Origin of the sequence: Synechococcus sp. BDU 130192 (assembly GCF_963876085.1) — a bacterium.
In the GTDB taxonomy this organism is placed as follows: Bacteria; Cyanobacteriota; Cyanobacteriia; order Cyanobacteriales; family MRBY01; genus MRBY01.
Genome location: NZ_CAWNNO010000003.1, coordinates 57,672 through 102,222 on the forward strand (window position 1 = coordinate 57,672; position 44,551 = coordinate 102,222).

General features: G+C 44.4%; 36 protein-coding genes, 1 pseudogene and 2 riboswitches (1 of these 39 running past the window's edge). Of the genes and pseudogenes, 17 read left to right on the forward strand and 20 right to left on the reverse strand.

Translation table 11 applies throughout. The features are described from left to right. The 3 genes from AACT35_RS01515 to AACT35_RS01525 form a co-directional block, all read right to left on the reverse strand. Window positions 1–27, reverse strand: partial view of an NACHT domain-containing protein gene (locus AACT35_RS01515; RefSeq protein WP_099238323.1) — the beginning only. 2,772 nt of this gene lie to the left of the window's left edge; only the first 27 of its 2,799 coding nucleotides appear in the window; the start codon lies at window positions 25–27; its stop codon lies beyond the left edge, outside the window. A gap of 75 nt (window positions 28–102) precedes the next feature. Next, window positions 103–387: a DUF427 domain-containing protein gene (locus AACT35_RS01520; protein WP_062437105.1), complete on the reverse strand. Its 285-nt coding sequence runs from the start codon at window positions 385–387 to the stop codon at window positions 103–105. Between the two features lie 900 nt (window positions 388–1,287). Next, on the reverse strand, window positions 1,288–1,920 hold the full coding sequence (locus tag AACT35_RS01525) for a hypothetical protein (protein ID WP_099238325.1): 633 nt from the start codon (window positions 1,918–1,920) through the stop codon (window positions 1,288–1,290). A 275-nt stretch (window positions 1,921–2,195) separates the two neighbouring features. Between AACT35_RS01525 and AACT35_RS01530 the strand changes: the two genes are divergently transcribed. Beyond that, complete coding sequence (locus AACT35_RS01530) at window positions 2,196–2,459, forward strand: Mo-dependent nitrogenase C-terminal domain-containing protein (protein ID WP_099238327.1); 264 nt, start codon at window positions 2,196–2,198, stop codon at window positions 2,457–2,459. Between the two features lie 438 nt (window positions 2,460–2,897). Here the strand turns inward: AACT35_RS01530 and AACT35_RS01535 are convergent, their stop codons facing one another. Together AACT35_RS01535 and AACT35_RS01540 are read right to left on the reverse strand one after the other, a co-directional pair. Continuing rightward, window positions 2,898–3,692, reverse strand: coding sequence for a nitrate ABC transporter ATP-binding protein (locus AACT35_RS01535; RefSeq protein WP_099238329.1), 795 nt, complete (start codon window positions 3,690–3,692; stop codon window positions 2,898–2,900). 35 nt (window positions 3,693–3,727) lie between these two features. Then, window positions 3,728–5,458: an iron uptake porin gene (locus AACT35_RS01540; protein WP_099238331.1), complete on the reverse strand. Its 1,731-nt coding sequence runs from the start codon at window positions 5,456–5,458 to the stop codon at window positions 3,728–3,730. A 594-nt stretch (window positions 5,459–6,052) separates the two neighbouring features. Between AACT35_RS01540 and AACT35_RS01545 the strand changes: the two genes are divergently transcribed. Then, complete coding sequence (locus tag AACT35_RS01545) at window positions 6,053–8,977, forward strand: cation-translocating P-type ATPase (protein WP_099238333.1); 2,925 nt, start codon at window positions 6,053–6,055, stop codon at window positions 8,975–8,977. Between the two features lie 20 nt (window positions 8,978–8,997). On the opposite strand, the gene AACT35_RS01550 is transcribed toward AACT35_RS01545, so the two are convergent. Genes AACT35_RS01550 through ntrB form a run of 4 tightly spaced genes read right to left on the reverse strand, consistent with a single transcriptional unit; the run spans window position 8,998 to window position 12,724 of the window. Continuing rightward, window positions 8,998–9,591, reverse strand: coding sequence for an exopolysaccharide biosynthesis protein (locus AACT35_RS01550; protein ID WP_065711910.1), 594 nt, complete (start codon window positions 9,589–9,591; stop codon window positions 8,998–9,000). A 30-nt stretch (window positions 9,592–9,621) separates the two neighbouring features. After that, window positions 9,622–10,446 (reverse strand): ABC transporter ATP-binding protein, encoded by an 825-nt coding sequence (locus AACT35_RS01555; protein WP_012305491.1) that lies wholly within the window; start codon window positions 10,444–10,446, stop codon window positions 9,622–9,624. A gap of 27 nt (window positions 10,447–10,473) precedes the next feature. Further along, entirely contained in the window at window positions 10,474–11,871 is a 1,398-nt protein-coding gene (locus AACT35_RS01560) for a CmpA/NrtA family ABC transporter substrate-binding protein (RefSeq protein WP_099238335.1), read from the reverse strand. A 13-nt stretch (window positions 11,872–11,884) separates the two neighbouring features. Next, complete coding sequence (gene ntrB, locus AACT35_RS01565; protein ID WP_099238337.1) at window positions 11,885–12,724, reverse strand: nitrate ABC transporter permease; 840 nt, start codon at window positions 12,722–12,724, stop codon at window positions 11,885–11,887. 97 nt (window positions 12,725–12,821) lie between these two features. After that, window positions 12,822–12,985, reverse strand: a riboswitch (cyclic di-AMP (ydaO/yuaA leader). A 436-nt stretch (window positions 12,986–13,421) separates the two neighbouring features. Further along, window positions 13,422–13,619: riboswitch (cobalamin riboswitch) on the forward strand. 370 nt (window positions 13,620–13,989) lie between these two features. Here ntrB and metE point away from each other — a divergent pair. The 5 genes and pseudogenes from metE to AACT35_RS01590 all read left to right on the forward strand — a co-directional run bounded on the left by metE (window position 13,990) and on the right by AACT35_RS01590 (window position 19,094). After that, a pseudogene (metE, locus tag AACT35_RS01570) lies at window positions 13,990–16,242 on the forward strand (5-methyltetrahydropteroyltriglutamate--homocysteine S-methyltransferase). Then, window positions 16,229–16,693 carry a hypothetical protein gene (locus AACT35_RS01575; RefSeq protein WP_065711915.1) on the forward strand — a complete coding sequence of 155 codons (465 nt, stop codon included), beginning with the start codon at window positions 16,229–16,231 and terminating at the stop codon, window positions 16,691–16,693. The pseudogene metE and the gene AACT35_RS01575 overlap by 14 nt, the downstream one beginning before the upstream one ends. A gap of 399 nt (window positions 16,694–17,092) precedes the next feature. After that, on the forward strand, window positions 17,093–18,232 hold the full coding sequence (locus tag AACT35_RS01580; RefSeq protein ID WP_099238341.1) for a fatty acid desaturase: 1,140 nt from the start codon (window positions 17,093–17,095) through the stop codon (window positions 18,230–18,232). A gap of 120 nt (window positions 18,233–18,352) precedes the next feature. Then, the gene (locus AACT35_RS01585) at window positions 18,353–18,601 is read left to right on the forward strand and encodes a hypothetical protein (RefSeq protein WP_445267893.1); all 249 of its coding nucleotides are present in this window, start codon (window positions 18,353–18,355) and stop codon (window positions 18,599–18,601) included. 295 nt (window positions 18,602–18,896) lie between these two features. Next, the gene (locus AACT35_RS01590; RefSeq protein WP_138073874.1) at window positions 18,897–19,094 is read left to right on the forward strand and encodes a hypothetical protein; all 198 of its coding nucleotides are present in this window, start codon (window positions 18,897–18,899) and stop codon (window positions 19,092–19,094) included. Here the strand turns inward: AACT35_RS01590 and AACT35_RS01595 are convergent. From AACT35_RS01595 to AACT35_RS01630, 8 genes are all read right to left on the reverse strand, one after another. Further along, entirely contained in the window at window positions 19,087–20,082 is a 996-nt protein-coding gene (locus tag AACT35_RS01595; RefSeq protein WP_254047967.1) for an alpha/beta hydrolase, read from the reverse strand. The genes AACT35_RS01590 and AACT35_RS01595 overlap by 8 nt on opposite strands. 86 nt (window positions 20,083–20,168) lie before the next feature. Continuing rightward, window positions 20,169–22,610 carry a GNAT family N-acetyltransferase gene (locus AACT35_RS01600; protein WP_099238381.1) on the reverse strand — a complete coding sequence of 814 codons (2,442 nt, stop codon included), beginning with the start codon at window positions 22,608–22,610 and terminating at the stop codon, window positions 20,169–20,171. 47 nt (window positions 22,611–22,657) lie between these two features. Further along, complete coding sequence (locus AACT35_RS01605) at window positions 22,658–23,875, reverse strand: MFS transporter (RefSeq protein ID WP_099238345.1); 1,218 nt, start codon at window positions 23,873–23,875, stop codon at window positions 22,658–22,660. 1 nt (window position 23,876) lies between these two features. Beyond that, window positions 23,877–25,178 (reverse strand): lysine N(6)-hydroxylase/L-ornithine N(5)-oxygenase family protein, encoded by a 1,302-nt coding sequence (locus tag AACT35_RS01610; RefSeq protein WP_099238347.1) that lies wholly within the window; start codon window positions 25,176–25,178, stop codon window positions 23,877–23,879. 18 nt (window positions 25,179–25,196) lie between these two features. Continuing rightward, window positions 25,197–25,796: a GNAT family N-acetyltransferase gene (locus AACT35_RS01615; protein WP_099238349.1), complete on the reverse strand. Its 600-nt coding sequence runs from the start codon at window positions 25,794–25,796 to the stop codon at window positions 25,197–25,199. Then, window positions 25,789–27,633 carry an IucA/IucC family protein gene (locus tag AACT35_RS01620; RefSeq protein WP_099238351.1) on the reverse strand — a complete coding sequence of 615 codons (1,845 nt, stop codon included), beginning with the start codon at window positions 27,631–27,633 and terminating at the stop codon, window positions 25,789–25,791. The genes AACT35_RS01615 and AACT35_RS01620 overlap by 8 nt, the downstream gene beginning before the upstream one ends. Beyond that, on the reverse strand, window positions 27,630–29,138 hold the full coding sequence (locus AACT35_RS01625) for a pyridoxal phosphate-dependent decarboxylase family protein (RefSeq protein ID WP_173867223.1): 1,509 nt from the start codon (window positions 29,136–29,138) through the stop codon (window positions 27,630–27,632). The genes AACT35_RS01620 and AACT35_RS01625 overlap by 4 nt, the downstream gene beginning before the upstream one ends. A 45-nt stretch (window positions 29,139–29,183) precedes the next feature. After that, window positions 29,184–30,587 (reverse strand): aspartate aminotransferase family protein, encoded by a 1,404-nt coding sequence (locus AACT35_RS01630; RefSeq protein WP_065711924.1) that lies wholly within the window; start codon window positions 30,585–30,587, stop codon window positions 29,184–29,186. Window positions 30,588–30,915: 328 nt separating this feature from the next. Here AACT35_RS01630 and AACT35_RS01635 point away from each other — a divergent pair, with 328 nt between their 5' ends. Next, the gene (locus tag AACT35_RS01635) at window positions 30,916–31,710 is read left to right on the forward strand and encodes a hypothetical protein (protein WP_099238353.1); all 795 of its coding nucleotides are present in this window, start codon (window positions 30,916–30,918) and stop codon (window positions 31,708–31,710) included. A gap of 181 nt (window positions 31,711–31,891) precedes the next feature. Here AACT35_RS01635 and AACT35_RS01640 read toward each other — a convergent pair whose 3' ends face one another. Further along, window positions 31,892–32,785, reverse strand: coding sequence for a tyrosine-type recombinase/integrase (locus tag AACT35_RS01640; protein WP_099238355.1), 894 nt, complete (start codon window positions 32,783–32,785; stop codon window positions 31,892–31,894). Window positions 32,786–32,895: 110 nt separating this feature from the next. On the opposite strand from AACT35_RS01640, the gene AACT35_RS01645 reads away from it, so the two are divergent. Continuing rightward, window positions 32,896–33,381: a double zinc ribbon domain-containing protein gene (locus AACT35_RS01645; RefSeq protein WP_099238357.1), complete on the forward strand. Its 486-nt coding sequence runs from the start codon at window positions 32,896–32,898 to the stop codon at window positions 33,379–33,381. A 180-nt stretch (window positions 33,382–33,561) separates the two neighbouring features. Here the strand turns inward: AACT35_RS01645 and AACT35_RS01650 are convergent, their stop codons facing one another. Beyond that, window positions 33,562–34,425: a WYL domain-containing protein gene (locus AACT35_RS01650; RefSeq protein ID WP_099238359.1), complete on the reverse strand. Its 864-nt coding sequence runs from the start codon at window positions 34,423–34,425 to the stop codon at window positions 33,562–33,564. 127 nt (window positions 34,426–34,552) lie between these two features. Here AACT35_RS01650 and AACT35_RS01655 point away from each other — a divergent pair, with 127 nt between their 5' ends. From AACT35_RS01655 to cas2, 8 genes are all read left to right on the forward strand, one after another. After that, on the forward strand, window positions 34,553–37,033 hold the full coding sequence (locus AACT35_RS01655; protein WP_099238361.1) for a hypothetical protein: 2,481 nt from the start codon (window positions 34,553–34,555) through the stop codon (window positions 37,031–37,033). Between the two features lie 2 nt (window positions 37,034–37,035). Then, the gene (locus AACT35_RS01660) at window positions 37,036–37,920 is read left to right on the forward strand and encodes a hypothetical protein (protein WP_062437137.1); all 885 of its coding nucleotides are present in this window, start codon (window positions 37,036–37,038) and stop codon (window positions 37,918–37,920) included. 138 nt (window positions 37,921–38,058) lie between these two features. Beyond that, a complete protein-coding gene (locus tag AACT35_RS01665) occupies window positions 38,059–38,748 on the forward strand; it encodes a hypothetical protein (RefSeq protein ID WP_254047968.1) in 690 nt (229 codons plus the stop codon). Next, window positions 38,735–41,443, forward strand: a complete 2,709-nt coding sequence (gene cas3, locus AACT35_RS01670; RefSeq protein ID WP_099238365.1) for a CRISPR-associated helicase Cas3' — start codon at window positions 38,735–38,737, stop codon at window positions 41,441–41,443. The genes AACT35_RS01665 and cas3 overlap by 14 nt, the downstream gene beginning before the upstream one ends. Before the next feature lie 18 nt (window positions 41,444–41,461). Further along, the gene (gene cas6, locus AACT35_RS01675; RefSeq protein WP_099238367.1) at window positions 41,462–42,298 is read left to right on the forward strand and encodes a CRISPR-associated endoribonuclease Cas6; all 837 of its coding nucleotides are present in this window, start codon (window positions 41,462–41,464) and stop codon (window positions 42,296–42,298) included. 9 nt (window positions 42,299–42,307) lie between these two features. After that, window positions 42,308–42,886, forward strand: a complete 579-nt coding sequence (gene cas4, locus AACT35_RS01680) for a CRISPR-associated protein Cas4 (protein WP_099238369.1) — start codon at window positions 42,308–42,310, stop codon at window positions 42,884–42,886. 2 nt (window positions 42,887–42,888) lie between these two features. Continuing rightward, on the forward strand, window positions 42,889–43,866 hold the full coding sequence (cas1d, locus tag AACT35_RS01685; protein ID WP_099238371.1) for a type I-D CRISPR-associated endonuclease Cas1d: 978 nt from the start codon (window positions 42,889–42,891) through the stop codon (window positions 43,864–43,866). Continuing rightward, window positions 43,863–44,156 (forward strand): CRISPR-associated endonuclease Cas2, encoded by a 294-nt coding sequence (gene cas2, locus AACT35_RS01690; RefSeq protein WP_030008328.1) that lies wholly within the window; start codon window positions 43,863–43,865, stop codon window positions 44,154–44,156. Before cas1d ends, cas2 begins: the two co-directional genes overlap by 4 nt. Before the next feature lie 181 nt (window positions 44,157–44,337). Here cas2 and AACT35_RS01695 read toward each other — a convergent pair. Further along, the coding region (locus tag AACT35_RS01695) for a hypothetical protein (protein ID WP_216820516.1) at window positions 44,338–44,551 on the reverse strand (214 nt) is incomplete at its 5' end.

Genomic DNA, 44,551 nt, shown 5'->3' on the forward strand with positions numbered 1-44,551 from the left:
AATTTTTCCGTAACTTTGCTTTGGCATACTCTCTAGTGTCCCATAAGGATCACCAACCAAAACAACCACAACCCATTGGCGATCGCCTTAACCCTTCAAATCCTAAGACTCGACTTTGACGCCGCGCCAAAACGCCACGTAGCCTTTAATATTCGCCGCTTTCTCCTTGGGTTCTGGGTAATACCAAGCCGCATCCTTATTTTCTTCTCCGGCTACGGACAAGGTGTAATAGCTAGCCTGACCCTTCCAAGAACAAGTCGTGTGGGTGTTACTCGGCTTAAAATACTCTGTTTTAATGGCATCGGGGGGAAAATAATAGTTTCCTTCTACCACCTCGCAGCGATCGCTTTCTGCCACCACTGCACCATTCCAAATTGCCTGGGCCATCGATATAATCTCCTAATTTTTGCCGTAAAATTATTACGTTTAGAGTTTAACGCACTCGCCTATCTGCTGTGGTGAAAACCAAGTCAACTTAGTCTTACACGCTGCTTTGAATTGTGGGCCTAATCGCCAAGCTTTAATCAGGATTAATTCTGTCAGAAATTATTCTATGAATAGTCAGCTTAGTGACCAATTCAAAAAATTAAATGAAAAGTCACAATATTATTGGAATTTATAAAATCAAACACTATATTTTAGGTTGACACAATGCAAAGAACCCACGCAATAAAATAGATGAACTGCTATTATTTGCCTCTGGATTCTGCCTTAAGCGCAAAAAAAATTCGCCCCAATTGCCTAGATCGGGACGAATATAGCTTGATGGAGGAAACTTGTAAAAAACTATGGACGACACCCGGTTGTCATGGGTCAGGTAACTGTGGCGAGAATCGGGGGCGTAGTTGGGCATTCAGTCAAGGGTCGCAATAAGCAAAAAATCAGAATGCTTGTATTGGTACATAGTTTCTTTTTGTAATGCTGTAATTGACTGAGACGTTAGAGGACAAGGGAATTTTGAGGGAAAAGGCAAAACCCCATAGAACTTTGCCTTTAGGGTTGGTGATATAAGTTTGACAATAGTATTTAAACTATGGACTTAAAATTTAGTATAGCTATTATTCAATGAAATGTAAACAGGTTTAGCCTTAGTATTCTGAGAAAAAATATAAGCAAAACTTATGATAATGCTGTTTTTTAGAGCGGCGATCGCCTTCAAAGTAGCTACAGTGATGCTGAAATGCCCCAAGCTACCGGAGATTGAGGGGAGTTTTGGTTTAAATTTCTAGAAAAAATTTTTTAATGTTTGGAACGAAGAGGTTTTTTTAGATCAAAGAAAAGAGTCAATTATTCAAGAGTTGTATAGATAAGAGAAAAACTACTACACGTAAAACCCTCCCCAGGAATAGCCTCAATGGACAAACGGCGAGAATCAACTGAATAAAGCATCGTTGGGTTTTGCAATTCAGCGAGAATTCCATCCATTGCACTGGGAGATTGCACTTCAATAATTGCTCTTTCTTCTGCATTTAAAAACGCAATGGTTTCTGATGTTTCATTCATACTTTCTGAACAACGCAGCAGAACTGCCTCAGCGGGAATTTCTATGGCATCTAAGATTCGATTGTAAGCTCTGCCATCATCAAAATTAGAGATTGAATCAAAGAATAAAAAATATCGCTGCTCAAATTGAAAAATATTGACACCCAAAGAACTTGGCGCGAACACGTCATTACTCGGAATATCCAACAACCACCCCCCTTGATTGCTCCCTTGCTGGGGCAGACCGATGAAAATACCAGGGCGATTAATGGGCATTCCCCTCGTATTTGGGTCTTGGTAATAAACCAAACCCTGGAAATCTTCGGCTTGTAATAAAGGAGTAGCACTAATTTGGGAACTTGCCCTAGGAATAACGGCTATGGAACCTAAAATTACGAACGCGATCGCCGCACTATTTTTGGTTAAAGTTTGAAACATGAGTCATGGAGGTAAAAAATATTAAGGTGACAGCTTGAGATGGGACTTGGGATTTGGTCTTTCTGGATTTAATTCAAATATCTTATAAAATACTTCCTTAATTTTAGCTGATCTTTTATATTGGCTGAATTTATCATGCTTAAAAGTTAAAAAAAAGTTATCAAACAAAATTTATATCCATATAACCCGTCAGGAGCAATCTTTTATTTTTATGTTTATTCTAGAAGGAGATTACATAGGTTAATCAATTTGTTTAACTGTTCTGAGTTAAGGTCATGAAACATCATCCCCTGCAATCTGTGTGTCAGCATCTCAGTCAAATTGAAATTAGTAATCCAATCACAGTACGTCTAATTTGCCGGGTTATTCCTACTCGCTGTCCTTGTGAACGAAAGATAAATCTTTTTGGTGTAGTAATAATTGAGATCCCCCCCTTGTGTAAGCTGAATTCCTTTTATGAAGAGTTAATTGGTTTACGGTTTCGGGCGCTTTCTTATTTAGCCGATGTTTGCCATGAGGATGGCCACCGTTATTGTTAATTAACAGTTCAAGAATTCTTCCATCATGCATAAGCTTCCACAGTCACTACAAGAAAAAAATAACTCTGGTTGGTCTCTTCAGGTTTATAGTGGCGATCGACGCTTGATTTGTATCATCAATTCATCCCATGTTTGGCTCCTCTGTTTGGGGATTACTTTCGGACTCCTATCGGGATTAATGTTTAAAGAAATTATGCCAGAGGTTACTACTAAACCAACGAATTCTGAAATCAATTCAGCACTCACGATGCCTATCGGAATCGATTAGATTAGTCATTGTTAGTTCGATTTACTCATTCAAAAAATCCACGAGATGCGATAGATTAATTATCTATCGTTTTTTATGGCTTGATAATTTTAAAAAGAAAAAAATCTGTCCTAATTGTCTAGATTAAAACAGATACAGCTCGATGGAGGAAACTTTTGAAAAACGAATGACTACGCCGCTTCGTCATGGGCAAACTGATTGTAGAGAAAGTCGAGGGCGTAATTCCGCAATTCGTAATATTCGGGGTCTTCCATAATTCGGTCGCGATCGCGGGGACGGGAGAAAGGAATGGTCAGAATTTCACCAATTTTGGCGTGGGGGCCGTTGGTCATCATCACAAGGCGATCGCACAAAAAGAGGGCTTCGTCGATGTCGTGGGTAATCATCAAGACGGTGCAACGGTGGTCGTTCCAAATTTGCAGCAACTCCTCTTGTAATTCTTCTTTGGTGATCGCATCTAACGCGCCGAAGGGTTCATCGAGAATCAAGACTTCAGGAGGAATTGCTAAGGCTCGCGAGATGGACACTCGCTGTTTCATTCCCCCAGACAATTCTTTTGGTAATTTATCCACAGCATGGCGCAGGCCGACCAGATAAATGTGTTCCTCGACGAGGGCGCGTCGTTCCTGGGCCGAAACTCCCTTCATCACCTCACCGACAGCCAGAGCAATATTCTGATATACCGTCAACCAAGGCAGCAGTGAATAGTTCTGAAAGATTACCATTTTATCCGGGCCCGGTTGCTTCACCCGTTGTCCTTCGAGGGTAACAATCCCTTCCGTGGGTAAATCTAAACCCGCAATCATATTCAAGAGCGTTGATTTCCCACAACCAGAGTGACCGATTAGGGAAATAAATTCCCCTTTTTTAATTTCGAGATCAATCCCCTTGAGGGCCACATATTCATCACCCCCCGACAAGGGAAACACCTTGTCAATACTATCAGCCGCAACAAAAACACTCATAAGTTTTTACCAAGCAAAATGGTGATCAATTAGTTCTAGAAGGTATAAGTCGTACGCAAAGCAAAGACGCTGGTTGTCTCATTTTGGGCATCCCCTTCCGGATTGAAAATTACAAATGCCCCTGGTGTAATGCTGATGTGATCATTGATTTGATGGCGATAAAAGGCTTCCAATTGGTAGGGGGTTTGGCGATCGCCAATATTTGCCGGACTTAAACTCGCCCCATTGCCTGCATCCACCCGATAGAGCGGTTGACCAAACAAAATCCCTGCCGCGTTCCCCTTAGCAAAGGCATCTGGAAAATATAGCCCCGCCATCCAACTGCTCAGATTCGTATAGGCAGAGCCACTCCCCGCTTGATCCGTCATAATGTATGCCCCATAACCCGTCAGATTAACCTTCGGACTAACACGCCAATTCACCGTTGCCCCAAAGGAGTTAAATTGCACCGGGGTGGTCAGCGGCAAATCTCCCAAAATTCGTGTCTCAGCCCCCATTAAACTCGTACCTGCAATGTTGATCTGGTGGTAGCTATAGGCATAGTTCAAACCCAAATCAAGTTTGTCATTGGGGTAAAGGGTCAGTTGTGTCGCAGCGATAAAACTGCCATTGAACAAGCCAGCCCCCAACGGTGTCCCCGGAAAACCTTCATTACCAGGGATTGCCGCATTGACGGATCCATAGAGTGCCCGCCAATCGATGACATCATTGGGTTTATAGATAAAGCCCGCTGCGGAAGCAAGTCCCGTGCCACTTGTGCCGCCAGACATCCGCAACACCGGATTTAAAGTTGCAAACCGAGAAAGTGCTCCTTGGCCCTCACTGGCAAAGGGAAGAATTGCCGGAAATGCATCGGTGACTTCCGCCTTCGGGCCGATAAATGCCGTCAACTTATCTGTGATTGGCGCAATGTAGAGCAACTTGTACAGACAAAGGCTGTTGTTACCGCAACTGGGTTCAAGATTTTGCGGATTAAACCCAGCAAATTGCGGTTCCCAAGCGAGGCTAGTCATTCCTTCTCCGAGAATAGAGGCATCATTCGGGAAGAGGGTTTCAGCGACGCTACCGGTACCTGTAATGCCTTTACTTGCCGTGAAATTATAGGCTTGCAAACCGGTGATTAGAGCATCTTTGCCGGTAAAACTGGTGGTCAAATTCAGCCGCAGACGATTATTAAAGGTAATCTGAGCATCGTTGCCCTCTGGTTCGCCACCCGTTGCCTCACTGATAGAGAAAATAGCTTCCCCATTCAGTTTTGTGGTCGTTGAAAATTGTTGGTTTTCGAGTTCACTGGTGCGGGCTTCGAGATCATCAACCCTTGCGCCGAGGGTAGCTAATTCTGCCTGAAACTCGTTGGTCAATCGCCGGAGGGTCGCGAGATCGCTAGAGGATACATCGGCATTATTACCTTGAATCTGCCGTTCTAGGGTATTGAGGCAAGCATTTAGTCCGGCGGCAAATTCATAACGGCTCAGGGGGCGATCGCCACGGAATGTTTGATCCGGATAACCAACAATGCAACCATACCGTTCCACTAGACTTTGTAGGGCTTCATAGGCCCAATCCGTCGGCTTCACGTCCCGTAATCTCAATACTGAGGCCATTTGTCCCATGGAGGCCGAGGCTAGATAACGAGTCTCCTGTAGTGTTGGTGAACTCAGCGATGTTTCCGAATTAATTTCCTGGGCCTGTAGTGGCGGAGCAGCCTGAAAAATATTGCCCCCAACGATCAAAGTAGTCAGCCAAAAAAGTTGCTGTTGTCTCATAACAGTAGATTCCTCCTCGATAAATATAAAACTGTTTAAAATGCCCAAGAAAGTTCCAATTGTTTCTGTGCTAAAACTCTAATTACTACAAAGAAAATATGGGTAAGCTGCCATGCCAGTGATGATCAAAAATTTACGACGACTGTATTGATTCATATATTTGTGTTTACTTTGACTAGGTACTGTACTCGATTGATCGAAGGATCAGTGACGGGAAACAGCGAGAGAGAAAGGGCAGAATCCCCAAGGACATTGCCCTTAAACTTGGCCTATTGATAGTCTTTCGACTATGAATGTGAGATTTAATATAGTCCTAAGACCATGACATGTAAATAAGCTGGGCTTGAGTCTTTCTGGGCAAAATAATAACTAAAACTTATCTAAAATTGGTTCAAAAAATGCTTTCGGGTACTGCATCGTGAATTTTTTCTGGGATTGTGGCTATGGCAACTGCAATGTTTATGCTGTGATGTGAGCAAGTCATGCCAGTAGATGATGATGTAAAGAATCGTTGATCCTTATGGGGAGATTGGTTTGTTTTGGCGTGGGTTGTGACAGCATCAAATGAATTATGTGTTGTGATGGGTCACAGTGATGGAACCAAATCATATTTGGACATTTGTTCCGGAAGATGTTTATGCTGTCCTGGAATCTCAACCTGACGGCTTATCGGCCCAAGTAGCACAACAACGTTTAGAAAAGTTTGGGCCAAATGCGCTACCGGAACCGCCCCAACGGCCCCTATGGTTGCGTTTTTTAGATCAAGTCACTCACTTTATGGCCCTGTTACTCTGGGTGGCGGGAATTTTGGCGTTTGTTTCGGGGACGCCGGAACTGGGTTGGGCGATTTGGGCCGTGATCTGGGTGAATGGCATTTTTAGCTTTTGGCAGGAATTCCAGGCAGAAAAATCCCTAGCAGCTTTGAAAAAGGTGTTGCCCGCACAGGTGAAAGTGTACCGAGATGGTGCGCTCCAATCGATTCCGGCGGTGGAACTGGTACCGGGAGATGTGATGCAACTGGAAGAAGGCGATCGCCTTTCTGCGGATGCGCGGTTGGTCGCTTCAGAAAGTTTATATCTTGATCTTTCGGTGATGACGGGGGAATCATTGCCTGTGGCGCGGAATGCCTATCCGGTACGGGTGCGAGAAACGGCGTCTGTGCGTGATGGCCAGCCCCTCCGCCGGGGAGAACAACCAACCCGAGAAAAAACAAATCCTGCAGAAATTGCCAATTTACTCTTGGCGGGGGCGACAGTTTCGTCGGGGCGGGGGGTGGCAGTGGTCTATGGCACCGGTGCCCAAACGGAATTTGGTCATGTGGCCCATCTAACAACCAATGTGAAACGGGAACCCAGTAGCCTCGAAATTCAGGTGGGTAAGATTGTCCGCGTTATTACGGCGATCGCCTTGACGATGGGCGTGATTGTTTTTCTGTTGACGGAATTTTTAGTGGGGATGGAACTGCGGGAAAGTTTCGTCTTTGCCATTGGCATTATCGTTGCCCTCGTGCCAGAAGGATTGCTGCCGACTGTTACCCTCGCCCTTGCCATGGGTGTCCGGCGGATGGTGCGCAAAAATGCCCTGGTGCGCCGTCTTTCTGCGGTGGAAACCCTCAGCGCCACCACGGTGATCTGCACGGATAAAACGGGTACCCTCACGAAAAATGAAATGACCGTCCATTACCTCTGGTTGCCCTGGTTAACCGAAGCAGAATTGCCTGTTCAACCGCCTCTACAAACCCCTAATCACGGCCAACCCGGAGAAATTCAACCCTTTTTAATCGAAGTCACTGGTGCCGGTTATGACCCTGGATCGGGCACCGTGAATTTAGCCGGAGACTTCACCGCCCGCTGGAAAATTGACCTGCTATTGACGGGGGCTGCCCTTTGTTCTAATGCCCAACTCATCCACCTCGACACACCGAGCCGCTGGCAGGAAATTGGCGATCCCACCGAAGCTGCTTTGATCGTCGTTGCGGTTAAGGCCGGCTTAAATATTGAACACTTACAACAACAATATCCCCGGTTACGGGAGATTCCCTTTGATTCTCGCCGGCGACTGATGACTGTGGTCTTAGATTGGCAGGAGTCAGATATTTGGCAGAGCGAACTGCCCTGTATGGCCTTTACAAAAGGGGCACCGCTGGAGGTATTGCGCCATTGTCAGGCGGTGTTGCGCAATGGGGCGATCCAAACTTTGGGCCATGAACAGTGGGAAGAAGTGGTACAAGCCAATGATCGTCTTGCAGCCCAGGGGTTTCGGGTGTTGGGGGTGGCGGCGCGACGAGGGCAACGGGATTTGGTTAATCTGCGCGCCCAGGATCTTGAGCGGGATTTGATTTTTATTGGTTTAATTGCGATGTTTGATCCGCCCCGGCCGGAGGTGAAGCAGGCGATCGCCCAATGTCATACCGCTGGCATTAAGGTGACAATGGTGACGGGGGACTATGGCCTCACGGCCCAGGCGATCGCCCAACAAATTGGCATTGTCAATCAGCAAGTCCGGGTCGTCACCGGAGAAGGCATGGGCCATCTGTCTGATGCTCAACTGCGGCAAATCCTGAAATATCGTTCGGGCCTCGTGTTTGCGCGGATGTCTCCCGAACAAAAATTACGCCTGGTGCAAGCCTATAAAGACATTGGGGAAGTGGTGGCAGTGACGGGGGATGGGGTGAATGATGCTCCGGCTTTACGGGCGGCCCACATTGGCATTGCCATGGGGTTAAATGGTACCGATGTCGCCAGGGAAGCGGCGGATATCGTCCTCACCGATGACAACTTTGCGACGATCATTAGCGCTGTAGAACAGGGCCGCGCCATTTACCAAAATATCCGTAAATTTATCACCTATATCTTGGCTTCTAATGTTCCGGAAGTGGCTCCTTTTCTATTGATGGTGGCCCTCAAAATTCCCCCAGCCCTGGTGATTATGCAGATCCTAGCGATCGATCTAGGCACAGATATGATTCCTGCTTTAACCCTAGGGATTGAGGCGGCAGAGCCGGATATGATGACCCAACCGCCCCGCAAACAAACGGAAAATCTGTTGGGGCGATCGCTCCTGATCCGTGCCTATTGTTTTCTCGGCCCCATCGAAGCAGTCTTGGGAATGCTGGGCTTTTTTATTGTCTGGTGGGGTCATGGCTATGGTTTAGCGGAACTCCAGGCGATTACCCCAGATTTATTGCGCCACAGCACCGATGCAGCCACTGTCGGGATCTATGCCCAAGCCACCACCATGACCCTAGCGGCGATTGTCGCCTGTCAAAATGGCAATGTTTTCACCTGCCGCTCTGAAACCACCTCTATTTTTCGGTTGGGCTTTTTCTCAAATCCGCTGATCTGGGTCGGCATTGCCACTGAATGGATTTTGGTGATTTTGATTATGAAGAGTGCTTTTTTCCAGGAGATTTTTTTTACCGCCCCCCTCGATCCGTGGCAGTGGCTGGTGTTGATTACTTGTCCGCCCTTGATTTTGGGTTTTGATGAACTGTGGAAACGTTTTTTCGCCCCACGTTGACGCTGATATCGGGGGCAATTTTATCGAAAAATAACTTGAAAAATATTACTCCCTGTCCACATTAGGCCAATAATGACCCCAATAAAAATTAAGGCGATCGCCATACCGAGCAAGCTTAAAACCCCATCATCTTCCTGGAGGCCGAGGGCCGCAAAAAAAATGGCGATCGCCGGCACCGTATTCGCCCCCGGAATCGGTAAAACCACCAATAGGGCCATGGCCGACAAAACAATTCCCAAAATAATTCGTCCCGGCAGACTGTGACAAATGGGCGTCAGACGGGGTTTTGTGATTTTCTCGACCCTTTTTAACCAGGGAATCAGATAACCCATAAACCGCTGAATTTGCGGTAGGGAAAAGGACGTTTGGAGAACTTTGCGGGGCACCCAAGGTTTAGACTGCCCCAGACATAGTTGCAGGGTGATCGACAGCATCGCCATGCCAAAAATAAAAGAGGTGCCAGGAATTGCAAAAATACTCAAAAAAGCAATGAGCGCCAGGGGAAAACCAAATAATCTTTCCTCGGTGAGGGCAAAAACATTGGCTAGGCTCACCTTTTCCGGACGTTCCTCCTCAAAAAAATAGTGGTGTAGTTTTTCAGAAAGTTTTTTCATGCTGACTGGGCGAGCCAAAAAACGGCTTATTTACTGATAGCGTTCGAGAAAATCCAGGGCTTCATTGCGCAGATCATAGTATTTTTGAGTTTCCCGCAGTTCGTGGATATGTCGGGGTCGAGGGAGATCCACCGTTAAAACTTGCCCAATTGTAGCCTGGGGGCCATTGGTCAGCATCACGATTTTGTCAGACATAAACAGGGCTTCGTCAACGTCATGGGTAATCATCATCACGGCCTGGCGGTGGTTTTCCCAAATGTCGAGGACTTGGGTTTGCAGTTTCGGTCGGGTCAGGGCATCGAGGGCACCAAAGGGTTCATCGAGGAGGAGCATTTTTGGCCGAGTCGCTAAAGCTCTCGCAACCCCTACCCGCTGTTTCATGCCGCCAGAAAGTTCGTGGGGATATTTGTCGGCGGCGGCGGTGAGATTGACCATGTGGATATGTTCGTTAACAAGGTGGCGGCGATCGCCTTTGGAAAGATGCTTGTGAACTTCATCCACGGCTAGGCGGATATTGTCTCGGACCGTTAACCAGGGTAAGAGCGCGTAGCCCTGGAAAACCATCATCCGGTCAGCACCGGGGCGGCGAATCAGTTTCCCTTCTAAGGTGACATGGCCGGCGCTGGGTTTTTCTAAACCCGCAACGATCCGCAGCAGGGTCGATTTACCGCAACCAGAATGGCCAATCACAGAAACATATTCCTGAGCACCAATGGTGAGATTGATATCTTCGAGGACAACAAACTGGCTCCCATCGGCCTTGGGATATTGTTTGTGAATATGCTCAATGGCTAGAAAAGTATCGTTGGGAGATTCCATGGCGGCAGGGGAGGGGAAAGATTGGGGTCTAGTCATAGTGGAATTCCAATTTTGTAATGGGGTTTAACTAACGGGATAAATTTGGGGACGGTTGGCCCGCAGTTCAAAACTATTGAGGTAACCGACTGGGTCGCTTGGATCAAAGGCTTTTTGGTCGATAAAGGCAGTGGCTGGTTCTACCTTGTAATCTTCGCTGGGACTGGTAATCCCCATTTCGGCGGCAATGTCCCGGTAAAGATCGGTGCGCCAGGCTCGCTTGGCGATCGCCTCTAGATCGGTTGGTAATGTTTCAATTTGGCCCCAGCGGGCTGCTTGGGTCATTAACCAAATCCCCTGGGACTGCCAGAGAAACGTGGAATGATCATGGGGAATTGTCGAAGTTTCGGGGTGCAGCTCAAAAAAGGTCGTCGTATCTAAACTGCTCTCTAGCCGTTGCTGGGCATCAAAACCGCCGTAGTCGTAATCCCCGACGATGGCCGGACGAGTATAGTTCACATTGGCCCCTGTAAAGGCCCGTTCAGCAATAATGCTTGCCACTTCTTGCCGATGATTGGGGTCGCCACAATACTGACAGGCTTCGATTAAGGCTTTGACGAGGGAACGGTAGGTTTTGGGGTATTGTTCAATGAAAGATTCTGCCACCGCCAGCACCCGATCCGGATGGCCCCGCCACACATCTCGCCCTTGAATGAACGTAAACCCAATGCCTTCATTTTTGGCGATCGCCCTAGTATTCCAAGGTTCTGCCACCATGTAGGCTTGCATCGCCCCGATCCGCATATTGCTCACCATCTGGGGCGGCGGCGTAATCACCAATCGCAACTCTCGCATCGGATCAAGGCCAATGGTGGCGACTAAATAACGGGCAAAATATTCATAAATCGAAGAACTTAAGGGAATCCCCCAAGCGCGGTCATCAAGGGGAGATTTTTGCCAAAAACTGCGGAGATCTCGGCCAAATTTAGCTAAATCACCTTGGTAATCTGGCCATGGTTTTATACCAGCCTCCCAAAGCTGTCGGTTCATGGTTAAAGCATTGCCATGGCGGTGGAGGGTCATCGCTGCCACCAACGGAAAAGCCCTAGCTCCTTCGGCACCAATTCGCGCATTGGTCACCGCCCCAGAAACCACCGGCGACGCATCTAACCGACCGAAGATCAACCCATCACGGGCATTGGCCCAACTGGCTTCGCGACTGAGTTGGACATTCAAACCGTATTTCTGGAAAAAACCTTTTCTGTAGGCGATCGCCAAGGGCGCACAATCATTCACTGGCACAAAGCCCACCGTTAAATTCGGCTTTTCCAAACTTTCTGGCCGTACCAAGGGCTCAACCGCTAAAGCATGGGGCAAATGACTCTGAATCTTTTTACCCGTTGGGGCAGTACAAGCACCATAAACTAATGCCGAAGCCGTTGCCCCCATCCCAAATACAAAGGAGCGTCTACTTATTTTATTCATTGCAGTGATGCTCCTAATGCTGGGCCGGACGATGGGTAATCGCCGTTTGCAGATAAGCGAGGGCCGAATCTAGAATTAAGCCTGTGATGCCGATGACAAAGACTGCCAAAAATACCGAACTCACATTGAGGCGGTTCCATTCGTCCCACACAAAAAAACCAATGCCAATGCCCCCGGTGAGCATTTCCACCGCGACAATGACGAGCCAAGCGACCCCCATGCTGATCCGCAGACCTGTGAAAATGTAAGGTAAACTCGCTGGCAAAATAACCCGCCATAGTTGTTTCCAGCGGGGCATTTCTAACATTCGCGCCACTTCGAGATAATCTTTCGGTACCTGGGCCACACCTTCTGCGGTGTTGATAATCGTTGACCAGAGGGAGGTGATAAAAATGACAAAAATTGCCGAGGGTTCTGCCCCACTAAAAATAGACAAGGCGATCGGTAGCCAAACTAAGGGCGAGACAGGTTTGAGAATTTGAATGATCGGGTTAATCGCGAGCCAGGCATTACGGGAGAGGCCAATCCAGATTCCCACTGGGATCGCCACCAAAGCCCCCAAAATAAAACCAATAATCACCCGGCGCAAACTGGCCAAAAGCAACCAACCTAAACCCAAATCGCCAGGGCCACGCCGATAAAAGGGATGCAGAATAAAATCCAGGTTATTGACCAATGCTTCTAGGGGCGTCGGCATCATTTCGCCCCGCACTAAGGCGATCGCCCACCAGAGCAGTAACAATCCCCCAAAACCATAGAGGGGTAGCCAAACTTCTTTCCGGAGACTTCCTTGCCAAAAAGGTGGTACCAAAAACTTTCTGACCCCACGGGCCAAACTTGATAATAAAACCATGCAAAATTACCTACCCTTTCACAGTAAATAGAGGGAAGTGATTGGTAACTGACAGTCGTTGTCTGGGAATTCTGATTTACGGTGCGATCGCCGTGCTTCAGTCTTCTTCCGATGCTGACGAGGTTAGCTGACGGGCTAGGACTGGAAGATGTCCCTTTTCTATGTATCCCAGAAAATAAGCCCCGGTGTCTTCCCGGTTGGGTTGACGGGTGGTTCCCCCGCTTCAAGGCTTCGTAACCTTGAACTAAGCTGACTTACTCAGTTGGCCTATAAGCTAGCATTTCTCCAAGGACTTTGTAAATTACCGTAGGGATCAAAAAATCAAAAATCCAATCAAGCCCAGGGGACTGAACTCCCTTTGCCTCTGCCAGGAGATATCCCATTGGGGGGCGATCGCTGGGAGATTTTCGGCCCAGCGCTTCAGATCCAACGCCCATGCAATTCCATCGAGCACGGGCTTCCCTGTGGCCAGACCCCACCGGGCGTTTCCTGGGCTTGCTTCAAAATTCCCAAAATCCTGACTTCCACTCGTGAGTTGACCCTATTGCCGCAACAGTCACCACAAGATTTATCTTTGAGATTTCCTTAAAATTAGCGACTCTTTTTGGCACTTTTAATTTTCAACAATCCTCAGCATAAATTTATGATTTGTCTGAAGAATATTCGCCTTTAGCACTAAGAATATGAATTCAATGATATTATAGAATCTACTTTCGGTTCTAGTGGGGATCAGCCACTAGAGGAAACGGGGAAAGAGCAGTGAAAATCTGCCGCTGTCCCGCAGCTGTAAGCCAGTTTTAGCGCTGTAATTTTAGGGGTCATTGTCATGGTCAATCTAAAATTAAGCCCTAAAAATTGTGTAAGTCAGAATGCCCGCCGATCGCCAACCACCTTCTAAAACATCTGCGAGGTACGGATGATCACTGTTTTAGTCTTGGCACGTTCAAGAACGTGCCGCCATAGAAGCGTTTCGAACAAGCTTCTCCCCCAAGTCTTCAAAACCACTCAGGCATCACTGCCAAAATATTCCTAACGATTTTGTCGATTAAGTTGTGGTCATTGGCGCTGTTTCGATTCAGGGCCTGGGCGTTTTTTGCTGCCTCAATTTAATGGGCGATCGCCTTTTTCTTTTTAGTTTGTTTAATCCCTAAATGGGGTAATTTTTTGCTGCATTCATAGCATTAGTTTTCCCAGGTTAGTGGTCAAGCTTCCTAACAATTTGCCGTTCAATTTTTTAGCATCAAATTCATTCAGGACAATACATAATGACGACATTTCAAACAATGACTCTCGGCTATGCTCGCATGGGTAAACGCCGGGAACTTAAGAAAGCATTAGAAACTTTTTGGGGCGGAACTTCTAGCGCAGATGAGTTATTGGCCCTACGGCAGGATCTTGAGGTCAAAACCTGGCAAGCACAGTTAACGGCGGGCATTGATCGCATTGCCGTAGGGGATCAAACCCTCTACGACCATGTCCTAGACTGGACGGTGCGTTTGGGGCTGATTCCCCGGCGGTTCCAGGGTTTGAGCGGGCTTGATCGCTACTTTGCCATGGCTCGGGGCCGGGATGCTTTACCCGCGCTGGAAATGACCAAGTGGTTCGACACTAACTACCACTACCTGGTGCCTGAGATCGAAGACAAGATGCAACCCCTGGGAAACTTTGGGGAATTTTTGGCGATGGTGCAGCGATCGCAAGCCGTTTTGGGCGATCGCGCCGTACCCGTAGTCCTCAGTCCGGTGACCCTCTTGGCCCTGAGCCGCCACAACGGGGATTTGATGGCTTGGTTGGATCAGTTACTGCCGCTATATGTCGATCTCCTAGGCCAGCTCAAAGCCCTGGGGGTAAAGGAAGTCCAACTGCATGAGCCAATTTTGGTCACAAGCCAAGCCACCGATCTCAAGGCAGCGGTGCAGAAGACTTATCACCAACTAGCCGGAGTCGGCTTGCCCATACAGCTAATCACCTACTTTGATGACCTGGGGGTGAACTATGGCTGGGTGACGCAGCTACCTATGGCAGGGATCAGCTTAGATTTTACCCGGGGTCACAACTTAGATCTGCTGATATCCCAAGGATTCCCCACCGACAAAATTCTGGGGGCGGGGGTCGTCGATGGACGTAATATCTGGCAAATTCATCCCGATATCACCTTGGCATTGTTGAAAAAATTACAGGCGATCGCCCCCAACTTACGGGTACAGCCATCCGCCTCACTGCAGTTTGTCCCCCACGATGCCACCTCAGAAACCCAGTTGCCTGAACCCTTACGCCAGGTTTTGAGCTTTGCGGAACAAAAGTTGACGGAGGTGACCTTTCTCGCTCGCACGTTAGCTGGTGATGAGACGACGACCCAACAAATGGCCATTGAGCAGCAGTGGCAAACCTTTAAGCAGTTCAATCCGCCAAATGTCGCAGTGCAGAGTGCAATCCAGAAATTGACTGCAACAGATTTTCAGCGATCGCTCCCCTATGACCTCCGTTTAGCCAAACAGATCCAATTGCCTCCCTTGCCCACCACAACCATCGGCTCCTTCCCCCAAACGAAGGCTGTACGTCAGTTGCGAGTGAAATACAAAAAAGGGGAGATTTCCCAAACAGACTACCAAGCAGCGATCGATGGGCACATTGTCGATTGCATCAAGCTCCAGGAAGACATCGGCTTGGATGTGCTGGTGCACGGGGAATTTGAGCGCACCGATATGGTGGAATATTTCGGCCAACAACTGCAAGGGTTTGCCTTTACAGTCCACGGTTGAGTACAGAGCTATGGCAGCCGTTGCGTGCGGCCACCGATTATCTATGGTGATGTTTCATGGCTCCAGCCGATGACGGTGCGAGAGTTTCAGGTCGCCCAATCCCTAACGAACAAACCAGTGAAGGGTATGCTCACTGGGCCAGTGACGATGATCAATTGGTCGTTTACCCGCACTGATATTCCCCGCCGTGACCAGGCAATGCAAATCGCCCTCGCCCTACGGAAGGAAGTAGCGAGCCTAGAAGCGGCTGGAGCGACCCTTATTCAAGTGGATGAACCAGCCCTACGGGAAGGGTTACCCCTAAAAATCAAACGTTGGCAAGCATACCTAGATTGGGCAGTCGATGCTTTCCGGTTGGCCACCAGTGCTGTTCAACCAAAGACCCAGGTTCATACCCATATGTGTTACTCCGAATTTGGCGACATCATTGAACATATTGAACGCCTAGATGCGGATGTGCTCTCTATTGAAAACAGTCGCAGTAATAATGAAACCCTGTTTGAAATTACTAATGCTGGCTATCGCTACCAAGTAGGAAATGGGGTTTACGACGTCCATAATCCAGCTGTTCCGAGCGTTGAACAGATGGTGCAGCAGCTCCGCACGGGCATTGACCACCTGGCGATTGCTCAAACTTGGATCAACCCAGACTGTGGCCTCAAAACTCGCCGTTGGGAAGAGGTCATACCGGCCCTCAAAAATATGGTGGTTGCGACTCAAAAATTACGGGAGGAAATTCAAAATGCTGTTCAGTGATCTTTGGCAGTGTCGCGACACGACTTGGCAAGCTGCTTTTATTCGGGAAAACCTATTGTCCTTAGGTCATGGAGCCTGGCAAGGATATTTGACCCAAGGGCGCGGCCTGGTTGTTTGTGAGGTGGGCGCGACAGATCTGACTCGCTTGAATTGGCGTCAAGCAGTGGTGCCCTATCATCTCCAATACCGGCCAGCCGCGACCGTTTATCCATACCTAAAGTCCCGTGGTCTACCGAGCGACGTGCTGGATCATCTCTTAAAGGTGTTACAAACCTATACCCCTGAGCGGGAGATGCTCCTCGTTCTCAACCATGGTGCCGCCATTGAGGTGGATTGGTTCCAGAACTTGGCGATCGCCCCTCCCGACTGTTACCAACAAGTTTGCGATCGCTGGGAAGAATTCAATTTGACCCCTGAATCTACCAGGAAGTATCGAAGTGGCGAACCATGAAAAATTAACACTATCGCCAAATCGGAGTACAGACTAAGCCTCAGCGATCAAAAGTCGCCAGCTCCAGCAGTATCTCCACTACCCTGGGCGCATTCCTGCCACTGTCCATCCCTTTGTCAAAATGGCCCAGGGTCAATCGAATTTGCCCCAATCAGGGCCCCAGCGCCACAATCTGATCAAGGTAAGGCGATCGCCCTTGGCAGCGCTGTCATCCTTGGGGGTCTTGCTCTTGGTCAAATTTCCCAAAGCCATCCTGATCAAATTGCCAGGACGATCAAAGCACAACTGTAAAGATTCACCTTTCGCTTTTGATTCTGGCCAGGCCGAGGAACGTTAGACAGCCTCAAGCAGTAGTACGGTTTGCCTCGATATGGACTTCGAAAATCATCAAGTAATATCATGATCAAAAAGTCAGATTTTGTTTTAGCGCCCTACATGCAGCGCAGCGATCGCCACGCCACCAATCAAATGCTCAATACGGTACTGCCCTATGTTGGGCTATGGATTTTAACGATTAAAGCCGCATCGATTTCCCTTTGGCTGTTACCGCCCATTGTTGGCTTAATGGTGCTATTTTTGTTGCGCTGCTTTTCGTTGATGCATGACTGCGGTCATTACTCTCTGTTTCGGACAAGACAGATGAATCGAGGGGCTGGTTTTTTGCTGGGAATTATTAACGCCATCCCCCCCTATGCCTGGTCACGGGATCATGCCTACCACCATAAAACCAACGGCGATTGGCAACGGTATCGAGGCATTGCCGATTTTTTGTCCACAGAGGAGTTTGCCCAACTCAGTGCCCCTAAGCAAAAGCTTTATGCTTTCCTAAGGCAGCCAATTATGGCCCTGCCCGGTGGCTTTTTTTACCTCGTCATTCAGCCCAGACTAACTTTAGGATTGGGCTTTTGGGAATTTTTTCGCCACAGCTTAGCCCACCTTAATCAACAGGGTTTAAGTAATTTTGGGGCGATCGCCACCACCTATCGATCTCAATACTGGCAGACCTGGGAAGAATTTTGGGACGTGCTATTAAACAATATTTTTGTGGTGGGTAGCTGGATTATATTGAGCGATCTCATTGGGCCAGGGCTATTTTGGAGCCTCTATGCCTCCGTGATGACCTTTGCTGGAGCCATTTTTATCTGCATCTTCTTTGTCCAGCACAATTTTGAAGGGGCCTATGCCCACAGCACCGCAGATTGGGATTATCTACGTGGCGCTATTGAAGGCAGCAGCTACCTCGATCTGCCCCCTTGGCTACGGTGGTTTACCGCTGATATTAGCTACCACAGCATCCATCATCTCTCCGAAAAAATCCCCAATTACCATCTAGCCGCTTGTCATCAGGTCAATCGTCATCTGCTCTCCCAGGTGAAGACTCTCCGCCTGGGCGACCTACACCACTGTGCCAAATTTATTCTCTGGGATGCGGCAACCCATCAATTAGTCCCCATACCAACCCAGTCAGCCGTAGCGCCCAAAAATAGCGCGATGATTCCCACGACAGTATCGAAGCTACGCCCCAAAGGAAAGGGTTAATTATCTAAAAATTCTTTAAATGACTGTTTTAGTTCAATAAAAAGCCAAAATTGAGTGAATATAATGTCTATTCTTGCATTTTTTGTTGTTTTTTGCCTACTTTTACTGTTGGGTAGCCTAATGGTTTATCTGTTGACTGCCCATAAATACCAGTCTTCTGCATCCGTTGCCCAGTCCTATGATGCCTGGACCCAGGACGGCATTCTGGAATTTTATTGGGGAGAACATATTCACCTCGGCCACTATGGATCTCCCTCCTATCGGAAAGATTTTCTGCAATCTAAACATGACTTTGTCCATGAAATGGTGCGTTGGGGTGGCCTCGATGGACCAGGTGGCAACTGCTTCCCAGATTACTTGCCACTATGAAACATAGGTACAGACAGTGACCTATGGTGAGACAGCCGCAACGGTGACGGTAGAGACAAAGCAAGGAAAACAGAACCTTAATGCTACTTTGGTGGTGGCGGCCGATGGCAGGCGATCACCGCCCTACCCCCTGCAGAATTCATTGCCGCCATGGAACGCCACTATGGTGAGCTACTATGCTTTGCTGTTTACTGATGCTCTGAACCGTATTTTTTCTAACAATTGGTGGCCCCTGGTGACAGGGCGGCGGTGGGTGCTGTAGCTCATGCATCGCTGGTCACTTCTGAGGCGCGCAATGTTACATCTGATGACAGGTCTCTGGGGAGATCACCCTTCAAATTTTGCTGTACCAAAAATAACGGTTAACCCAAGAAAGGATCGTGCCCTTGGAGTAAATAAAACTAGTACAGTCACAAATTCTGCTAAAAGTAGTGGCAAAAATAGAGAAAATCCTTTAGAGGCAAAGTTTTTAGATAAAAATATACCTAATTGAGTCCATAAAATTGTGTTTTTAAACTATTTGCAATTTCATGACAAGCTACTTTCGCTGCTTGCACCACATGAATTGAGCGAATAAAACTATGGATTAGGGTCGGGTATCGAAGAATTTTGACCGGAACTCCAAATGACCGGAGGCGATCGCCATACATTAACCCATCATCCAGGAGGGGATCCTGTTCCGCAACTGCAATAATTGCGGGTGGTAGTTGACTGGCATCCTTAACTCTTAGTGGAGACACTTGCCATGCTTCTGCTTGGGAAAAATCTTCTAAATACTGCTGCCAGAACCAAGCCATTGTTTCTTTTGATAACCCAAGCTGATGACCTGCTTGATAGGAGTTTGTCTCAAAGCCGTACTGGGTAACGGGAGTAATCAGTAATTGGGCAATGGGCGAAATTTTCCTCTCATTGCGTAACTGGATTGCTGCCACCGCTGCTAAATTACCCCCTGCACTTTCTCCACCAAGGGCTAATCGTTGGCGATCGCCTCCCAAACTAGCTGCTTGTTGATCCGCCCAATAAATCGCATCAAGGGCATCATGGACGGCTGCGGGATACTTATGTTCTGGAGAGCGTCGATAATCTACAGAGATCACAATACATTGCCCATATTTAGCTAAAAAAGAACAAGTATCGTCTGCACTATCCAAGGAACCAAAAACCCAACCACCCCCCTGAAAATAGACAAGTATTGGTAAAGATAAGTCAACACCTTTATCACAAATAGGACGATAGATTCTAATTGGAATTGCTGGTGAATGAGGACGTTTAATTAATTGATTCTCAAATTTTACGCCAACTTCTAACCTGAGATCGTAGAGTTTAATGGCTTCTTGAAAAAAAAATCGCCCCTGCTCTGCTGTTAGTTGTGTGATCGGAGGATGTCCTAATGTTGTCATCCGCTTTTTGATTTTTTCAATGATTTTAAGAACCTCTAGATCGATTTTGCTTTGAGTGATCATAGTTATTTCTACCAGCAAAAGCTGCCAATTATTTTTGTTTAAGAAATGTATTGATCCCCTAAAAAATATAGGAAATCAATTGAATTTGTCAGAATTAAAATACATTAATGCCGGACAAACTTATGGCTTGTTTGAATTTTGGAAAATTCTGAAAAAAAGGTGTGTTTTTCTAAAATCATCAAAGTTGCTTTTTTGTGGGGTAGCTTAACTGTGTCATAGATTTTAAAACCCATATTAGTTAAAAGAGGGATTAAAATTCGATTTTTGGCGTCAGGTTCAATAATAATTCGCTCCGTATCATAGGTTTTAAAAGCAAACTGAAACGATGCCCGAAAGATCGGTATAAGATATTCAGGGGTCAAATGACGTCTTTCACCTATGGCAATGTGCCCACCAATATCAGATTTTTGATAGGGATAAAAATGGCGAATATTATCTGCTGAGACCTGATAAAAAATACCATAACAAATAGGTTCCCCTTCCAAAGAAGTAATTACCAAATCCTTTTGGATTGCTGTAAGAGATTTTCTCAGGAACTTCTGAAATTCTGTAAATGAAAGATTAAGCTTCCAAAAAGGAACCAAATGTCTTTGGTGCATCCAGTTAAAAATACGTTCTAAATCTTGCCCATAATCAACAGTACGGATAGAGGCTGTCTTGTTATATTGCGCATCATAGTAATCAAAAGGAGTTGTTAAGGCTGCTTGAAACTTTTTTTTTCGAGCAATTAACTGATCATAATCTGCATCGTGCAATACGGTATGCAAAGCGTTATTGACCTTTCCATAAGCAGCAGCATGGGGGCGATCGCTGTCGTCGTTATAGCCGTAGGTAATTAAACGATTACGGTTTAAACAGAGCTTTGTAAATTTTGGAGCCAAAAGATTAAACAACTCAAAACGATCTTGAAGCTGTGGAAATTTCTCTTGGTAATTCAGAATGGCTTGTCGTACTTGCCGCCAGAATTTTACTTCGGGATAGCAAATATGTTGATCTAAAAGGTCAGAAAGATAACGATGGTGACAAATAAATAAGCCTGCAAAAATAAACTGACATAAGCCTTCGGGAGGTTCAGTGAGCAAGACTTCTTTAAGATCTGCAGAAAGATTGAGTAGTTCCGGTAGCGGCTGATCACTGATATTAACATCATCCACAAAATCCTTCATTGCAAGGCGACTGGGAATATTATTTTTGAGGACAAGAATTGTATTTTCACCATGGGGTGAGAACACCGTGCCATATTGATAGAGGTAGTGAAGTAACGGTGGTAAAACAGTATTGAAAAGACGATCTAACCAATCTTCAAGGGTTAAACCGGACACATCAACTAACTTAAGAATCAGGGGATAACCATCAGCATCGAGGTGCACTAAAGACGCGAGAGTAACGGGTCTTTCGTCGGGGTCGGTATAGCTCAGAACACTTTCTCGCCAGAGACAACCCAACATTTCTTTGTATTGGTAAGGGGCACTGGAAAGTTGCTTGTAGTAATTGTGATTGTAATTTAGACTTGCCACTTCACCGGGCAGAATCATCCGGCATTCTTCACTCAAAAAAGGATCGTTGGCATGGATAGATTTGATGTACTCGGTAACCTTCGGGGCAATTTGGGTACGCTCATTGGGCAAACCACGATAAACCAACGTATTCAGAATGCTGAGAGGCAACTTCACATGGCGCTTCTGGCTGTGGCTAGTGTTGACAAATGTCCGGATGGATTGCTGCGGTAGATAGAGATCTTCGCTCTTACCGAGGTAAACAATCGACTGCAATGCCACCGCTTCACCAAAGATCGGCACAACGATGTTTTTCCATTGCCAATCATGGACGGGCATGAAGTAATACTTAGCTGGCTCTAAACCACGCTCCTCTAACAGACCACTGAATCTGGCAACCGCTTCAGGAGATAATTCTTCTTCGATTAAACGCTCATACTCAAGATCGGTAACGCCGTTGTAACTAGACTGCTCGCGGGCGATCGCCAACCAAGTCATCTGGATAGATTGCTTGCTTTCGGGGGCATGTTCTAAATAATCGTCATAACTAAAACCAATGCGACCCTTATTAAAAGTAATCCAAGGGTGACCTTCCATTTCCCCTTCCAGCTCGGCATAGTTGAGGTTGAGGAGATCAACATTTTTGCTTTGTTTGCGCTGATAAATGTGGGCATCAGCAATCAAAGTATTGGTGAGTTCCTTCAACAAATGGGCGGTTGTTTCACCGGTCATCCCCACTGTTTCATGGATATCTAATGCAAACTGAAAGGGGTTAGTTGCAGGTGTCCATTCATCATTTTCGCCGCGATAAATCGACTTTGGATCAACGCGATAACTATCAAACACTCGCAGCTTGGCAGTAAAGCGATAACCTAATCCATCAGGCAAGTTCAGTTGATAGGTAACAATGTCTTCTTTGTCATCAATAACATCTGGTTTGATGATCTCCTCATACATAAACTCCGAGAGCATTTTTGTTAGGAGATTGAGACTAACGGTTTTCCAGATTTCAGGAGTTAAGGCGGCATTCAAAGCTTGAATATTATTCATGATCATTAGGTAAATAAGTTAATTAATAGAAGAAAAAATCTGCTTTTTCAAGCATCATGTTGATGTCGAGTAATCGTTTTTGCTAACACTGGATGTAATCCGAGTGACCAAGTATAGGCTAATGTAAATACTGACAAAATACCGGCTAGAATTAAAGGAAAAGCAAAATTATATTGCTCGACGGCATAAGAGGCTGTTAAGGGAGATAAAACCATACCAATATTAGCAAAAGCAAACATTAAAGTGTAATTAAGAGGAATTTTTTGTGGGTCACTATTGTTAAATAAATAGAGTTCTAAAGCCGCTTGGGTGACAGCAAGAAAGAAACCATAAACTACTCTCGAAAATACAAATAGCGATAAAGAATTTGTTGACCCTTGGATTAATAATGTCACTGCCAACAGCAAAGATCCCATGGTATAGAGTAATGAAATGCGATGAGGTTTGGCGTAACTGCGGATAAAAGGCAATGCGGCGATCGCCATTAAACTGGGAATGGCAAATAGAATACCGCCAGTCGTTAAAGTTGTGCCAAAATAATCTGCCCCAGTGACATAGCTAACAAAATAGGGCCGCACGAGATTGTGAATAAACTGAAACAATAAACAAATCACGCCAATAGCTGGGATAAATGCCCAATGGGTTTGCAGAATATCTATCGGTGAATTGTCTGATTTGACTTTTTTAATTGACTGTTTATTTTCAGGTAATGCTTCTAAGAAAAACCAACATAGAGCGAATTGCAATATATCTAATAAAGCCACAATAAAAAATGCATTAAGGGGATTTTGAAGCTGAATAATCCAGACTCCAACGATACTAGAAACAACAATTCCTGTGTGAAAAATAGCCTGGTAAGTTCCGGCCATCATCTCCCGTCTTTCTTCACCACCTAACTGAATAATTAGGGGATAAAGAATCACAAAACTACTCCGAAACATTAACAAAATTACTGTGGCGATCGTAAACTGCGTCACATTTTGAGTCAAGGTTATGGCTATGCAAACTAACGCAGAACAAATTTGCCCAGAATAAAGTAAAATTTTGATATTTAATCTATTCGAAAAAAATCCCCAAAACGGTGCAGTCAACACTACTGTCACCCGACAAATAAAAATATAGAAGCCAGTATAGCTTAAATCTTCAACACCGAATACTTTTTCAAAGAAAACAGGATAAAAAGGTGCGAGTAATACTTCTGAAAAAATATAAGTAAAGGCACAAACAAATAAGACTGAAATTGAACGATTTAAAGTGTGATTCATATCAGCTTACACCGAAGTTTTGGAAGACATTTTTCTGGGCTATCGGATAAACTTCTTGACCAAGTAGGGTATTAATAATTACCGAGCTGCGATGGGCACCTAAACCAAGATCTGGGGCACCAATGCCGTGGGTGTGAAGTTCGCCATTCTGTACAAAAATTGAATTAGGAATAGATTTTGTGAGAGTAATGCGATAGTTAAAGTCGATGCAGAAGCGGTCTTTATAATCCCACTCGATTAGATCGCGGATGGGTTCGATAAATTCTGGGACTCGATGCTTATAGCCTGTGGCAAGGACAATGCAATCGGTGTTGTGTTCAAAATAATGATTTTGCTGTACCTGGCGATAACCGAGACGATAGCCGTTCTCTGTAACTTCTGCCTCCTTTACCTCCAGAGAGGAGCATAGTTTCACATCTAACTCAGTGCCACCAATAGTTAATTCGTAGAAGCGATTGTAAATTTGGGCAATTAATTCTGCAGCCATGCCTTTGTACAAAAGATTTTGACCGGAACGAATTTCATCACGTTTTTCGATAGGCAAATTGTAAAAATATTCGATGTAATCAGGGGAAAAATATTCGAGACCTAGTTTAGAGTATTCCATGGGAAAAAACCCTGGGGAACGAGTATGCCATTCGAGGTGATAACCGCATTCTACTTGAGTATTTAACAGCTCATAAAATGTTTCGCCAGCACTTTGTCCAGAGCCAATTACAGTCACAGACTTTGCATTTTGCCATTGTTCTTTGCGGTGGAGAAATTCACTAGAATGGAAGATATTATCTTGCTTCCCAAGTTTCTTTAGACAATCAGGAATACTTGCGGTACTACCGACCCCAATTGCTAAATGTTTCGCGTGATAAGTGATGGCGTTATTGGTTTCATAATCGCGAACTGTCACGGTGAAGTAACCTGCTTCATTCCAGGCGATCGCCTCGACGTTTTTTCCGAACTGACAGGTATCACCCAACTGCTCGGAAACCCATTGACAATAGTGGTTATATTCTCGGCGATAAATCTTAAATTCCTCAAGGAAATAGAAATTATAAAGACGAGAATGTTCGCGGAGATAATTTAAAAAGGTAAAGCGACTACGGGGATCTGCCATCGTGACCAAATCCGCCATAAAAGGCACTTGAATAGTTGCGGCTTCGAGCAACAGACCAGAATGCCAATCAAATTGAAGCTTTCGTTCGAGAAAGACTGCATTAACTTCAGAAATTGGATCTAGTAAGGCTGCCAAACTTAAATTAAATGGCCCGATACCAATTCCGAGTAAATCGTAAACTTGATTATTCATTGCTACACTCACTGATTTTTATTGGTACAGGTCAGTCGGCGACCACATATTTTTAAACTTTTGGCGATCGCAGAACATTAAAGCACCTGTTTTACCAGGAAGATCAACATTCTTTTGGAACTCAAAACCACACTTTTTAAAAATGTGGATCATCTTGGCATTACGGGCATCTGGTTCTGTCACCGTTTTTGTGGTCGGAGTATGTTGAAACTGAAACATTGTCATTGCCCGTAGGAAAGGTAAAGCTAAACCTTTACCAAGAAAATATGGTTCACCAATTAATAAATGAATACCTTGATCTGCTCTCTCTGCTGGATAATATTTACCAAGGATGTCATCAATTACCCAGTAACATTCCCAATAACTCATTGGTTTATTATCTATACAACCAATGTAAGCAGTTTGATGAGAATCTGCTAGAACTTTCTTTAGGTAAGCTTCAATTTTTTCAATAGGCCAGGCCATTTGCCAAAAGGGAATAACATGCTGGTGATTCATCCAGCGGTGGATACGCTCCAAGTCCTTTTCTAACGTCATCGGATGAAAAGAAAGGTATGCTGAAACAGTTTTGTCATAGACTTTATAAACAGGCTGAATTTGAGTCTCTAAACTAGGCATAAACTTCCTCCTTTACACTTGCTTTCAAGAGATATAAAGGATTTTGGATGTTGATGTAAACTGATTGATTTGCTACAGAACCAACTAGTTCATCCATGTTGTTAAAGCGCGTTAAAAGATTAGCTTTAGTAAGGAAGGTTTTTCCTTGCAAATTATCAAGAAGCTGAGAACCTGCTAAATCAAAATTAGCAAATTCAGCGATGACATTATTCAGTTTTTGAAGGAGAAGATTTTCGTCAACGAGTTCAGCAACACCTAAAGCATTAACGATGCCAAAGACATTGTTAATAAAGACGTAATAAACAAGTCGTTCATCAATTACCTCATCAGGGCAAAAAGTTTCACTTTTTTGACTAATTCCTTCAAGGATGCCATCTAATTTATCTGTAAAAGATTCGCGGTAATAGTAACCTTGGTTGTCGCGGTAATAGAAATACTTAGGATAGCCATTCTTAAGCTCTAAAATACTGTTTTGTTGGTGCGCTTCTAGGGCAATGCCATAGGTGAAGTACATCCATAATATTGGTCTCACTGACAGGGCTAGGTACTGCTTAAACCAATCAACGCTGACTGCTTCCGTAGAGCGATTTTCCTGGTTAGCTAAGGTACGAATAATATTTGCAAGGCGAGAACTGCTGCCATCAATCGCATCCTGACAAAGACCAATTAAGCAACTGGCATCGGTATTAGCATTAGTGGAATAATTATCTACTTGTTTCGCTTTGGTTTGAAAGGGATTAGCCCGTAAAATTGTGGCAAAACCTGATTCTTTGCCATCCAGAGGAATCGTGATATAAGCCGGATCACGAATCACTTCAAAATGAGGGAAATGGGCGCGTAAATCTTCACCGATGGTGCTAGAAAAGATTTTATTCACTTCTAAGCCTCGCTCCAATTCTTTAAAGAGGTTTGCCCGCACTGAATTAGTGATTTTAATATTAAGAGAAAGTTTCACCATAAAGCGGGCATCTTCGTTGTAGACAGTCCGCACGGAGGATGTAGGTTTAAATTTACGACCTTGCTGTCCCAAATCTTCCAGCAAACCCTGACTAATGAAATCCTGAACTTTCTCAGAGTGCAGTAACCAGCGACCTTGCCAAGGATGAACAGGCACTAACGCATATTCGTCGTCGCCACAGTAAGCGGCTTTAAAGTCTTCGGGAACAGTCTCATCATTGCGTAATTCTGTTTTGATTAGCTCGGTGGCGCTGGCTTCTAAGGTAGAGCCTTCAACGACGATGGATTTGTGGGCGCGGAAATAATGGAGGGCAAATTTCCCTTCTGTTTCTGGAGAATAATCATTCATCTCCTCAGGTAAAAACCCTTGTCTACTTTTTGGCGTGGGATGCAAGTGATGTCCTAGGATTAAGGATTGCTCTGTTTCACCGAAGTTGCGTTTGAAGTTGTATAGTTCAGAGACATTGGGCTGTCTGGCTTCGACAAATTGCTGAATGTTGTTGCAGCTTTGGATCATCCTTTCAATTAGCTCGTCATAGGGTTCTGCTGATCCCGTGTTGAGGCTAAGTTCCTTGAGGAGTAGGGTACTCAGGGTTAAATAATCTAGTTCGAGCAGCTGGTCGCGGGCGGCGCATTTATAGAAGAGCGGAAAGGTAAAGAGGTGGCGATCGCTGGGAGACCAGTATTTTACACCTACCAGAATCTCGATATTTTGCTGAGGGAGGGGACAAATAATCGCGGATTTTGCATCAGTGCGCTCTTTCACTTGGAAGGTGAGGGGATCCTCGGTGGCGAGGGAGTTAAAATTCCCTGTTTCACGTAAATAACAGTTTAAAAAGCTCTGAATTGTTGCTGCTTCGGCAATTTGTCTACTATTCATTTTTTTTGATAGTCTTGCTCTAATTTTTGACCTAATACTTTGATTTCTGCCAGTAGGGACTGGAGATGTTCAACTTGAGTTAGGGGATTTAGGAGGGTGAATTTTAACTGGGTTTTTTGGTGGACTTGGGTTTGGGCAATGACGGCTTTTCCCATCAGCATGAGCTGCTTTGGAATTTGCTGATTAATTGCTTCTAAGTTCACTGCGTTTGGGCGATCGCCAACATACCGGAACACCACGGCATTAATGGCAGGATTTTTGGTAACCAACTCAAAATGGCGATCGCCGTCAATCAATTTCGCGGTAGACTGGGCGAGGTCGATGGTGGTGTTAACCATTGCGTCAAAGGCCTCGACCCCAAGCACTTGCAGGGATAGCCATAATTTCAACGCATCAAATCGCCGCGTCGTTTGAATCGATTTCGTCACCAGATCGGGAATGCCTTGCGCTTCATTAATTTCCGGATTGAGATAATCTGCATTGAGCCGAATTAAGCTGAAATTTGCCCGATTTTTCAGCAAAAACGCACCACAACTAATGGGCTGATAAAACAGTTTATGGAAATCAACGGTGATCGAATCCGCTTGCTCGATGCCCGATAATTTGTGGGCGTGCTGCGTACTCAGTTGTAAAGCGCCGCCAAATGCCGCATCAACATGGAACCAAATGCCTTGCGATTGAGCAATTTGGGCAACTTCTGCGAGGGGGTCAATACTGCCAAAATCAGTAGTACCAGCCGTGCCGACAATCAAGATTGGTCGTAAACCTTGGTCTTGCAGCGCCGTTAACTTTCCTTTTAGAGCCGCCGTCTCCATGCAAAAATTTGCATCGACAGACACTGGAATAACAGCATTTTCTCCCAAACCCAATAACGCTGCTCCCTGACGCACGGTGAAATGCGCTACTTCCGAACATAAAATTCGAAATGTGGCAGCCTCTGGCGGCAAACCCTGTTTTTGGATCTGCCAATTTAAATGGGTTTTAGCATAATTATCCCGAGCCAACAGCAGGCCCATCAAATTAGACTGTGTTCCACCACTGGTAAAAATCCCGTCTGCGTTACTGCCATAACCGAAGGTTTGACAGAGCCAGTTTGTCAGGTTCTGCTCAAGAATTGTGGCACAGGGACTTTGATCCCATGAATCCATCGACTGATTCGTCGCGCCAATGATCAATTCAGCGGCGATCGCCGGAATGAGAGGCGGACAATGGAGGTGGGCAATGCAAGTAGGATTTGTTACCGAAATCGTATGGGCCAGCACTTGTGCGAGCTGAGTTTGCAGCTGGGAGTAATGTTTTGGTGTGAAATCGAGGTAATTATTTTTGTGAAAATTCTCTAACAATTTTTGGGGTGATGCCCCTGAATAGGGTTGCTTACTTTGAGAAATATTCTGAATAAGCAGCTCTTGTGTAAAAGCAATTATCTCAGAATAGTAGTCAATACTTTCTGATTGATGGGTCAGAAAATATTGTTCAAGACGATGGGTCGCTTGGGAAAGTGCCATATCAAGTTTGCAAAATAACCGGACTGTAAGAACACTGGCAAAAAACTAGCCTAGTTTTTGCATCGCAGCTTGGACAGATTGTGCAAAAATGTCGCTAATTGCATCAATTTGAGCTGTTGTAATAATTAAAGGTGGTAAAAAGCGCACCACAGTACCAAAACGTCCACCTAGCTCTAAAATTAGACCCCGTTGCAAACATTCCGCCTGGATCTGTTTCGCCAGTTCAGGGTAGGCCGTTGTGCCAGCATGGGGATTAATAATCTCGACGCCGATCATCAAACCACGACCGCGTATGTCTCCAAGGCAAGGAGATTCCTGCTGAATTTGGCGCAGTTGTCCCAACAGGTGCGCCCCTAAAATTCCTGCTTGATCGGCCAGCTCGTTCTTTATAATGAACTTGAGCGTGGCGGTACCTGCTGCCATGGCTAACTGATTACCCCGGAACGTGCCTGCATGGGCTCCTGGTTTCCATAAATCAAGGGCTTCATTGTACAAAACCACTGACAAAGGCAAAGAACCACCAATCGCCTTTGAAAGTAGCACGACATCCGGGGTTATACCTGCATGGTCAAAAGCGTAAAGCTTCCCGGTGCGGCCCCAACCTGTTTGAATTTCATCCACAATTAAAGGAATGCCCCGTTCACTGGTAATCCGTGCCATCTCCCGTAGCCAAGGATCCGGCGCTGGAATCACGCCCCCTTCTCCCTGAACAACTTCGAGAATCATCCCAGCTGGCGGCACAATGCCACTTTCTGGATCATCTAAAAGATGTTCGATGTATTTGGCACTCATGCGCTGGCTGTCTTCTCCTCCTAGGCCAAAAGGACAACGGTAGGCGTAGGGATAGGGCAAGAAATGGACGTCTGCCATCAGTCCGGCGATCGCCTGCTTCGGGGCAAGATTACCCGTGAGGCTCAAAGCCCCATGACTCATACCGTGGTAACCTCCCGAAAAAGACAAAATACTACGGCGTCCGGTGGCTGTTTTGACCAATTTCAACGCCGCTTCGACCGCATCAGCCCCCGTCGGGCCACAAAATTGAATCTTGGCACGCCTCGCAAAATTTGGCGGTAAACTCGCAAATAATTCTTCTACAAACCGATCCTTAATTGGTGTTGTGAGATCCAGAGTGTGTAAGGGATAGCGACCTGTCAACGTTTGTTGCATCGCTTCTAGCACAACTGGATGATTGTGCCCAAGGGCCAAAGTTCCTGCTCCTGCCAGGCAATCAAAATATTCATTGCCATCGACATCTTTGAGGAAAATGCCCTGGGCTTCTTGGATTGCTAACTGAATGCGCCGAGGATAGCTGCGTGCATTAGATTCCCTGGCTCCTTGGCGTTCTAAGAAAGCTTGGGATGAGGGTCCCGGTAGCGATCGCCATTGACCGGAGCCAGCAGATCCAGACCCTGGCCTCGGCTTTATCTCATTTCGATAGAGCTGCTGCATAATGACACCCTTTTGAGTAAATTGATTTTATTGAGAAAGACTCTCTAAAGTAGAAGTGGTAACACCATATTCTTTTTAAGAAAGCTTGTCAATAAATTTGATTGTGTCACTGTCAGGCGTCACTACTAAATTCTCTCCTAGGCATCTTGCAATTTAAGCAATTTTATTGATCTAAGATTCTGGGCTTTTATCTAAAGTTGACCGATCAAAACATGGTGTTTTGGGAAATGCGAGTTGGTTAACCTATCTCAGAAATAGTCAACTCAGCGTAAAAAATGTTTACGATCAGAGTAAAGTTCAATTGTTGAGACCGACGATTATAGATTCCATGTTAAATTTCGACCGTGATACCCGCCGCCAGTCCCTAAATCTTGTGGCGATCGCCGCGGCCTTTGTGACTAATATCTTGGCAAATATTAAGCCCCTGGACGGTTTAACCATTGCTGAGATTTCTGACCAATACTTTGCCGCAGTGCCCATTGTGCCTGCCGGTTATGCCTTTTCTATTTGGGGCTTGATCTATCTCGGTTTGATTTCCCTGGCTATTTACCAAGCTTTACCCAGTCAGAAACAAAAACCCCACGCCCGCAAATTGGGTTATGCCCTCGCTTGGAGTAGTGTGGCGCAGATTTTGTGGGTTATTGCCTTTCAATACCAGCGCTTTGTCTTGTCTTTGGGGTTAATTGCCCTCGTGTTGTTGCCCTTGGTCTTGCTCTATCAACGGTTCGCGAGTGGGCCAAAGCCATTGCCCAAAAAAGTGAAGTGGTTTATGCAAATGCCGGTCTCGCTTTATTGTGCTTGGATTACGGTGGCGACGATCGTAAATGGGGCCTGTGTTCTGGATTTCCTGGGTTGGCAGGGCTGGGGCTTAGGGGCAGCCTTCTGGACAGTTAGTTTGTTGATTGTGGGGATTCTCTTGGCGATCGCCGTGACAATGAAACATCGAGATGTCGTCTATGGCGGTGTGTTTGTCTGGGCTTGGGTGGCGATCGCTGTCAAAAATTGGAGTCAGGGAATTATTCCCCTAGTGGCGATCGCTGCTGCCCTCGGTTTAGCCGGTTTATGTGGTGTGATTCTTTGGTTTCCCCAGCGCCTCTCGATTTATCCTACGTCGCAAAAATGAAAGTAACTAATTTTCAGGTTTTCTAATCTCCCGTAAGCATCATGGCGTTGGCGATCGCCTGGGGGGAATTAAGGTCACGGGTGTTTATCAAAGAGTATATACCATACTCTTTATCTTTAAAGCTTAACTAAGCGTTTGTGACTCAGTATTGTTCTTTTATTATTTGGTTTATTGTTAATGGTTAGTTTGAGTCTTGGGTAAGCGTTGCTAATGCTTGCTTGGCGATAGTTTCTGCTCTCTGAGATGTCACTTTTTGGTAGCGTAAGGTTGTCTGAATATTTTCATGGCCCATCAAGGCTCTCAGGGTTTCAATACCCATCAACCCAACCCGCTCGGTGGCAAAGGTGTGGCGCAAATCATGGAACCGGAGGCCCTGGAGTTGGGGTTCTTGTTGGGTCATGGTGCGCCAATCGCTGTAGGCGGTGCGATAACTGAGGCGACTAATGGCTTTTGTTAAGGGTTGTTGGGCGGTAAACAGGGCTGGATGCTCTGGATGGCGATAGTACTTTAAATAAATCCCTAGGCTTTCATCGACATCTGGACTGTAAAAACACCAGCGCTGTTTGTTGCCTTTCCCAATCACCTGGAAGCGACGTTCTTGTAAATCCACTTGGTCATAGTCCAGGGACAATAATTCGGCAATGCGGGCCCCGGTGCGGTGGAGTAAGCGCACGAGGCAATGGAGACGGGGCTGCTGGGCGCTGGCTTGGTAGAGAATGTGAAGTTGCTCTGGGGTCAGGTAACGGATCGTCTGGTCGCTGTGGTGTTCACCTTTGTTTGGATTAGGTTTGCGTTGGGGCAGGCGGGCCAGGGGATTGGTGACTAAATACTGCTGTTCAACAGCAAAGTTCAGTAGGGATTGGAGAATCGCTTGGTGGCGACGGTGGGTGGTGTAGCTGAGGTGTTCTAACTGTTGGAGGTAATCCTGTAGGGTTTTGCGGTCGAGGTGGGTAATGGGCCAAGCACCATAGTTTGCTAGGAGGGGAAGCAGGGCTGTTGTGTAGGAACGCACCGTGCTGGGGGCAAGACCGGGTCGTTCTAAAAACTCTGTGGCGACGGTGGCAAGGGTGGGCATTATCTCTGGTCTTAAAGCTAAACTCTATGGTAGAAAAATAAAGTAGGTTAAAAGTAGCACATTAAAGATATTTAGATAAATGTTAGCTGGTATAAAAAAGTAAAGAAATTATGGATAAACTAGAAGCGCTAATAACACCGCAATCTGACGAGTCTTTGGGAGATTATGTTCAGCGTCAACGGCGGCGGTTAGGGCTCACCCAACGGGAAGTGGCCCTCAAGGCGGAGATCCATCCCCAGAGCTATGGGAAGGTGGAACGGGGTCAGACGACGCAACTCAATCAGTGCACAAAGCAAGGGCTAGCCTATGCACTCCAGGTGCCGGAGGAATATTTAGAGGCTTTAAGTCGCGGCATCGCGGTGGCGGTGGAGAAGCAACGGGCGTTGCGGTTTTGTCCCCAATGTTGGACGCCAGGGTCAGCGCCGGATCCATTATGGTTGGTCTTACGGGCGCAATATTGTTTTGCTTGTGGGACGAAGTTGCAGAGTCGTTGTCGGGGTTGCCAACAGCCAATCACTTCTTTAAAACATCGTTTTTGTCCCTATTGTGGTAAGTCTTATAAAAGTTCAGTCAATCGCCCTGCTTCCCAGGCGTGACCAGGGATGGGTTATGCTTCGTCGCGGTAGTAGGCAACTTTTTGCTCTAGGCGGGCGATCGCCTCTGTGAGGAAAGGATAAACTTCACATTCATCGGTATTGTCGTTCTGAAACATGAGTTCACCAACAAAATGCTCTGGATAAAACTCTCTAGTTTGCGCAACTTTGTCAGAAAGAATATCAATGTTTTGGGTTATACATTTGATAGAGTGCCTCAAGATCTTGTTTAAAAAGATCACTGATAGATTGAGGGGCAATAATCTTACAATCTTTCCCATAAGGTAAGATTTCCCGAAAAAACCAAAATGTACTAGTTACCTGGCGGATGACTTGACGTGTTTTAGGGAGCTCTGGATGCCAATCATTATGGACATCGGCACTTTTCCCTTGATAAGCAAAAGCCAATCCTCGATACAAGTGTAGTTCTATAGAAATGCTATCGAGGTGTGATCGCCATTTTTCATTGAGGGGACTGACGGCAGCATCCTGAATCCGGTCTAAACGCAAACTCCAGTTGTGTTGCAGTTCAGGTAAATCAAGATTTCCTTCCGTTTCCGTTGCCCAACAGTCAAGGTATTGGCGTTTTTCGTGGGTAACGATTTGAGCGTGATGAATGGAAAAAGTAAATTCTCTGTCCTGTGCATCTCGATAGGAAAGCTGAAAAGGCTGTTGCCGATAAATAAAATTGTCAATGCGCTGTCGCCATGTTGGTAGAGGCTGTTGTAAGAATTTTTCGATTTCTCGTTTTAAGGCAATGTCTTTGAGTTCACCTCGTTCGCTTAAGATCTGGGCAAGGGCGATCGCCTCATCTATCTGCCCCTGATCAATTAAAAAAGTCCGGATGCGCTCCAAGACATTAATTCGCTCTAATTGCCAATCGTTATTCGGAGCGATTTTAAGCTCCCGTTTGGCAATCAGTTTGATGAGCTTAGAGATATTCGGGCGATCGCCCCACTCACAGCCAAACTCTAGGGCCAACTCCTCAAGCTGAGCTTTTTCCAACTCCCTTAGCGATAACGTAACTGACTGGCCTCTTCGACTCATACCAAAAGTGTCCGTGTACTTTGTCCTTACACTGTGATCTAATTCCAATTTTGTCAGTTATGATTGATATCAACAAGGATTTACGGACACTTTCGAGTGATATCTCTCTACCGCTACTTTGAAGCTCATGTTTATTAGTTCTCAGCGATTACGGGCCTTGAAAATTTTAGTAAGTGCAGTCTCCTGCTCACAGTTGCTTGAGAGAAGTGCCAAAAATTCACTAATTATTAGCTTAAAATCTAATTCTGAGATTAAGGTTATAGCTGAATCAATCGCAAAAAACTTTAGCAATTCTCAACTGATACGGCAATTAAATATATCGCCTTCAAATAACAATGTTGATTTTCTATGGAATTTACATATTAAAGCAAACAAAATCTATTTTCAGAATCAGGAAATTGGATCTTTAAAAATTCTCTTTAAATCGACATTACCGGGAGAATTGCAAGCTCGGTTATCCACTGAAAGCATTATTGAGCGTTACTTAGAGTATTTACAAAAAGTCTATAAAATTGCGGTCTTAAATGAGAGCGATCGCCATGTAGAGATATTTATTCCTAATCAAAGCATTCCCGACTTTACAGAGCTATGGAAAAAGTTTTTACAGGAAGTCACTTTTTCAGAGTATGGCTTACCTCGATATGAATTATCGGGCTTAATGCAGACATTTGTCGCAATTTTAAAGTCTGTCACACTTTCCGGTCGGGGTTTTAGTGCCTTAGAAATTCCGGTGATTAATCAATCACAAGCGAATATGCTTGCTGCTTGGTATTTTGCAGTATGGCGAGATGCAAAGCAAAGACAAAGTGATCGCCAAAATAAAATTGATATCCTGTATAAAGAATTAGAGACTCAAGAACTTTCTGAAAAGGATCAAAAATCAAAGACAAAAGAAATCGCTGATAAAGAGGCTATGCAAGCTAAAGAAGCAGCGAAATATCAAGAGCTATTCTCCAAGTCTTTTCAAAAAATGCTTGAAGAACAAAAAAATCTAAATCAAGATTTAAAAAGCATTGAAAGTCAGTTGCAGCAAGATAATCTTGCAAAAAAAGACAGGAATAAGCTTGTAAAGCAAAAAGAAAAAGTCATTGAAAAACTTATTTTTTCAGAGGATTTTGTAAACCAAAAACAGCTACTTCTAGAGGAAAGTGGAGGAGATCCATTTATCTTTATAAAAGAGGATCTAAAGAAATCTCCTGAAAGCTTTCGTCAAATCAAAGCTATTGCGAAAGGCTTTACTAAAACGGCAACTGATCAAATTAATGGAACACGGGGAGATATTTTTGCTAAGTGTCTTATTGAAATGTATCGATTGCTAGAACTGAAAGAAGATCAGTTTGACCAATTACCTGCGCCAGTCCTGACGGAAGAGATCGTCACACCAAGATCGCGATCGCCGGGAGATGATCACAAAGAGTTTTGTTATTCCTGTGGGATAGATCTTGATCCTAAAACTGCAAAATGGCAAGTCCTGCGATTTATGTTTGAGCGACCATCTCAGCGTCGGCAATCGGCATCAGGTGAAGGCAGACCCCATATCTGTGATTCTTGTGCATTATTAGCATTTGCCTCTCCCTTAAAGGTGACTGATGAGAGCATTATTTTAAAACTCGAAGCAGCAGATAACCAGATCTCAACTCAACTCAAACTGAAAGATTATCTGAGGATGTTGACCTGTAAAGAAATGAATCTCAACGCAGGTAAATATATTGTTCTCACTTCTGACAAAACATCAAAAGGTGATGCCGCCTCCTCAAAATTAGGGCAAGTGCAATATGCGATCGCCAAAGTTGCTTCATTATTTAGCGTGGAGGTATTACAAGACTTTAAGTTTTCTTTAATCACCCAAGCAAGTGAGCCGATTATTTTATCTAACCGCCATCTTATTTTCGTTAAAGGAATCATGGCAGGCTATGGACAAAGCATTATTGAGAGCGGAAAAGAAATCAATCTAAAGCTAGGAGATGCTATCCGCCATATACAAAAAGACATGCCCTATTTAGCAGAATATTCAATAACTAAAAATGTTACTTACTCCGATTGTTTTGAATTAGAAAAAGTACGTCAACTTTACTGGCAAACTATCCAACATGATTTAGGAAATAACATGACCTCTAATAAGCGACTAGCTAAACGAGCGCGTCTTTATAAAGATGTTGCTGCCTTAACGGGTTTAACGGCTGCCTTTGTTGGCTCTATGGAAAGTTCTCTAAAGTCTAAAGAAAAAGAGGAAGACTATCGTAGAGAGATGAGTAAATTAATTGAAAAAGTTGATGATCCCAACTTTTTTGGTTATTACGCAACCTTAGGAGTTGAGACAATTGTTCAGGCTCGACTTTGGAAGAATCCTGATAACTATTTTATTTATCAGCAAACTCAAGAGCTTTTACAAACGCTTGGTCAATCAAACCGAGAACAAGAGAAAGAAGGAAAAACTTGGTTACAACTTTATATTGATGATGTCACCAATGCCTATGCTCATTTTGCAGACAGTGATAACTATTCTCAAGAGAAAGATTGGAAAGAATTAACCTATCAATTGAAACTTTCTCTTTATACTCGTTTCCCCGAACTTGTCCGTAAATCTAAAAATTCTGGAGATAATTAAAAATGGCTACTGGATTACCCCAAATCAATAATAATACTCGTCTTCACTTTGATATCTATGCCATTCTTGAAGGCTCTCAAGAGCTTTATTTAGGGCATGAAGTACAAGTCAACGTCAACATGGTAGAGGTTGTTAAACTTAGCACTCGTGATGGTCAATCTTTAGAAAAATGCTATATCTCGCCAACTAAAAGACGGGGTGTTGAACGACGTTGTTTGATTTGGGCGCCCCATAAAGATGGCACTCTGTTAGGCGATAAGCTGAAATGCGGAATTCCTGCTACCTGTGCAGAAATTGAATGCCCAATTTGCTCTGTATTTGGTGGTTTAGAAGCTGGCAAGAAAACATTGATCGGTCGCGTAAGCCACGGTGGCGGTGTCGCGATTCAAAACATTGATCCAGAAGAGAAGCAGCGGGCAATGCACCCATCCCGTATGGCAAGCCCAAAAAGTGGCAAGGATGAAACACCCATTCCTTTTAAGCGGCAATACAATCAGCCCGGTATTCTATACCCTGTTTCTAACCACGGCTTAAGCATTACGGATCAAGATTTTGCCGCTGTTGCCTATGCCTTTCTTGATGCTCTCCCACGCATTGGCTCCGGTAATCCTAAAGGGGTGGCGATCGCCGAAAACCCAGATACACATCAACCTTTATTAGTGGTAGATCGTTACCTTGTTCCACGAGGAAAAAGACCTGTAATCTCTCCTTCTGTGACCGATCCAGAGATTGCCGTAAATGATTTTATTCGTCTGTCACAAATTCCAGAGCATGAAAGCGAAAATCATGTTGAACTCAATCACTTTGAACGATGGATCGGAGACACCGCCCTAGCAAAATTACAAGATTATTCCAGTACGTTCGTTGATAATGTTCTCCAGAAATAAGCCATGTATTGCCTCCAACTCACCATAAAACCTACGGCGGCAATGACGTTTAGGATGATCCCCGGTTCGATCTTAAACATTGCAACCTACCCCTTTGTTCCTCCCACAAGTTTGTCTGGTTTTCTACGGCGACTGACCATGATGAAAGCTGGCTTAGATATTCCTGAGACAAAGGTTAATAAAGAAAAACCACCAACCTATTTACTACCACCGGATTACATCACCTTAGGTGCATATCCGGATCTAAGTGAATGGACTGGCATTCATCGCACCTATCGTAAAGGGATGCAAGAGTTTAACCATGATGACTTTTCTAAGTTAGTTATCAAAGGTAAAGGTAAAAATTTTCAACTCCATACTTGGGAATATTTCTTTACAGAACAGTTAAGCGGCTTTGTTATCTCACAATCTGCAAAAAAATTAGAGGCTTTACGCGCTGTAGAAGGTTTTGGTTGCTATATCGGGAAAGAAGGTTATGCCTATGTCGAAAAGGCTTCTGAAGTCATTGAGATGATCGAAGAAGAATGTGTAGCAACTCCTTCTACTGTGGTTCCTGCGGATGATTTGATTCAAAATTCTCAATGGTATGGAGGCTGCGATATTTACAATCTTTACCATTATCGATGGCAAAAGGAAGCCTATGCACAACTTGAAGAAACAGGTGTTTGGGGAGAAGAACCCACAGCGGTTGATGGCTTTATTCCTTTTACAGGAGCCTACTATTCTGATTCAGCTAATCATCCCATACTAAATTACTGGACTGATCAGGAAAATATTTTTATCCCTAGCTCATTAGTTAGCCTATTAAGTAGAAATGATCCAAGCTAAAAAGAGACAATTTATTTTCGGAAGAGTTTTTTTTCCTGATGGAAAAAACAAAATTCCTAAGAATTTACTGTTCCAGCCATTAGGTAATCACGTGGCAAATGTCACTAAACTGGTTAGTTTATGGAATTGGCAATCACCAGAGTTTGTAAATATAGCAGATCTTGATGCAGCTAAGAAAAGAACTTTGAGAGCCGCTAAAATTCATGACATGGGTAAACCTCAAAAGTTCAAATTCAAAGTAGAGGTTAAAAACAATAAACCCAAATTAATTTATTCATTTAGTGGTCATCGCTTTCTAGCAGAGGACAAGCATGAGCCTTGGGCAGAATACCTTGCAAAAGGACATCATGATTTCTCTATCCATGATATTGCAAGGGATAGCTATAAATTAAAAACATTAGCTCAGTCTAATAATTTATTGGGTAAAGCGAGCCAGTATCGAGAAATCCTAGAAGCTGATCCCCTTGCTTATGCTAGAGAACTATACATTTTAGAAATGTGCGATCAGATAGAAGCAGAGATTGCTTGTCGTTTTTATGATGATGACGAGCAGGCAGAAAGCCGAGCTTTTATGGATTTCAATATTGTCCAAGATCCTCAAAATAATTATAAGTTTTCTCTAGAGCCTTGGGTATTTGGTGATGATGTTTCTGAAATATCATTACCACTCACCACATGGTCGATGCCTTTCCCTAAAGATTTAAAGCAGGAGATGGAAAGCTATCAAGGCGATCGCCTAAAAGATAAAGAGACGGATTGGGCAAAACGACTTAACAAGGCAGTGAAAGACTGGTGGAACAATAATTGTGATATTAATTCAACAAGAAATAATAAGCATATTATTATCCTGAAACGGCTAGTCAATGAAAAATTAGGAGCTATAGACTGTAATACTTTATACCTGAAAATTCCAGAAGATAAGAGTTTTACTTCTAATGAAATGCAACAGGCAGTAATGGATAACATTATCGGAGAGGATAAATATCCCGCACTACTGCTCAAAGCTCCTACTGGCTCCGGTAAAACAGAGGCAATATTATTTCCTGCATTAGCCAATCGCAACCGTTTATTTTTGGTTTTGCCGACGAGAAGTTTAATTGAAGATCAATCAGAACGGATTGATAAATATCTAACTCGATTTTCTGCTCTAGAAGAGAATCAAAATCGCCAATTTTCTTTAGTCATTGATACAGGCTCGGTAATGACAAGAAAATTATATGGAAATGGTGAAAATTTTAAACCCAAAAATAACCCTCGTCGCCATTTATATAAAGGCGATGTAATTCTAACTACCCTAGATAAATTTATTTATCGCTATTTCGCCTTTGGGGATAAACAAAAATCATTTATTTTTCCCCATCGCATCCAGCAGCAAAAAACTTTGATTTGCTTTGATGAAGCCCATAGCTATGAAAATATTGCCTTTACCAACTTCCAAAGTTTGGTGAAGTCACTTTATGAACAAGGTCGATCACTTGTTTTAATGACGGCAACTATGCCGGAAAAACTCATAAAAACTTTTGATTATTTAGAGCCTCTAGATTTTTCTGATTTTGTTGAACCTAAATTGAGGAGCTTTGATTATTTGGATAAAATTTCTATTGGAGAAGAACAAGAAGATGGCAGTTTCGATTCTAGTAATTTTCAAGAACAAGTAACGGCGATCGCCCTTGAAGAAATTAAAGCAAAACCTCAACGCAGAATATTGCTAATTGTAGAGACCGTTAAGGATGCAGTGGGTGTATATCTAAAACTTAAGGAGAAACTAAATCCAGATAACTTATTTCTCTACCATGGTCGAATTGCAGATCAGCTTAGACCAGATATTTATCAACAAATCAAACAACGAGATGACAATGGGCAACCTTACATTTTGGTAACGACTAGAGCCATTGAAGTTGGCTGTGATCTCAATGCAGAAACTTTGATTACTCAAATTTGTCCCCCAGAGAATTTAATTCAACGAGTAGGTCGTTGTAATCGTCGTGGTAATGTCCAAGATGCAAAAGTAATTGTAGTGGGCGATCGCATTCCTGATTTTCTCAATACTTTAGATACAGAAGCTTGGAATAACTATCGATCAGTTCTTTCTCAATTAAATGAATTTGATGCAGAAGCAGTTGGAGATTGCATTTTTTCTCAGCAACAAGTTGATGATTATCGAGTATTAGAGACTTTCTCCATGCTCCATGATTATGTCTATGGTAGTGATTTAACTTGTCAGGGAACTCACGAAAAAGGGGTAATTCCAACCCGTAGCTGGCAGCCTTCCGTAACTTTACAATTTATCGGTAAAGATCACTCTAGTGAAGTTGATATTACTGATGAAAAACCACATTCTATAACAGTTCCTATTGAAAGACTTTGTGGTGGGAGTGAGTATGCCCATGTGAATGTTCAGGAACAATTTTATGACAAAGATCAAACTAAATGGAGTAAACGAAGTTTACGATGGGGCAGTGCTTATAACAAAAATATTCTGGTGACAATAAGAAACGAAGATCAAATAGGCTTATGCTTTGCTCATGCATTAGAAAATTATCAATATGATTCAGAGTTGGGATTTGTAGATTTGCCTAAAGTCTTCATAAAGATTGCCTCTAAAGGCACAGAGGAGAAACTTCTTCATATTTGTGAAAAGAATGGAGAAAAACATAAATCAATCATTTCTTACATCAAAGAAAATATAAACTAATTATAGTTTTCTAGAAAAATGCCCTACAGTTTAGTTATTAATTTTGTCCCGCGATCGCCACTGCTAAAAACCCATCTTAATGGTCGTAATCTTCACGCTCTATTTCTTGACCTGGTTAGTTCCGTTGATAAAGACCTGGGGACACAACTGCACCAACAACAGAGTGAAAAAGCCTTTACCCTCAGTCCAGTGCAGATCAAGCTCAATCGTAAGCTAATGCAATGGAGCTATCATCGGGCGATCGCCGCCGGGACTCCCTGTTGGTGGCGCATTACCTTACTGGATGACAGCCTATTTGGAAAACTAGCTCATCTCTGGCTAAATATAAACCGCACGGAACCTTGGCAGCTAGGGTCTGCCCAGCTTGATATTGTCAGTATTCTTTCCAATCCCCAGTCACAACAGCCATGGGCAAACTTTATTTCTTACACCAGACTCTATGAACAAGCCCTTGATGGCACAGATAGCCAAACTTCACAACAGGCAAGAAAAATAAATTTTAGATTCTGTACACCTACAGCATTCAGAAAAACACAATACGATGTTTCTCTACCAGATCGAGACTTGATTTTTCGGAGTTTACTTAAGCGATGGAATCAATATAGTGAAATTCCTTTTGAATTTACAGAGACTATTTTCGAGCCTATTTATCCTAGTTTCTTTGATATTAGAACTAAAATGGTCAGCGATAAACGGAGTAAATTTATTGGCTGTGTTGGTGAAATGAGTTTCAGTATTTTAGGAGATGTAAATGCCCAAATTATCAAGCAAATTAATACCTTAGCTGACTTTTCTTTTTATGCAGGTATAGGACGAAAAACGCCGATGGGTATGGGACAAGTTTCTAGATATTAAAGGTTTAAAATGGACGATTATCTACCTCTCGCCTATCTAAATGCATGGGAATATTGCCCAAGACGTTTTTACTTTGAATATGTACTTGGGGAGATGGAAATTAATGACCATATTATTCGGGGAAACCATCTTCATCGGAATATTGATCAAGCTGGGACATCAATTGAAGGAGATACCCGCATTCATAGGCAGCAATGGGTTTGGAACGATCGCCTAAAAATTAAAGGCATTATCGATGCGGTAGAAGAGACTGATGGCTTACTGATTCCCCTCGAATATAAAAAAGGAAAAATGGGGAAACACCTCAATGATCATTTCCAACTTTGCGCCGCAGCCCTATGCCTAGAGGAATGCACCAAACAAGAAATTCCCTACGGTGAAATTTTCTATTACGGCAATCGACGGCGACAACAGGTTGAATTTACCCAAACTCTCCGAAACTTGACCGAGCAAGCGATTATGGCAGCCCATCTTGCTAGTAATCGCCCCATGCCATTACCGATCACTAATCAGAAAAAATGTACTGACTGTAGCCTGAAACGACTATGTTTACCCAAAGAAATTAAAAAACTCGTTAAATCTAATTAACTATGTCAACTCTATACCTAACTCAGCCAGATGCCATTCTGAGCAAACAACAAGAAGCATTCAAGATTGCCCTGAAATCTGAAGATGGCACATGGAAAAAACAATCGATTCCCGCTCAAACCTTGGAAGATATTATTCTTCTGGGTTATCCCAGCATGACAGGGGAAGCCTTTGGATATGCCCTAGAACTTGGTTTACCTGTGCATTATCTCAGTCGCTTTGGTAAATATGTTGGCTCTGCTCTCCCCAATGAATCCCGCAATGGTCAACTGCGTCTTGCTCAATTTCGCGCCCATGAGAATCCCCAACAATGCTTAGATATCGTCAAGGCGATCGCCAAAGGTAAAATCCACAACCAATACAATCTCCTCTACCGACGGGGACAAAAAGAAAATCCCCTCAAAGGTCGCGAAAAACTGGTGCTTCAAAAACAGTCTCTTGATGAAGTGCGGGGTGTTGAAGGCTTAGCCGCGCGGGAATATTTCGCCTGCTGGCAAGATATTTTAGGAGACCAATGGGAATTCACTGGACGTTTTCGTCGTCCCCCCACCGACCCCGTCAATGCTTTACTCAGCTTTGGTTACGGCTTACTCCGCACCCAAGTGACTGCTGCGGCCCACATTGCTGGACTCGATCCCTACATCGGCTTTCTCCATGAAACCACCCGTGGTCAGCCCGCCCTCGTCCTCGACCTTATGGAAGAATTTCGCCCCCTCATCGCCGATAGTGTTGTCCTCACTGTCCTGAAGCAAAAAGAAATTAAACCCAAAGATTTTAATGAAAGTCTTGGTGCTTACCGTCTCAAAGATGATGCTTGTAAGGTCTTTTTATCTGCCTTTGATCATAAACTTTGTTCGGAATTTAAACATCCCATTTTTAACTACAAGTGCAGTTATCGTCGGGCCATTGAGTTACAGGCCAGATTGCTCGCAAGGCACCTACAGGAAGGGATTCCCTACGAACCGTTAATCATTCGATGAACACTCTTTTTTACCTGATCATTTACGACTTACCTTCTACAAAGGCAGGGGATAAGCGCCGCAAGCGTTTGTTTGATTTATTATCGGGTTATGGCACTTGGAAACAATTTAGTGTTTTTGAATGCTTTCTGACGACGAAGCAATTTGCAAAACTACAAACTGCGATAGAAAAACTGATCAAACCGGATGAAGATGCTGTTTGTATTTATATTCTCGATGCCACGGCTGTTAAAAAGGCGATCGCCTACGGTACATCTACGCCAGAAAAGCCGGGTAGCATCATCCTTTAGATTTGACCTAAAATCAAATTGGCAAACCCATAGCGTGACCAAAAATCCTAGGGACTTTGCCAAAACCTCTAGAACCTTGAAAACTCAATACTTTTCAATACTTAAAGGTCAACAATTTATAGAGCGATCATGGGTAAAATTGGATGCATGGAGCGACATCCGCCAAATGAGCTTTGCAAAGCTAGGTATCGTAAGAGTCCTGGCTCGCGGACTTTCCAACCACTAAATCCCGACCACGGGACTGAAACGCATTTTTCGTAATATCGGCCATTAAATTCATAAAGACTTTCCAACCACTAAATCCCGACCACGGGACTGAAACTGACCTAATCGCAGAGCAGGCACTTAAGAAAATTTTCTTTCCAACCACTAAATCCCGACCACGGGACTGAAAC

What these genes read in the sequence shown, in the direction of transcription:
- AACT35_RS01655 (WP_099238361.1), top strand. Translation starts at nt 34,553, where the DNA reads ATGTTTATTAGTTCTCAGCGATTACGGGCCTTGAAAATTTTAGTAAGT.
- AACT35_RS01560 (WP_099238335.1), bottom strand. Translation starts at nt 11,871, where the DNA reads ATGAATAAAATAAGTAGACGCTCCTTTGTATTTGGGATGGGGGCAACG.
- AACT35_RS01645 (WP_099238357.1), top strand. Translation starts at nt 32,896, where the DNA reads ATGGATAAACTAGAAGCGCTAATAACACCGCAATCTGACGAGTCTTTG.
- AACT35_RS01610 (WP_099238347.1), bottom strand. Translation starts at nt 25,178, where the DNA reads ATGAATAATCAAGTTTACGATTTACTCGGAATTGGTATCGGGCCATTT.
- AACT35_RS01640 (WP_099238355.1), bottom strand. Translation starts at nt 32,785, where the DNA reads ATGCCCACCCTTGCCACCGTCGCCACAGAGTTTTTAGAACGACCCGGT.
- AACT35_RS01590 (WP_138073874.1), top strand. Translation starts at nt 18,897, where the DNA reads ATGTTACATCTGATGACAGGTCTCTGGGGAGATCACCCTTCAAATTTT.
- AACT35_RS01555 (WP_012305491.1), bottom strand. Translation starts at nt 10,446, where the DNA reads ATGACTAGACCCCAATCTTTCCCCTCCCCTGCCGCCATGGAATCTCCC.
- AACT35_RS01600 (WP_099238381.1), bottom strand. Translation starts at nt 22,610, where the DNA reads ATGAATAATATTCAAGCTTTGAATGCCGCCTTAACTCCTGAAATCTGG.
- AACT35_RS01545 (WP_099238333.1), top strand. Translation starts at nt 6,053, where the DNA reads ATGGAACCAAATCATATTTGGACATTTGTTCCGGAAGATGTTTATGCT.
- cas3 (WP_099238365.1), top strand. Translation starts at nt 38,735, where the DNA reads ATGATCCAAGCTAAAAAGAGACAATTTATTTTCGGAAGAGTTTTTTTT.
- AACT35_RS01575 (WP_065711915.1), top strand. Translation starts at nt 16,229, where the DNA reads ATGCTGTTCAGTGATCTTTGGCAGTGTCGCGACACGACTTGGCAAGCT.
- AACT35_RS01665 (WP_254047968.1), top strand. Translation starts at nt 38,059, where the DNA reads ATGATGAAAGCTGGCTTAGATATTCCTGAGACAAAGGTTAATAAAGAA.
- AACT35_RS01535 (WP_099238329.1), bottom strand. Translation starts at nt 3,692, where the DNA reads ATGAGTGTTTTTGTTGCGGCTGATAGTATTGACAAGGTGTTTCCCTTG.
- AACT35_RS01580 (WP_099238341.1), top strand. Translation starts at nt 17,093, where the DNA reads ATGATCAAAAAGTCAGATTTTGTTTTAGCGCCCTACATGCAGCGCAGC.
- AACT35_RS01550 (WP_065711910.1), bottom strand. Translation starts at nt 9,591, where the DNA reads ATGAAAAAACTTTCTGAAAAACTACACCACTATTTTTTTGAGGAGGAA.
- AACT35_RS01525 (WP_099238325.1), bottom strand. Translation starts at nt 1,920, where the DNA reads ATGTTTCAAACTTTAACCAAAAATAGTGCGGCGATCGCGTTCGTAATT.
- cas2 (WP_030008328.1), top strand. Translation starts at nt 43,863, where the DNA reads ATGAACACTCTTTTTTACCTGATCATTTACGACTTACCTTCTACAAAG.
- ntrB (WP_099238337.1), bottom strand. Translation starts at nt 12,724, where the DNA reads ATGGTTTTATTATCAAGTTTGGCCCGTGGGGTCAGAAAGTTTTTGGTA.
- AACT35_RS01625 (WP_173867223.1), bottom strand. Translation starts at nt 29,138, where the DNA reads ATGGCACTTTCCCAAGCGACCCATCGTCTTGAACAATATTTTCTGACC.
- AACT35_RS01540 (WP_099238331.1), bottom strand. Translation starts at nt 5,458, where the DNA reads ATGAGACAACAGCAACTTTTTTGGCTGACTACTTTGATCGTTGGGGGC.
- AACT35_RS01615 (WP_099238349.1), bottom strand. Translation starts at nt 25,796, where the DNA reads ATGCCTAGTTTAGAGACTCAAATTCAGCCTGTTTATAAAGTCTATGAC.
- cas4 (WP_099238369.1), top strand. Translation starts at nt 42,308, where the DNA reads ATGGACGATTATCTACCTCTCGCCTATCTAAATGCATGGGAATATTGC.
- AACT35_RS01660 (WP_062437137.1), top strand. Translation starts at nt 37,036, where the DNA reads ATGGCTACTGGATTACCCCAAATCAATAATAATACTCGTCTTCACTTT.
- cas6 (WP_099238367.1), top strand. Translation starts at nt 41,462, where the DNA reads ATGCCCTACAGTTTAGTTATTAATTTTGTCCCGCGATCGCCACTGCTA.
- AACT35_RS01650 (WP_099238359.1), bottom strand. Translation starts at nt 34,425, where the DNA reads ATGAGTCGAAGAGGCCAGTCAGTTACGTTATCGCTAAGGGAGTTGGAA.
- AACT35_RS01605 (WP_099238345.1), bottom strand. Translation starts at nt 23,875, where the DNA reads ATGAATCACACTTTAAATCGTTCAATTTCAGTCTTATTTGTTTGTGCC.
- AACT35_RS01635 (WP_099238353.1), top strand. Translation starts at nt 30,916, where the DNA reads ATGTTAAATTTCGACCGTGATACCCGCCGCCAGTCCCTAAATCTTGTG.
- AACT35_RS01585 (WP_445267893.1), top strand. Translation starts at nt 18,353, where the DNA reads ATGGTTTATCTGTTGACTGCCCATAAATACCAGTCTTCTGCATCCGTT.
- AACT35_RS01620 (WP_099238351.1), bottom strand. Translation starts at nt 27,633, where the DNA reads ATGAATAGTAGACAAATTGCCGAAGCAGCAACAATTCAGAGCTTTTTA.
- AACT35_RS01630 (WP_065711924.1), bottom strand. Translation starts at nt 30,587, where the DNA reads ATGCAGCAGCTCTATCGAAATGAGATAAAGCCGAGGCCAGGGTCTGGA.
- cas1d (WP_099238371.1), top strand. Translation starts at nt 42,889, where the DNA reads ATGTCAACTCTATACCTAACTCAGCCAGATGCCATTCTGAGCAAACAA.
- AACT35_RS01530 (WP_099238327.1), top strand. Translation starts at nt 2,196, where the DNA reads ATGAAACATCATCCCCTGCAATCTGTGTGTCAGCATCTCAGTCAAATT.
- AACT35_RS01520 (WP_062437105.1), bottom strand. Translation starts at nt 387, where the DNA reads ATGGCCCAGGCAATTTGGAATGGTGCAGTGGTGGCAGAAAGCGATCGC.